Source organism: Streptomyces olivochromogenes, from assembly GCF_001514115.1.
Taxonomy (GTDB): Bacteria; Actinomycetota; Actinomycetes; order Streptomycetales; family Streptomycetaceae; genus Streptomyces; species Streptomyces olivochromogenes.
This window is the reverse complement of the sequence record NZ_KQ948465.1, coordinates 195426-251532: the sequence shown is the minus strand read 5'-3', so window position 1 is coordinate 251532 and position 56107 is coordinate 195426. Positions and strand designations below refer to the sequence as shown.

Below are 56107 nucleotides of genomic sequence, written 5' to 3'. Positions count from 1 at the left end.
AAGACATTGCCTGGAATCTTTCGGGTTGGTGATACGGGGCTCTGCGGCGCTTACGGGCGACGGATGGCGTCAGCCGCGGCCGTGGCTGCGGGACCCGCGGCCAGCTCGGTCTCCAGGAGCTGCTTGCCGAGCAGCTCGGGGTCGGGAAGCTCCATCGGGTACTCGCCGTCGAAGCAGGCGCGGCACAGGTTCGGCTTGGCGATGGTGGTCGCCTCGATCATGCCGTCGATGGAGATGTACGAGAGGGAGTCGGCGCCGAGCGAGGTGCCGATCTCCTCGATGGTCATGCCGTTGGCGATCAGCTCGGCGCGGGTCGCGAAGTCGATGCCGAAGAAGCAGGGCCACTTCACGGGGGGAGAGGAGATCCGGATGTGGACCTCCGCCGCACCCGCCTCGCGGAGCATGCGCACCAGGGCCCGCTGGGTGTTGCCGCGCACGATCGAGTCGTCGACGACGACCAGGCGCTTGCCCTTGATGACTTCCTTCAAGGGGTTCAGCTTCAGACGGATGCCCAGCTGGCGGATGGTCTGTGAAGGCTGGATGAAGGTCCGGCCGACGTACGCGTTCTTGACCAGGCCGGCGCCGAACGGGATGCCGCTGGCCTCCGCGTAACCGATCGCGGCGGGCGTTCCGGACTCCGGGGTCGCTATCACCAGATCGGCCTCGACAGGGGCTTCCTTGGCGAGCTTGCGGCCCATCTCGACACGCGAGAGGTACACGTTCCGGCCGGCGATGTCCGTGTCCGGGCGGGCCAGGTACACGTACTCGAAGACACAGCCCTTGGGCTTCGCTTCCGCGAATCGGGACGTACGCAGGCCGTTCTCGTCGATGGCGACGAACTCGCCCGGCTCGATCTCACGGACGTAGGCCGCGCCGCAGATGTCGAGGGCGGCGGACTCGGAGGCGACGACCCAGCCGCGCTCCAGGCGGCCGAGGACCAGCGGGCGGATGCCCTGCGGGTCGCGGGCCGCGTAGAGGGTGTGCTCGTCCATGAAGACGAGCGAGAAGGCGCCCTTGACCTGCGGGAGGACCGCGTGAGCGGCCTCCTCGATGGTCAGCGGCTTGCCGTCGTCGTCGACCTGGGCCGCGAGGAGCGCGGTGAGCAGGTCGGTGTCGTTGGTGGCGGCCACCCGGGTGGTGCGGCCGTCCTGCTTGGGAAGGTCGGCGACCATCTCGGCGAGCTGCGCCGTGTTGACGAGGTTGCCGTTGTGGCCGAGCGCGATGGAGCCGTGCGCGGTGGCACGGAACGTCGGCTGGGCGTTCTCCCACACGGAGGCGCCAGTGGTCGAGTAGCGGGCGTGACCGACCGCGATGTGACCCTGGAGCGAACCGAGCGAGGTCTCGTCGAAGACCTGGGACACGAGGCCCATGTCCTTGAAGACGAGGATCTGAGAGCCGTTGCTTACCGCGATACCCGCGGATTCCTGGCCTCGATGCTGGAGGGCGTAGAGCCCGAAGTAAGTGAGCTTGGCGACCTCTTCACCGGGGGCCCAGACTCCGAAGACGCCGCAAGCGTCCTGGGGGCCTTTCTCGCCGGGGAGCAGATCATGATTGAGTCGACCGTCACCACGTGGCACGCCACCGAGTGTAGGCGAGATCGACCACTGGTCCGAATTGGGGATACGGACCTTTGACGGATCACTCGTCGGCGACGGCTTGGACGGTTTTTCCGTCTGTGCTGGTCAGCGCGATGGATCGGTGGTTCAACTCGTATACGACCGTACTGTCGAAGAGGTCCAGCAAGGTCCTCTCGGTGTCCATGAGTGAGCCGTCGCACATCATCCGGGTGGTCTTGGCTGCGCCGAGGGTGATATGTCCGTCGCGGACGGTGGCCTTGGCGCTGACGTGGTTGCAGCCGAGGCGGCCGGAAAGGGTGCCCTTCGCCTTGTCGAGGGTGAAGTGGGCGTCGGCCCCTTCGGGAAGGGACTGGGCCACGTCACCGTCCCCGAGGGAGGTGACCGTCCACTTCGTGCCGTACAGGGGTGCGTCCGCCTCCTTGGTGAGATCGACGCGGTCGCCGCCGTCGGTGGTGAGCGTCAGCTTGTCGCCCTTGATCTCGCTGGTGAACGTGTTGTCGACGTAGGCGCGGCTGAGGCTCTCCTCGAAGCTCATGGGGTCCTTCTGGCAGCCCATGTCGGTCGCCTCGATGCTTCCGAAGTCGACACGGTCACCCTTGAGAGTGACGGTCGAGCCGAAAGTGTTGCAGCCGAGGTTGCCGCTGACGCGACCGTCTTCGCCGATCCGCAGATACGCGCTGTCCGGCGCCTGCCGGGTCCGGCCGTGCGTGGTGAGGGTGTCGACACTCCAGTGAACGCCGGTGACCGGGGACGATCCGGTCCCCACGGAACCGCCGCCCGCCGTCTCGGTGCCGCAGGCCACGGCGAGCGGAAGCAGGGTCAGGACGCTGAGGGTCAGTCGCTGCTTGTCCATGACGGTGTGACGGGAGGGGTGGGGTGGCCGGTTCCCCTCCGGGGCGGTGCGGGTGGAGCGGCGGGTGGAGTCGGCGGGTGGAGTCAGCGAGTGGGCTCGGCAAGCGGGTCGGCGGGCGGGGCCAGCCGGTGGAGTCAGCGAGTGGGCTCGGCAAGCGGGTCGACGGGCGGGGCCAGCGGGTGGAGTCAGCGAGTGGGCTCGGCAAGCGGGTCGACGGGTGGGGCCAGCCGGTGGAGTCAGCGAGTGGGCTCGGCAAGCGGGTCGACGGGTGGGGCCAGCCGGTGGGGTCAGCCCATCAGGGGCAGCAGTCCGCCGAGGTCGGCCCGCTCCCCGCTGGCGCTGACCTTCGCCTCGTCCAGCGCGGTCTTCCACTCCGTACGCCCCGTCGCCAGCCGGATCCAGGTCAGCGGGTCGGTCTCCACGACGTTCGGCGGTGTGCCCCGGGTGTGCCGGGGGCCCTCCACGCACTGCACGACGGCGTACGGCGGGATCCGCACCTCCGTCGACGCGCCGGGCGCCTTCACGGCGAGCGCGTCGGCGAGCAGCCGGGTGCAGGCGGCGAGGGCCTGGCGGTCGAGGGGGATGTCGGCGCCGGTGGCGCGGTTCAGGTCGTCGGTGTGCACGACGAGTTCGACGGTGCGGGTGACGAGGTAGTCGGCGAGGGTCATCGCGCCGGTGCGCGCGGCGAGCAACCGGTCGTCGGGGGCCGTGAGCAGGCGCTCGATGAGCCGCTGCCCGGTGCGGGCGTAGAGCGCGTCGAGGTCGGGGTTGTCGGTGGCGAGTTCGCGGGTGCCGTCGGCGATGTCCCCGGCGCGGTCCGCCGTCGCGAACGGCCAGTCGAGCAGCGCGAGTTCCTTCGTGCCGGGCTCCGGCCGGTCGAGGTTCCGGCTGACGGTCTCGACGGCCATGGTGATGTGCGCGGCCAGCTCCCGCACGCTCCAGTCCCCGAGCCGCGCGGGCCGCGCCAACTGCTCCTCGCTCAGGGTGTAGACGCCCTGCCGCACGTTCCCGAACTGCGCGAGCACGGCCACGCGGATCTTGGCGGGGTCATAGGTACGGGTGCGTTTCCTGGCCGGCGGCATGTGGCGAGCCTAGGGCCTGTCCGGCGGAGGACGTGGCGAACTTGATGTCCGTACGGGAACGTCACGCTTTGCGCGCGTAGTCCCCGAGTCCGTGTTCCACCAGTGCGAAGGCCCGACCGGCTCGCTCGGGGGCGTCGGCGGCGACCGCGTCGACGCTCTCGCCCGCGTCGATGCGGCGGTGGTGCTCCTCGATCACGGCGTTGCGGGCGGCGCTGAGCATGGCGGCGGCGACCGTGGCGGCCATGGTGTCGCCGGTCTCCTCGGCGAGGAGTGCGGCCAGGTCGCGCGTGCCCTTCTGGGCGGCGAGGAAGGCGCGCTCCATCAGGACCGGGGTCCGCATGACGAGTTCGCGCACCTGCCGGGCGATCGGATCGCCGTTCAGACCGACCGCGGGGTCGCGCGCCTCGACCATCTCGAGGAGCTGCCGGCGCACGGCTTCCAAGGGGGACTCCTCGGGCCGCCGCTCGCGCACCGCGCGGGCCGCGTCGCCGAAGTGGTCCTCGACCGGCCGGAAGACCACGTCCTCCTTGGAACCGAAGTAGTTGAAGACGGTCATCTTCGAGACCTCGGCCGCGTCCGCGATCTCCTGCACGGACACGTCGTCGAAGCCGCGCTCCAGGAAGAGCGTGACCGCGACCCGCCAGATCCGGCTCGCGGTCTGCAGTTTCTTGCGTTCGCGCAGCCCCATCGTCACCTCGGCCATGCCGCACACTGTACCAAGCCGAAATTTAATCCCGGATGAAAGATTGACCGGGTACACAGTTTCTGGGCATGGTGGTGGCCATGACCGAGACCCAGCGCAAAATCGGCTTCGTCGTCTGCCTCGTCACGATCGTCCTGGCGCTGCTGGACCTGCAGATCGTGTCCGCAGCGACGGTCCCGATCGTCCGTGACCTCGACCCCGCCCACGGCATCGACAAGATCCCGTGGCTGGTCAGCGCCTATGCGCTCGCCTCGGCCGCGATGCTGCCGCTGTACGGCAAGCTCTGCGACGTCTTCGGCCCCAAGCGGGTCTTCACCGCCGCGATCGCCACCTTCCTGCTCGGCTCCGCGCTGTGCGGCGCCGCCCAGTCGATGACCCAGCTCATCGCGGCCCGCGCGGTGCAGGGCCTCGGCGGCGGCGGGCTGATGAGCATCACGATGGTGGTGATCGCCCACCTCAAAGGCCCCGAGGACCGAGGCGGCTCCGACAAGGGCACCAACACCGGCGGACTCGTCGCCGGCGGCGCCATGGCGATCGGACCCTGGATCGGCGGCCTGCTGGCCGACCACGCGAACTGGCGCTGGATCTTCTACGTCAACCTGCCGATCGGCCTCGCGGTCCTCGCCACCGCCGCCCTCACCCTGCACCTCCCCGAACAGCACGTTCGCCGCCCCCTGGACCACCTGGGCGCCGGACTCGCCGCCGCGTTCTCCAGCGCGCTGCTCCTCATGACCGACTGGGGCGGCAAGAAGTACGCGTGGACGTCACCAGCGATCCTCGCCCTGGCCCTCACCACCGCCGTGACGCTCGCCCTCTTCCTGTGGCGGCAGGTCCGGGCGCCCGAACCGGTCCTCCCGCTCTCCCTGTTCAAGGTCCGCGAACTGCGCGTCGGCTTCGCCGTCCAGGCGATCCTGGGCGGCGCGATGATGTGCGCGATCTACTACGTGCTCATCTATCTGCAGGTCGCGCGCGGTATCGCCAGCTCCTCGGCGGGCCTCTACCTGGTGCCGCTGGCCGCCGGTCTCGCCGCGTCCGGTCTGCTCACCGGCCCGCTCACCGCACGCGGCTGGTCGGCGCGGACGTTCACCCTCAGCGGCACGGCCACCGCCGCCCTCGCCTTCGCCCTCCTCGCGACGACGACCGGACCGGACACCTCGCTGTGGCTGATCCGCGGCGAGCTCCTGCTGGCCGGCGCCGGATTCGGCCAGCTCGTCGGCCGGCTGATCCTGCTCGTCCAGGACTCCGCCCCGCGCCACCAGCTCGGCGTGGCCACCACGGCCATCCGCTTCTTCCAGACCCTCGGCACCGCGCTCGGCACCGCCGTCTTCGGCAGCGTCCTGGCCCGCCTGTACGCCGCCCACGGCCCCGGCGGCGACATCACCGCCCTCGCCCGGCTGACCGGAGCGGCCCGAACGGACGGCATCCACGCCTTCGTCGACGCGACCCAGGTCGTGTTCTGGGGAGGGGCCGCACTGATGGCCCTCGCCGCACTCCTCGCGCTGAGGCTGCCCAAGGCCGGTGACACGAAGGGCACCGCGACCCCGCCCCGGGAGACCGAGCCCGTCCCGGCATGACGACGGCCCCGCCCGTCGAACGGGCGGGGCCGTCGAAACGGGCGGGGCCGTCGGCGTCGTACGACCGCCTACGTGAGCAGCACTACGACCGCTTACGCGAGCAGCGCCGGGATCGTGCCCTCGTGGGCCGTGCGGAGCTCGTCCAGCGGGAGTGCGAACTCGCCCTGGACCTCGACCGCGTCCGAGTCCACGACACCGATCCGGGTGACGGGCAGACCCCGCGCACCGCACATGTCGTTGAAGCGGAGCTCCTCCGAGCGCGGGACGGCGACGACCGCGCGGCCCGCCGACTCCGAGAAGAGGAAGGTGAAGGCGTCGAGACCGTCGGGGACGACCAGCCGGGCGCCCTTGCCGCCGAGCAGCGCCGACTCGACCACGGCCTGGATCAGACCGCCGTCGGACAGGTCGTGCGCCGAGTCGATCATGCCGTCGCGGGAGGCGGAGATGAGGATCTCGCCGAGGAGGCGTTCGCGCTCCAGGTCGACCTTCGGGGGCAGGCCGCCGAGGTGGTCGTGGACGACCTGCGACCAGGCCGAACCGCCGAACTCCTCGCGGGTGTCACCGAGCAGGTAGAGGAGCTGGCCCTCTTCCTGGAAGGCAACCGGCGTGCGGCGGGCGACGTCGTCGATGACGCCCAGCACGGCCACGACCGGGGTCGGGTGGATGGCGGCCTCGCCCGTCTGGTTGTAGAGCGAGACGTTGCCGCCGGTCACCGGGGTGCCCAGCTGCAGGCAGGCGTCGGCGAGACCGCGGACGGCCTCGGCGAACTGCCACATGACGGCCGGGTCCTCGGGCGAGCCGAAGTTCAGGCAGTCGGAGACGGCGAGCGGCTTGGCGCCGGTCGTCGCGACATTGCGGTAGGCCTCGGCGAGCGCGAGCTGCGCACCCGCGTACGGGTCGAGCTTGGCGTAGCGGCCGTTGCCGTCCGTGGCGATGGCGACGCCGAGTCCGGTCTCCTCGTCGATGCGGATCATGCCCGAGTCCTCGGGCTGCGCCAGCACCGTGTTGCCCTGCACGAAGTGGTCGTACTGGGAGGTGATCCAGGACTTGGAGGCCTGGTTCGGCGAGCTCACGAGCTTGAGGACCTGGTCCTTGAGCTCCTCGCTCGTCGCCGGGCGCGGCAGCTTGTTCGCGTCGTCGGCCTGGAGGGCGTCCTGCCACTCGGGGCGGGCGTAGGGGCGCTCGTAGACCGGGCCGTCGTGCGCGACCGTGCGCGGGTCGACGTCGACGATCTTGCCGCCGTGCCAGAAGATCTCGAGGCGATCGCCGTCCGTCACCTCACCGATGACCGTGGCGATGACGTCCCACTTGTCGCAGATCTCCAGGAACCGGTCGACCTTCTCCGGCTCGACGACCGCGCACATGCGTTCCTGCGACTCACTCATGAGGATTTCCTCGGGAGAGAGAGTCGAGTCCCGCAGGGGTACGTCGTCCAGGGTCACGCGCATACCGCCGGAGCCGTTGGAGGCCAGCTCGGAGGTGGCGCAGGACAGACCGGCCGCGCCGAGGTCCTGGATGCCGACGACCAGCTTCTCGGCGAAGGCCTCGAGCGTGCACTCGATGAGCAGCTTCTCCTGGAAGGGGTCGCCGACCTGGACCGCGGGGCGCTTCGACGGCTTGGCGTCGTCGAAGGTCTCGGAGGCCAGGATGGAGGCACCGCCGATCCCGTCGCCGCCCGTGCGGGCCCCGTAGAGGATGACCTTGTTGCCGGCGCCGGACGCCTTCGCGAGGTGGATGTCCTCGTGCTTCATGACGCCGATGGCGCCGGCGTTGACGAGGGGGTTGCCCTGGTAGCAGGCGTCGAAGACGACCTCGCCGCCGATGTTGGGCAGGCCGAGGCAGTTGCCGTAGCCGCCGATGCCCGCGACGACGCCCGGCAGGACGCGCTTGGTGTCGGGGTGGTCCGCGGCGCCGAAGCGCAGCGGGTCGACGACGGCGACCGGGCGGGCACCCATCGCGATGATGTCGCGCACGATGCCGCCGACGCCGGTGGCCGCGCCCTGGTAGGGCTCGACGTACGACGGGTGGTTGTGCGACTCGACCTTGAAGGTGACGGCGTAGCCCTGGCCGACGTCGACGACACCGGCGTTCTCGCCGATGCCGACGAGGAGGGCGTCGGACTGCGGGGCCTTCTCGCCGAACTGGCGGAGGTGGACCTTCGAGGACTTGTACGAGCAGTGCTCGGACCACATGACGGAGTACATGGCGAGTTCGGCGCCGGTCGGGCGGCGGCCGAGGATCTCGACGACCCGCTCGTACTCGTCCTTCTTCAGGCCCAGTTCGGCCCAGGGCAGCTCGACGTCGGGGGTCGCGGCCGCGTTCTCGACCGTGTCCAGAGGCGTGCGGCTCATGCGGTGACCAGCTTCTTGAGGATCGAGGTGAAGAAGGGGAGGCCGTCGGTGCGGCCGGAGCCGACGAGAGGCTCGACGGCGTGCTCCGGGTGCGGCATCAGACCGACGACGTTGCCCGCCTCGTTCGTGATGCCGGCGATGTCGCGCAGCGAGCCGTTCGGGTTGACGTCCACGTAGCGGAACGCGACCCGGCCCTCCGCCTCCAGCATGTCGAGCGTGCGCTCGTCGGCGACGTACCGCCCGTCCATGTTCTTCAGCGGGATGTGGATCTCCTGGCCGGATTCGTAGTCGGCCGTCCAGGACGTCTCCGCGTTCTCCACCCGCAGCTTCTGGTCGCGGCAGATGAAGTGGAGGTGGTTGTTGCCGAGCATCGCGCCGGGGAGGAGGTGCGCCTCGGTGAGGACCTGGAAGCCGTTGCAGATGCCGAGGACGGGCATTCCGGACTTCGCCTGCTCGATCACGGTCTCCATCACGGGCGAGAAGCGCGAGATGGCACCGGCCCGGAGATAGTCGCCGTACGAGAAACCGCCGGGCAGCACCACGGCGTCGACCTGCTTGAGGTCCTTGTCCTTGTGCCAGAGGGCGACGGGTTCGGCACCGGCGAGCCTGATCGCACGCTGCGTGTCCCGGTCGTCGAGGCTGCCCGGAAAGGTGACGACTCCAATACGAGCGGTCACTTTCCTGCCTCCGCGACTTCCTCGACCTTGACGGTGAAGTCCTCGATCACGGTGTTGGCGAGGAAGGATTCCGCCAGTTCATGGATGCGGGCGAGCGCGGCGTCGTCCACCGGTCCGTCCACTTCCAGTTCGAATCGCTTTCCCTGACGTACGTCGGAGACACCTTCGAAACCGAGGCGCGGCAGTGCACGCTGCACCGCCTGGCCCTGGGGGTCGAGGATCTCCGGCTTGAGCATGACGTCGACTACGACGCGTGCCACTGGCACTCCCGGTGTGTGGTGCTGAGCAGGTCGCTTCAGACTACCCGCACAAAATTTCTACTCGCGTAGATTCGTAGAATCCTACGTGAGCCCGATCACGATCCCGCATCGACGCGGGGGCCTGTACGGAAAATCCTGGGAAAAATCGCAGAAGAGCGGCTGCGCCCCATTACCTTCGGACACGCGGAAGGTTTTAGTCGGGCTTCACAATGCAATGCCCGGCACTGTACAAAGGAATTGGCAATAGCCGATACTTTGCCCAATAACAGCCGGACAGTCGACATCTCCCCGACAACTCCGTGACGTCCACGCACGTCATGGGGGGCGATCGCAGAGGTGTCGCACGAAGGGACCGATATTCGTGGCGCAGCGTGTCGTGGTCACTCTCTTTGACGACATCGACGGCTCGGAAGCGGCGGAGACGATCGCCTTCGGACTCGACGGCAAGTCGTACGAGATCGACCTCAATCCAGCCAATGCCAAGAAACTGCGTAAGGCGCTCGCGCCCTACCTCGAGGCCGGCCGCAAGCAGTCGAAGTCCGGGAAGGCGTACACGCACACCGCGTTGACCCCCGACCCGGCCGCGGTCCGCGCCTGGGCCCGCTCCAACAAGCTGGACGTGCCCCCGCGCGGCCGCATCCCCAAGAAGGTCTACGAGGCGTTCGCCGAGGCGCACTGAGTCCGAGGGTCCACCGGACGGCTCGCCGGGGTCCCGCTCCGGCCGGCCATCCGCCCCCGCGCGCAACCGACTTGCGCTGACCCCCTGCTGATCAGCTAGAGTCTGGAGCACGCCGAGGGGCAAGGCCGAAAAGCCGGACCCCGAGGAGTCACGCGGGTGTAGTTCAGTAGCAGAACATCCCCCTTCCAGGGGGAAGGCGCAGTGTGCAATTCCTGTCACCCGCTCTGCAGCCCTTACCGACCACTGTTGTGGATCAGGTAGGGTTGTGCTCGCACCGACCGGTGAAAGCTGGTCGGAGGCAATGCGGACGTAGCTCAGTTGGTAGAGCGCAACCTTGCCAAGGTTGAGGTCGCGAGTTCGAGCCTCGTCGTCCGCTCCAGGAAGCAAAGACCCCGGTCATCGACCGGGGTCTTTCTCGTGTGCGCGTACGAGCGTCCCCTGACATTTGTCATGCGGAGTGATGACACCGCGCACTGCTGTCGGGTCGCGTCCGCGGGGACGCTGATTTCATGAACACGAACGAGCGAGATGACGTGATCGAGGTCACTGATCTGCGGCGCGTGTACGGGGGAGACCGGGGAGCCGGCGGAGATTTCGAGGCCGTGCGCGGAATCACCTTCTCCGTGGGCCGCGGTGAGCTCTTCGCGCTGCTGGGGACCAACGGCGCCGGCAAGACCTCCACCGTCGAGCTGCTGGAGGGCCTCGCCCCTCCGGCGGGCGGCCGGGTGCGGGTCCTCGGACACGATCCGTACGAGGAGCGCGCGGCCGTTCGGCCCCGGATCGGCGTGATGCTGCAGGAGGGCGGCTTCCCCTCCGAACTGACGGTCGCGGAGACCGTACGGATGTGGGCGGGCTGCACGAGCGGAGCCCGGCCGACCGGTCAGGCCCTGGGGATGGTCGGGCTCACCCGGCGGTCCGGGGTACGGGTGAAACAGCTGTCCGGGGGCGAGAAACGGCGCCTGGACCTGGCCCTCGCGCTCCTCGGCCGCCCCGAGGTCCTCTTCCTCGACGAGCCGACGACCGGCCTGGACGCCGAAGGGCGCCGGGACACCTGGGACTTGGTGCGCGAGCTGCGCGACGGCGGTACGACCGTGGTGCTCACCACGCACTACCTGCAGGAGGCGGAGGAGCTGGCCGACCGGCTCGCGATCCTCCACGAAGGGCACATCGCGGCCACCGGCACCCCTGCCGAGGTGACGGCGTCCTCACCGTCCCGGATCTCCTTCGAACTGCCCGACGGCTACTTCCTCGGAGATCTGCCCCCGCTCGCCGGACTCGGCGTGACCGATCACGAGACGGCGGGCCGTGCCGTCAGGCTGCGCACCGACGAGCTTCAGCGCACCGCCACCGCGCTGCTGGTGTGGGCCCACCAGAAGCAGGTCGAGCTGCGGGGGCTCGATGTGCGGTCGGCCTCACTGGAGGAGGCGTTCCTGCGGATAGCGCGGGACGCTGCGGGCCGGGGTGCGGGTGCGCGGGACGCGGATGTACGGGGTGCGGGTGTGCAGGGTGCGGGTGTGCGGGAGCAGGAAAGGGGGACGGCGGCATGAGCGCGACAGTCCCGGCGACCGGGGAAACCGGTGCGGGTACGGGTGCGGGTACTCGTACGGGTACGACGACGGCCGCAGGGCGGATGGCCGCCCTGGCGCGCGCCGAACTGACCCTGCTGGGCCGCTCGAAGGCGACCCTCGCCGCCGCCGTGTTCATGCCGCTGCTCTTGCCGTTCAGCCTCCGCTCGACGGTCGACCAGATGGACCTGAAGGGCACCGGGCTGTCGGTCGGCTCGGTCGTCCTGCCGTCCTCCGTCGGCTTCTCACTCCTCTTCGCGGTCTACAGCTCGCTGGTGAGCGTGTACGCGGCCCGCCGCGAGGAGCTCGTCCTCAAACGCCTGCGCACCGGGGAGCTGCGGGACACGGAGATCCTCGCGGGTGCGGCCCTGCCCTCGGTCGCGATCGGCCTGGCGCAGTGCCTGGTCCTGACGGTCGCGTGCGCCGTGCTGCTGGACGTCGGCGCGCCTTCGGCACCCCATCTCGCCGTCCTGGGGTTGCTCCTGGGTCTGGCCATGTGGCCCCCGCTCGCGGCGATCACGGCGAACTTCAGCAAGAGCGTGGAGGGTGCCCAGGTCGCCGCCATGCCCTTGATGCTGGTGTCGCTGTTCGGTTCCGGCACCTTCTTCCCCCTCCAGGTCATGCCGGACCAGCTGGCCTCGGCCTGCGAACTGCTGCCGCTCACCCCGGTGATCACGCTGATTCGCGGCGGCTGGACCGGCGGCCTCTCCGCGCACGACACCCTGGGCGCGCTCGGGACGGCGGTGGCCTGGATCGTGCTCTCGGTGTTTGCTGTACGGCGGTGGTTCCGCTGGGAACCGCGGCGTTGACCAGGGACTCGGTGATGGGCATGAGCGGGCGCGGTGGCTGGTGGCGCGGCAAGAGCACGCCGGCGAAGGTCGAGACGTACACACGGTGGTCGTTCCACACCTTCCCGTTCGTCGAGGTCGCCGCCTTCGCGCTGCCGGCCTTCGGATACGTGCCCGCCCCGGTGAACTGGATCCTGTTCCTGCTGGTGAGCGCGCACGCCGCGCTCGGCGCGGTGACCGCCTCGCTGACCCTGGACTGGACCCGCGGCCGCCGCCCCCTGCCGGTACGGCTGCTCTGGGCGCTGGGCACCGCCACCGTGGTGATCGCCGTCGTGAACCTGGTGCTCGCGCTGCACGGCCCGCGCGGCACGGACAACGGGGCCGCGGCGGGCACGGTGTTCGTCGGCGTCCTGTCGTTCGGGATCAGCACCCTGGCCCTCGCGGTGCGCGAGACACGACGCATGGTGTACGGCGTGCTCGGCGCCGCCCTGGGCGCCGGCGCCGTGGCCGTCCTGGCGGGTGTCCCGGCACCCGGCGCCGCCGTCACCGCCGGTGCGGTCGTCCTCGCCGCCGGCTTCTTCACCTTCGCCTCCGCCTTCTCCGTCTGGATGCTGAACGCCGTCTACGAACTCGACGAGGCCCGCGAGACCCGGGCCCGGCTCGCCGTCGCCGAGGAACGGCTGCGCTTCGGGCGCGATCTGCACGACGTGATGGGCCGCAACCTGGCGGTGGTCGCGCTGAAGAGCGAGCTCGCCGTGCAACTGGCGCGCCGCGGACGGCCGGAGGCCGTGGAGCAGATGATCGAGGTCCAGCGGATAGCGCGGGAGACGCAGCGGGAGGTCCGCGAGGTCGTACGCGGCTACCGCGAGGCCGATCTCCGGACCGAACTCGCGGGAGCGCAGGGCGTGTTGACGGCCGCCGGCATCGACTGCGAGGTCAGCGGCCCGGTGACCGGACTGCCCGCGGAGATCCAGTCCGCGCTCGGCTGGGTCGTACGGGAGGCGACGACGAACGTGCTGCGGCACGGGGACGCCGGAAGGTGCGCGGTGTCCCTGCGGGTGGCGGAGGGCCGGGTGACCCTCACCGTCGAGAACGACGGGGCGCCCGGTAGCGGTACTGGTACCGGTTCGAGTACGGATACCAGTACCGATCCCGGTATCGCCGGGCCGGGAAGGGGGTCCGGGCTCGCCGGGCTGCGGGAGCGGCTCAGGGAGGTGGACGGGGTGCTGCGGGCCGGGCCCGCTGGGACTGATCTGTTCCGCCTGACCGCCGAGGTGCCGCTGCCCCCTGACTCGGTCCCGGAACAGGCTCCGGCCCCGGAACAGGCTCCGGCTCCGGCCTCAGAACCGGGTGGGTCGCCCCGGCCCGTCCCCCACCCTGTGAGCGAGGTCACCCCATGACGTCCACCCCACCCGCCTCATCCACCCCTCCTGTCCCTTCCGCACCTCCCGTGCGGCTGTTGCTCGCCGACGACGAGCATCTGATCAGGGGTGCGCTCGCCGCGCTGCTGGGACTGGAGGACGACCTCGTGGTGGTCGCCGAGGCCGCGACCGGGCCCGAGGCGCTGGCGATGGCGCTGGCGCACGCGCCCGATGTCGCCGTTCTGGATCTGCAGATGCCGGGAGCGGACGGTGTGAGGGTGGCCACATCGCTACGGGCCGAACTGCCCGGCTGCCAGGTGCTGATCGTGACGAGTCACGGGCGGCCCGGGCATCTGAAGCGAGCGCTCGCGGCAGGTGTGCGCGGGTTCGTCCCGAAGACGGTGAGCGCACAGCGGCTCGCGGAGATCATTCGTACCGTGCATGCGGGAAACCGTTATGTGGACCCGGAATTGGCCGCGGACGCGATCTCCGCCGGGGACTCGCCCCTGACCGCGCGCGAGGCCGAGGTGCTCGAGTTCGCCGCCGACGGGGCGCCCGTCGCGGAGATCGCGGAGCGGGCGGCACTGTCCCAGGGGACGGTACGCAACTATCTCTCGTCTGCCGTCTCGAAACTCGGGGCGGAGAACCGTCACGCGGCGGTGCGTCTCGCACGGGAGCGAGGTTGGGTATAGTTGTCCTCGCACCACAGCGCATGCGGACGTAGCTCAGTTGGTAGAGCGCAACCTTGCCAAGGTTGAGGTCGCCAGTTCGAACCTGGTCGTCCGCTCAGAGAAAGAAGCCCCCGGCCCTTCAGGGTCGGGGGCTTCTTCGTGTGCCCTTCGCGTCCTCAGCTCCAGCTGATGCCGGTCAGGCGCTCGTACGCCTCGATGTACTTGGCGCTGGTCGCGTCCACGATGTGCTGCGGCAGCGGCGGCGGGGGCTGCTCGCTCCTGCGGTCCCAGCCCGACCCGGGAGACGTCAGCCAGTCGCGGACGAACTGCTTGTCGAAGGACGGCTGGGCGTGGCCCGGCTCCCACACGTCGGCGGGCCAGAAGCGGGAGGAGTCCGGGGTCAGCACCTCGTCGGCGAGGACGAGCGTCTCGCCCTCGTAGCCGAACTCGAACTTGGTGTCCGCGAGGATGATGCCGCGCTCGCGCGCGATGTCACGGGCGCGGCCGTAGACGGCGAGGGTCGTCTGGCGCAGCTGGGCCGCCGTCTCGGCGCCGACCTGGCGGGCGACCTCCTCGTACGACACGTTCTCGTCGTGCTCGCCGACCGCGGCCTTGGTGGCGGGGGTGAAGATCGGCGCGGGGAGCTCCGAGCCGTCGACGAGGCCCTCGGGGAGGGCGAGGCCGCAGACCGTGCGGGACTCGTCGTACTCGACGAGGCCCGAGCCGGTGAGATAGCCGCGCGCGACGCACTCGACCGGCGTCATCCGCAGGGACTTGCAGATGAGGGTGCGGCCCTCCCAGTCGGCGGGGGCGCCCGGCGGGAGCTCGGTGCTCAGCACATGGTTGGGGACCAGGTCGGCGAGCTTGTCGAACCACCACAGCGAGAGCTGGGTGAGGACCCGGCCCTTGTCGGGGATCTCGGTGGGCAGCACCCAGTCGTAGGCGGAGATGCGGTCACTGGCGATCATCACGAGGTCGCCCGCCTCGTTCTGGTACAGGTCGCGCACCTTGCCGGTGTGCAGATGTACCAGACCCGGGACCTGGAGGGGCTCGGGCTTTTCGACGAATCCGGACACGGTTCCTCCCCGTGGTTCTGTCCAATTGGCTCGATTCTCCCGTATACGGAGAGCGGCTTCGGCCAGGGGGTTCCTCAGTCGCGTTTGCAGATGCGGTCGAGGAGGTTCGCGGTGGCTCGCTGGACACGGGCGTCGACGTGCCCGGGCCGGTCCAGGGCCGGGGACCACGCGAACGTCCCGGCCGCGAAGACCAGGGCGCCGGAGGGGGCCCGGTAGAGGGAGGTCTCCTGGTGGCGGGTGGCGCCCTCGCTGTCCTGGTACGGGGAGTGGGCGAGCAGGATGCGGCCCTGGTGCTCGGGCAGCGGGGTGCGCGGGAAGTAGCGGTCGGCCTCGCCCGCGACCATGCCGTCGAGTTCGTCGCCCTCGTGTGCGCCGGTCGACTCCCACAGCCAGTGGTCGGCGTTGCGCACGACCAGGGGGTGGGGTTCCGGGACCCTGCCCGCGTACTGGATGCCGATGAGCTGCTGCTCAGGGCGGTCGATCTCGCGCCACAGCGCCGGCCGTCCCGGGCCCCTGCGTTTGCGGCAGGTCAGCAGGCGGTCGGCGACGCCGGACGGGGACGGGGCCAACTCCACCTGCCAGTACATGGTGTTGGCGGAGAGGAAGACCAGGGAGGTGCCGTTCTCGCGGGCGAGTTCCACGTTGCGGCGCATGGCCGACGACCAGTACTCGTCGTGCCCCGGGAAGACCAGGCCGCGGTAGCGGGTGGGGTCGACGCGGCCGGCGTGCAGGTCGCGGGCGTCGGCGTAGGCGATGTCGTAGCCGTAGCGCTCGGCCCAGCGGATGAAGTCGTAGGCGTGGCCGACGTGGAGGGGAAGGCCCGCGCCGGCGTAAGGGCGGTCGAAGGAGACCGTCGTCGCGGCCTCGGACTCGCCGAGCAGACGGCCGTTCTCGTCCCAGGCGTGGTAGAGGCTGGCGCCGGTGTGCCCGTCCTCCGGGTAGAGGTTGTACGCCTGCCAGGTGATGTCCGGGAGCAGGAGGAGGAGGTCCGCGGGGTGGTTGTCGCGGACGGTGAAGGGGACGTGGGAGCGGTAGCCGTCGGCGGTGGTGAGTACGGCCACGTACGCGCCGATGTTCCAGTAGCTCGGGATCTGCAGGCGCCAGGAGAGCCACCAGTGATGGCAGGAAACGGTTCTGTCAGCGGTGAGGGGCGGCGGCTGGACGATGCCCGACAGGCGGGGGCTGGTGGTGATCTTGCTGGCCCCGTCGCCTCCGTAGTGCCCGATGCGGTAGATGTCGACGCTGAATTCCTGGGGCGGGTCGACGGTGACGTGGAAGTCGATGGCCTCGCCCGGCGCGGCCGCGCCGTTGGAGGCGAAGCCCTTGATCTGGCGGTGCACGTCGTCGGCCGGGCGGGGGCCGCCGGCGCGGGGGTGGGGGATGGGGGGCTTGCGGGAACCCTGGAGGGTGGCGGAGCCACCGGGACCCCCGGCCCGACCTGGCTGACCGGGCCGACCTGCCTGATCGACGTGATCAATGTGATCGATGTACCACGGGACGACATGGCCCGTGTCGTCGAAGTACTGCTCGTCGCCCCTGAGCCAGGGAACGGGGCCCTGGCCGAAGGGGTCCGTCACGGCGTGCGCCAGTGCGCCCGACTCCCAGCGGCGGATCTGCTCCGACCCCATGCCTGCTCCCCTCCCTCGTGCCCCCGTCGGTTCTGTAAGCCTCTGCCCTGCGCGCGATCGGTCCCAGCACATCACATTACGCACGCACTCCGTCACCGTTCGTCGCGAATTGACGTGAACGGAACGCGGTCATCCGGTTGAAGGGGCGGATATGGGTGGCTGGAGTGGGGACGGTGGTGGTGGCGGTGTCAGACCAGGCGGACCGGTTTCTCGGGGCGGACGCCCAGGTGGCGGAGCCAGTCCCGGAGAGGTTCCGGGTCACCGTCCTCGACGAGGGTCAGGACCCGCGGTCCCAGATCGGCGGCCCGCACCCCGTCGACGAGAAGGGCGGGGCCATCGAGCCAGTCGAGCCCCGGCGCCGCCCCGGCGGTGTCCATCGCCGCACAACAGACCATCGCGGTGACATGGTCGGCCAACAGCTCACGCCCACTGCGCGGCGGCTGGAGCGGAAAGAGCGGCAGCATCCCGTCGTCCCAGAACGACCAGTCGGGGCCCGGCTGCTCCGCACCCCCGGCCGGCCCGGACGCGACGGTCGGCGCCGCCGCCTCCTCACGGGCCAGCTCCGCGCTGAGCCCGGCCGCGAGCGCCGCCGTCCGCTCACTCCCGAGCACGGGCTCGCCGTCCTCCCCGATCTCCTCCTCGGCTTCTACCTCGCCCTTGGCCTCCACCTCGGCCTTGGCCTCCACCTCGGCCTTCGCCTCGGCCTCTGTCTTCGCCTCGGCCCCTGTCTCGTTCAGGCTCACGCCCGTGCCCCTCTCCCCGTACGCCTCGCGCCGATCGATGGAGAGGTCGGCGTCGTCCGTGGCCGGCATGGCAGGCGCGGTCAGATGGTCGAGCACGCGTGCCAGCGTCGGACCGCCCTGGTCGGGCTGGGTCGGATCCGTGGGGTGGCGGACGCCCAGCGCGTCCAGCACCCGGTGCAGCCGGGCCGCTTCGGTGCGCCAGGTGCGGTCGACGACCTCGTCCGGATACTCCTGCCAGTCCACCGGCGCCCAGTCGGGTCCGGGCTCCGCGGGCCCGCCGTGGAAGAGACGCGCGGCGAGCAGTGAGGACGCCTCGTCCACCGAGCCGGGCTCTTCGAGCAGGTCGCAGGCGGGACGCTCGCCGAGGCGGGAGGCGAAGCCCTCGGCCAGCCGGTCACGGCGCGACAGTTCGGTGAGGGCCGCTACGACACCCGCGTCCAGCCGGGACGGCCAGCGGCCCATCCGCCAGGCGGGCAGCGCGACCCGGGTCAGCAGCCGGTCCCAGCCCGCGTACGCCAGGCCGACCTGTTCCTGAGCGACGATCCGCAGGCCGTAGTCCACAGCCTGTGCACGCTCGGCCGCGGCAGCCGCCACTCCCCGTTCCATCTCGGCCGCATGCCCCCGGCAGCTGCGCAGCAGCAGGCGGGTCACCCAGCCGACACCGGCGAGGACCGTGCGGACCAGGGGGCCGCGGGCGGGTTCGGAGGTCACGGCCACGGCCGCGTCCAGACCCCGTACGAAACGGCGGGCCGCGGCTATGTCGGGGTGCGCCGAAGGGCCCGTACCGGCGACGACCGGGGCGAGGACCGCGCGCAGCTCCCCGACCCGCATCCACCACAGGAAGGGCGAGCCGATGACGAGGACGGGAGCCGCGGGGGCTCGGCGGGGACGCCCTGCTCCGCCCCCCACCCCTCGTGCGCCCGCTATTTCGTCGCGGTGCTCGGGCGGCGGCGGGCCGTGCGCCGGGTGGGTGCGGTCCTCCAGCCAGCTGTCGCAGTCGGGGGTCAGCGCTATCGCCGAGGGCGGCGGGACGTCGAGGCGGTCGGCCAGGTCCCGGACCAGGCGGTAGAGGTCGGGAGCGGAAGCCTCCGCGATCGGGACCGTGGGGCTCACGGCGGGCCGCGCGCGGGCGACGACGAGCGCGATGCCCGCGGCGGCGAGCAGCACGAGGGCGGCGAGGACCGTCACGATCAAGCGAGTGACGGGCCAGCTTCCGCCGGTGATGTGCCCGGTCGAGCCGCCGACGAGCAGCACGACGGCGACGGCCGCGGGCAGCAGGGCGACGGCCAGCGCCCTGCTGCGGATACGCAGCACGGCGAGCGCCCGGGAGCGCGCGGTCTGCGCGCCCACCTCCACACCCATACCGGTCACGACCGGATGTCACCCCCTGCTGTCGGCCCGGCCCGAGCTGTCTCGCAGCCCGCGCCGAAGGATGCCCTGGTGTTGCTCACTCCCCCACTGTGGCACCCACCACCGACATCGCAATGCCGGTGGGCCAAGTGCCGGAACGCTTTCGCCGCACCCTAGTTGGGGCCTCGGCCCCCGTCAGCCGGATGGGGCATCGCTCACTCGATGGAATGGCTTTGGGGAAAGGTGGATGACCGTGGGCAAGGATCAGGCCCCGGATTCCGTACAGAATCCGGGGCCCGGCGGTGCGTGCGGGGGTGGGGGCTACGCCTCCGTCAGGGGCTCTACGCCTCGGTCGTGACGTCGGTCGTGGCCTTGGCCGTGGCGTCGCTCGTGGCGTCCGCCGCCGCCTTCGCCGCGATGTCCGTACGGTGCTGCGAACCGTCGAGGCCGATGCGGGCGACCGCCGCGTACGCGCGGGCGCGGGCCTCGGTGAGGTCGGTGCCGGTCGCCGTGACGGAGAGCACCCGGCCACCCGCGCTGACGACAGCGTCGCCGTCGTGCTTCGTCCCGGCGTGCAGGACGTACGCGTACGGGGCGTCCAGCGCCGCCACCTCGTCGAGCCCGGTGATCGGGTCGCCGGTGCGCGGGGTGTCGGGGTAGTTGTGGGAGGCCACGACCACGGTGACCGCCGCGTCGTCGCTCCAGCGCAGCGGCGCCAGATCGGCGAGGGTGCCTTCGGCGGCGGCGCGCAGGACGCCCGCGAGCGGGGTCTTCAGCCGGGCCAGGACCACCTGGGTCTCCGGGTCGCCGAAACGGGCGTTGAACTCGATCACCCGTACACCGCGGCTCGTGATCGCCAGACCCGCGTAGAGAAGGCCGGAGAACGGGGTGCCGCGGCGGCGCAGCTCGTCGACGGTCGGCTGGAGGACGGTCTCCATGACCTCCTCGACCAGCTTCGGGTCCGCCCACGGGAGGGGCGAGTACGCGCCCATGCCGCCGGTGTTCGGGCCCTCGTCGCCGTCCAGCGCGCGCTTGAAGTCCTGGGCGGGCTGGAGCGGGACGACGGTCTGGCCGTCGGTGATCGCGAAGAGGGAGACCTCGGGGCCGTCGAGGAACTCCTCGATGACGACGCGGTCGCAGGCGATGGCGTGCGCGCGGGCCTTCTCGAGGTCGTCGGTCACGACGACGCCCTTGCCGGCCGCGAGTCCGTCGTCCTTCACGACGTACGGGGCGCCGAAGGCGTCGAGCGCCTCGTCGACCTCCTCGGGCGTCGTGCAGACATACGAACGTGCCGTGGGGACGCCCGCCCCCGCCATCACATCCTTGGCGAAGGCCTTGGAGCCTTCCAGCTGCGCGGCCTCCTCGGAGGGGCCGAAGCAGGGGATGCCCGCCGCGCGCACGGCGTCGGCGACCCCGGCGACGAGCGGCGCCTCCGGGCCCACGATCACCAGCTCGGCGCCGAGCTCCGTGGCCAGCGCGGCCACGGCGGCGCCGTCGAGGGCGTCGACCGGGTGCAGCTCGGCCGTCTCCGCGATGCCTGCGTTCCCGGGGGCGCAGTGCAGGGCGGTGACGTCGGGGTCGAGGGACAGGGAACGGCACAGGGCGTGTTCGCGGGCGCCGCTACCGATGACGAGGACCTTCACGGGGTCAGCCTATCCGTCGGGGCCGGGTGCCTTTGTGCGGGCTTCCGAAGCGGGGGGTGGGGAGAGTTGGTGCGATCCTCCGAGAGGCGCCCCCCGGGTGTTCACTCGTTGGAGAACTCCTCCATCACCGTCGCGCCCAGTTCGCGGACGATCAGGTCGTGGCCCGAGAGGGCGGACTCGTCGAGGTCGGGGTCGTCGTCCTCGGGGATGTCGTCCTCGGGGGCCACCGGAGGCGGCTCGTAGGCGACGGGGGGTGGCGGGGCGGGCGTCGAGGCGGGCGCGGCCGAGGCATGGCCCGCGGGCGGGCCCTGCGACGCGGCGGGGCGCGGAGCCGGGGGCTGCTGGGGGGCGGGGCGCGAGCCGCCCGGGGCTCCGCCGTAACCGCCACCACCACCGGCGCCATAGCCGCCACCGCCGCTGCCGCCACCGCCGAACCCGGGACCAGGTCCGGAGGCCGACATCGGCGGCGGGGCCGAGCCACCGGAGGTGTCGACGATCGCCTCGATCTTCCACTGCACATTGAACTGTTCGACCAGCGCCTGCTTCAGGACTTCCTCGCTGCCGCTGCTCGCGAAGTTGTCGCGTGCACCCGCGTTGACGAAGCCGATCTGCAGGGTCGTGCCGTCGTAACCGGTGACCTGCGCGTTCTGGCTGAGCAGGATCCAGGTGAAGCGGCGGCGGTTCTTCACGGCCTCCAGGATGTTCGGCCAGAGCATGCGGGGGTCGACGCCACCGGCGGCGGGGGCCTGCGCGGGGCCGGGGCCTGGGCCCGAGCCGGGGGTGGACGCCGTCGGCGCGGCAGCGGGTGCGGGGGCGGCGGGGGCCTGTCCCCCGCCCGCGGGTGTCGCGGTCGGCCAGCCGCCCGGACGCCGACCGCTGCCCACGGCCGTCGCGGTGGGCCAGGCGCCGGGCGCGGCTCCGGACGGGGACGCGGGCGGGGTCGTAGCGGCAGCCGGAGGAGCGGCGGGCGCGGCAGCAGCGGGGCCCGGGGCGGGTGCAGGGGCGGGTGCCGAGACAGGGGCAGGGGCCGAGGCAGGGACAGCCCCCGCACCCGGCGCCGCAGCAACCCCGCCGGCACCCCCCGCACCACCGGCCCCGTACCCCTCGTTCGCCGTTCCCTGCCCGCCTGGACCCGTCGCCCGCACGGCGGCACGGGCCGCGGCGACGCCGCCGCCCGGTGGAACCGTCGGAGCGGCCGCGGCCGGCGCCCCTCCATGTACGTCGGGGCCGGGCACGTACCCCATGGCGGGGGCGCCCGCGCCGGCACCGGAGAAGTTCACCCCGCGCTCGATGCGGTCCAGGCGGGCCATGACGGATCGCTCGTCCCCGTACGCCGCGGGCAGGAGTACACGCGCGCAGATGAGCTCGAGCTGGAGTCGCGGCGAGGTGGCGCCGCGCATCTCCGTCAGCCCCTCGTTGACGAGATCGGCGGCGCGGCTCAGCTCGGCGGCGCCGAAGACCCCGGCCTGGGCCTGCATGCGCTCGACGACATCGGACGGGGCGTCGATGAGCCCCTTCTCGGCGGCGTCGGGAACCGCGGCCAGGATCACCAGATCGCGCAGCCGCTCCAGCAGGTCCGCGACGAACCTCCGGGGATCGTTGCCCCCCTCGATGACGCGGTCCACGATCTCGAAGGCCACGGCGCCGTCGCCCGCGGCGAACGCCTCGACCACGGAGTCGAGCAACGACGCGTCCGTGTACCCCAGCAGCGAGGTGGCCATGGCGTACGTCACACCGTCGGTGCTCGCCCCCGCGAGGAGCTGATCCATGACGGACATGGAGTCACGCACGGAGCCGGCGCCGGCCCGCACGACCAGCGGCAGCACGCCGTCCTCGACGGGAATGCCCTCACGCCCGCAGACCTCGCCCAGGTACCCCCGCAGGGTCCCCGGCGGCACGAGCCGGAACGGATAGTGGTGGGTCCGCGACCGAATCGTCCCGATGACCTTCTCGGGCTCGGTCGTGGCGAAGATGAACTTGAGGTGCTCGGGCGGCTCCTCGACCACCTTCAGCAGGGCGTTGAAGCCCGCCGGGGTGACCATGTGGGCCTCGTCGATGATGTAGATCTTGTACCGACTGCTCGCAGGCCCGAAGAAGGCCTTTTCCCGCAGGTCACGGGCGTCGTCGACACCACCATGCGAGGCGGCGTCGATCTCGATGACGTCGATCGACCCCGGCCCGTTCCGCGCGAGGTCCCGGCAGGACTGGCACTCCCCGCAGGGAGTCGGCGTCGGCCCCTGCGCGCAGTTCAGACACCGGGCCAGAATCCGCGCGCTGGTCGTCTTCCCGCATCCGCGCGGCCCGCTGAACAGGTACGCGTGATTGACCCGGTTGTTCCGCAGCGCCTGCTGCAACGGGTCGGTGACATGCTCCTGCCCGATGACCTCGGCGAACGACTCCGGGCGATAACGGCGGTACAGCGCGAGAGACGACACACATACGAGGTTATAGGCGCCCACTGACAACAAGGACCGCTCACCGAGCCCCGGGCCCCCGGCGGCCGGACCCCCGTGCCGCAACCCGCCCCGCGAACGCAAGCGCCCCCCACGCACCCGCCAGAGCCAACCTACCCTTGCTGCCTTCCGGCCCTGGGGGAGTTCAGTCAGATAGCGCCACGTGAGGGGCTCCGCACAGAGTACCCGATCCGGGAGGGGGGAACGAGTTCGCGAGCACTCCTCAACGTCTTGTATTGTTTGCCGCGGAGGATTCGCCTAGAGGCCTAGGGCGCACGCTTGGAAAGCGTGTTGGGGGCAACCCCTCACGAGTTCGAATCTCGTATCCTCCGCCAGTGCCTCACCGGGCACGATGTCGAAGGGCCCCACCGCTTGCGGTGGGGCCCTTCGACGTTGTCCGTCTCGAGTCGATCACGACGTCCGGGACGCCGAGGATCAGGAGCACGGTCGCTGCGGTGTGCCGAGTGCCTTGGAGACGGCCGTCACGTACGCCCGCCTCCCGGAGTCGGGCAGGCCGATGGTGTGCCGCCCGGCTCGGGATTTGGTGGACTCGTGAGCGCCCAGGCCAGGGACCGGGCCCTCAAGTTCTCCTCAGGGAATCGATCACGTGATTGTCGCGCGCATGACCTGTACATAGCGTCCAAGTGCTCGATCGCCAAGGGGACGGTCCACCGGAAAGGCATGGGTAACCTCAACATGACCTACGTGAATCCGCGAGTCTGCCTCGTCGGGTGTGCAGTGGCGACGTCGGTGCTTCTGCTCGCGTCCTGCACCTCTGACGATGGGAAGGACAAGGCCAAAGACTCGTCGCCGTCGTCTGCGCCAAGCACCTCGGCGACGGCAACCGGCCCGTCCGAGGAGAAGGTCACCGAGCAGGCCCAGGCGGCCCTTGTCGCTGTACAGAGCGGCACGTTCTTCGCGTCCGGCGCGGAGCGTGTGACCGACGGGGTCCACACCGAGGCCATCCTGAGCAAGGGCAAGAACTACAAGCTCAACCTGGTGTGTATCGGCAGTGGTAGCGCGCAGTTGTCGTTCACGCCGGCGAGCACCGGCTCGAAGGCCACGATCCCGTGCGATCAAGCGCTGGTCCAGCAGCGGATCACAGGGCACGGGTCGGTCCGCATCGACATTGACGGCGCCACGGGTGCGACCGGCGTGATCGCCTGGCAGGTCGACGCCGTCTGATCCACGCATGCAGGGACCGCCCTCCGGCATCACTGCTGAGGGCGCTCACCGCGTGCGCTGCAGCCCGATGTCGGCACCTTCTCAGCGCAGTTGCTCTGCCAGTCCGACGATGATGCCCTCCGGACCGCGGAGGTAGCAGAGCAGATAGCTGTCCTCGAACCGGGCGATCTCGCCGACGAGTTCGGCGCCGTGAGGGCGCAGGCGGGCAACGGTGTCCTCGATGTCGTCGACGGCGAACATGACGCGGTGCGTGCCCAGAATGTTGTGCGGCCGGTTGCGCGGCCCGGCGCTGATCGCCGCGGGACTGCGGTACTTCGCCAGCTCGAGCCGGCTGTGACCGTCCGGGGTCCGGACCATCGCGATGTCACAGCGGACGCCGTCGAGTCCGGTGCACCGGTCGGCGAAGAGACCCTCGACCTCCGCCCTGCCCTCCAGCTCCATACCGAGTTCCACGAAGAACGCGATGGCGGCATCCATGTCCTCGACGACGATGCCGACGTTGTCCATCCGCTGAATCGCCATGCTGGTCTCTCCTTCTTCCTCGTGCGGCCGGTGGTGGCCGCTGATGTCCCTGGGACGGAGCCGGTGGCACGTTCTCGACATCCGCAGACCGCCGGACTCCGAAAGCACCTGGAATGGCCGGCGCGAGGCCGGCCGGCAGGAGACGCCACCACGTGGGACCAGACGTACAACAGGTACAGGGCAGCGCGCAGGACGTACTACGAGAAAGCCCGTGCCAGCCTTCCACGAACCCAGGCGAATGCCACCGAGACCTCAAGGTTCGCTCAATTTTGCGCACGGCATACTTTTTGATCCCTAGGCTCCGCGATCAACGGTCCGACCAACCGTTTCCACACACAGGAAACCAGGGGAGCAAGTGACTGGCCGAATTCAGTACCCAGAACGTTCCTCGTGCCGCAATTTCACCGGCACTGCTTACGGCCCCATGCATGCCAGGGGGTACATATGGGGCGAATAGGGATAGTCGTTCCGGTGGTCCTGCTCACGTTGACCGGGTGTACGAGTACGACGTCAACCGGGGGTCGAGCGACTGCGAGTGGGACGCCGGTCGAGACAGCTTCGCCCGGCACACCCTCAGTCGCCCCTTCCGCCACGCCCTCCGGCACCGCAGACCCTCGCTTTCCGCCCCAACTTCTAGATGCGCAGAAAACATTCATCAAAACAGGTGGAAAGACCGGGTCTCACTCATTTCCGGCGATCCCTCACATTCGGCGAGGAACTCTGGAAGTCGCGGTGCTCTGTTCGGGTTCCGGGACCATCGACGTCAATGTCGGATCTTTCGTGAGCTTCACCATCGTCTGCGCAGACGGCGACCCTGGGCAGGCCAACGAAGTGGTTACGAGCCACAGCCACAAGAACGTCGCTGTTTCGGTCACCAGCAAGACGAGTGGGTCCTGGGGACTCTCGGTGGGATGGACCAAGACCATCGCCCCTCCCGGTTAGCGATGGTGCCTGCCTCGACAACATCCGCCGCCCGCCCTGTCCGACGGGCGGACAAGGCAGGCGGCGGGCGGGGTCAGGCGCGCAGGGAGTGCAGCAGGGTGCCGATCGTTGCGGCGACCGTCTCGGCCGAGCCCTGGGCGTACGACGAGTCCATCGCCTCGTATGTGATCCGGGCGTAGCTCTGCGCCTCGGCCATGTTCTTCGAGCCGCCTTCGAGCATCGACATGACGGCGGTGTGCGGGAACGGCGAGTGCTTCTTGATGGCCAGCGCGGTGTCGGTGGACAGCTCCGGCTCCACCCCGACGAACACGCCGTTCCCGAGCTGGAGGATCCAGACCGGTACGTCGGCCGTGCCGGTCGGGGTGAAGTCGTACGTCTTCGTCGGTCCCGTCGGGTGTCCCATCGCCATCGTGTCGACCGTGACGGTGTCGGTCAGGAGGCGCACGGTCGAGCCGGAACCGCCGCCGGAGGTCCTGATGGTCTCGCTGACCCGGACGGCCTCGGTGCCCAGCCGCTCGCCCTGCACCGTGAGAAGCAGCCAGCCGGCGTCCTGGGCATCGACCTGGGACCACTTCTTGTCCTTGTCGATGGTGTACCGCTTCGACCTGAACGCCGGTGCCTGGTCCCCGCAGGAGCCGACCAGGAAGAACCCGACGACCTCGCCGCCGTACTGCTTCTCCACGTGCTGCACCGCAGCGCCCGCCAGGTCGGCCGTGATCGGCAGGTCGCCGCCTGCCATGACCGACTCCATCATGACCGAGGACTGGACGGCGTAGTTGATGAGGACGGCGATGGGGTTGCCGTCCAGGTCGTCGAGGCGGGTGACGCCCACGCTCTTGTCGGACGAGCCCCTCTCACCGGTGCCGAGCCACCAGCCGTCGGCGGTGAGGACGTCCCGGTTGACGTTGACGTCGCAGGTGCCGGTGCCGAAGCCGACCCGCGCGGGCCTGAGCCCCTCGACCGCCGCCGCGATCGCGGTCGCGGTGGCCTTCGTGATGTGCCGCACGTACTGGGCCGCCCCCGTCGAAGAGGTGGTCGCCTGCACGTGCGGGGCGGAGAACGTGTGCGTCACGGTCACGACGATGTCGGCCGTCGCCACGCCGGACGCCTTCGCGATGGTCGTCCTCATCGCGGCGATCGCCTCCGCGCTGATCGACGTCAGGTCCAGCACGGCGAGAGCGACGCGCCGCGAGCCGTTCTCCAGCAGGAGGATCCGTACGTAGAGGTCGTCGTGGACCGTGGTGAAACCGTCGAGCGGCAGGAGTGCGGACGGGATGTCGATCGCGGCCCGGCCGGCCCCCGCCTTCAGTACCGGTTCCTTCAGTGCCGGTCCGGCGTCCGCCGCCTGCGCCGCCGTGGCGCCCCCCAGGGCAGTGGCTGTCACCGCCGCGGCGATGGAGCCGTTCAGGAACGACCGCCGCTGCAACGGGCTGCCGAGCCGGGTGTTCTCGTTCCTGTTCGCGTACCTGTTCGCGTTCACATTCACGTTCTTGGAAGCCACAGCTTTCTCCTTCGCATTCAAGACACGCGGATTCAGGACACGCGGATTCAAGACGCGCGATAATCAGCCAGAGTCCTGTGAATTTTCGCCATCGGCAAAGTGGGAACCGGAACGGCACGGCGCGCCAGGATCCTCACACCGGGAATTGAGGGCGTCAACAATTGCGGCGCGTTATCTAAGATTGCGCGCCGCGAATTCAAGTACGCGACCAGGAAACCTCTGCGTAGCCTGTGAAAAAAGGGCTGTTTTCTCGAAGCGCTTCACAGCATGGGGCGAAACAGTGGGCCCTCAGTAGCCCTGGCAATCACTCTCGAAGGAGCTCATCTTCATGGACAGGCGTACGTTCATGGCCGGATCTGCGACTGCGACCGCCGGCGCCCTGACGGTGCTCGGCAGCGCGACCCCCGGCTCGGCCGACGAGGCAGGCCGGACGGGCTCGGGGGGTGACCACGTGCGGAGCGTCACCGCCATCACGCAGGTCTTCGGCTCCGGGCAGAAGCTGGTCGCGGTGGCGGTCGAGTACGACAGCGACATCGACGGTTCGACCCTGTCGACGTCGACGTTCGCGGTCACCGACCGCACCGTGACCAAGGTCTACACGAACAGGACGGCCGACCTCGCGCAGCGGGGCAGGAACGGCCGCTACGTCGTCGTGGAGCTGTCGCCGGACGACACGGCGGCGGCCCTGTGGGTGACACAGCAGGGTCCCGGCACTCCTCCCGGCGGCGGGTCCGGCGGCGGATCGGGCGATGACGGCGGCGGGCCCGGGGCGGGGGGCCCGGTGGTCGGCGACAGCACACCGGGAGGAACCATCGTCGCGGCGCAGGCCACGCTGACCCAGCCGGGCACCGTCACCACGACCCGCGGTCGCCGCTACGCCGCGGACACCACGGCGCGGACCACCGACGCCGTGGTGAACCTGATCGTCGACGACTTCCGGCAGCTCTCGTTCAGCGACCCCGCGACCGGGCAGACCCTGAGGTACAACCTGTTCGTCCCGAAGAACTACGACCACCGCAAGAGCTACCCGATGGTGCTGTTCATGCACGACGCGAGCGTGGTCAACGTCGCGACGCAAGGCCCCCTGGTCCAGGGCCTCGGCGCCGTGTGCTGGGCGAGCCCGGAGGACCAGGCCCGGCACGAGTCCTTCGTCCTGGCCCCCGAATACGGCTCCGTGGTGATCGACGACAACTACGAGCCGTCGACGCTGTTCGAGGCCACCGCCAACCTCGTCCGGTCGGTGACGCGGGAGTACAGCATCGACCCGGACCGGCTCTACACGACCGGGCAGTCGATGGGCGCGATGCTGTCGCTGGGTCTGAACATCAGGTACCCCGACCTGTTCGCGGCCGCGTTCATCGTCGCCGGTCAGTGGCCGGAGACCCAGGCCGCGCCGCTGGCCCAGAAGAAGCTGTGGATCCTCGTCTCCGCGGACGACACCAAGGCCTACCCCGGCGAGCAGGCCATCACCGAGGTCATCCAGGACCAGGGCACGCAGGTCAGCACCGCCCTGTGGGACGGCCGGTCCACGGCCGCGGAGTTCGCCGCGGACGTCCGGAGCATGAAGTCGCAGCGGGCCCCGGTGAACTTCGCCGCCTTCGAGACCGGAACCGTCGTGCCGTCCGGTTCCACCACCAGCGCGCACATGGCCACCTGGCAGGTCGCCTACACCATCCCCGGCATCCGCGACTGGATCATGCGCCAGTCCCGCTGAGCCCCGCCCGGCCCGCGCGTCACGGCCGCCCCGGTCGCGATCGGTGAGCGCTGTGCCGACTTCGTCCTGGCGGAAGCCGATGCCCTGTCGCCCCGTCAACTCCCTGCGCCTACAGTCTCGTCGGAGTGACAGACGAGCGGGGTGGGGTGGGTGTGTATGGAGTCGGCGCAGCGTGTGATCCACCGGAGTGGGCTGTTCTCACGGCTGCTGGTCGTGCTGGTGGGCGTGGCGGTCCTGCTGCTCGGCTACAGCCTGTTCAGGGAGAACCTGTCGGCACGGCTGACCCATGACTGGCCCTGGAAGCTCAAACTGCTGGACATACAGAGCGCCGTCACGGCGGTGCTCGGTACGGGAGGAGCCGCGCTGGCCCGGGCGCAGTACGCGCGGACGGTGCGGCCTGCCATCGGATACGGGGGCCGCGTCGTCGCGAACACGGCTCCGAACGAGCGGCTGGCCTGGATGTGCAAGCTCCTCAACGGCGGGCAGGAGGTGGCGATCATCGCGGACACCGGTTACTGGATCGAGTACACCTCCGCGGGACGCGCCGCCGGCGCCGTCGACTCCTCGGAGTGGACGAGCCAGCCGGAGGCGACAGCGGCGATCGCGAGCCGTGCGCTGACGGAGCGCCAGGACTTCCAGCTGAACCTTGTCGGACGCGGATACCCCATCCCCGGGCAGGGGCAGGGGCAGCTGTTTCTGGGCTGGTTCACCGAGAAGGCCATGCGCGAGCTGGAGAGCGTGTACGTGCGGGTGCGGGTGGTGGACCGGGTCGGCGATGTCCATGAGCGCGTCGTCAACTTGCTGAAGGGCGCCGACCGTTCACCCACCCACCCGGACGGTTCCCCCTTCTGAGCATCCCGCTTTCCCCCGGGGCGGGGGTGCAGCTAGCTACACCCCCGGTTCGGGAGTGCACCTCATCGTTTCGGCGCACGGACGACGGCATCGTTGAACCCAGCTGGTCCCAGAGGTTCACAGCTCCGCCGTCCGGAAGGAAAGCCCATGAACGCGTTGCTCTCGTCGAAGCCGGAGACGGAGACGGGCACGAAGATGGGCACGGAGACGGAGTCCGCGGTGCGGGGTGCGGAGCCGGCCGGGACCGGCACCCACGGCTCCCGCCGGATACCGGCGACCGCGGCCGCCCCCGGTCCGCTCGCCTCCTTCGCCCGGTTCGTGCTCTGCGGCGGCGGCATCGGCGTCCTCTCCAGCTTCGCCGTCCCCCTCGTCGCCGGACTGATGCCCTGGGCAATGGCCAACGCGGTCATCACCGTCGCGTCGACCATCCTCTGCACCGAGCTGCACGCACGCTTCACCTTCGGCAGCGGGAAGCACGCCGGATGGCGCCAGCAGTGGCAGTCCGCGGGATCGGCCGCGGCCGCCTACGCCGTCACCTCCGTCGCCATCCTCATCCTGCACACCCTCCGGACCTCCCCGAGCATGCTCACCGAACAGATCGTCTACCTCAGCGCCTCCGGTCTCGCCGGCATCGGACGCTTCCTCCTCCTGCGCCTCTACGTCTTCGCCGGCGGACGGACCAGGGCCGCGGGACCGGTACGGGTGAACAGCCCGGCACACCGGCCGCACCGGGCCCTGGCCTGGGCCTAGGCCCCGCCGCCCCGGAGAGTCAGAGGGTCACCGCGACCGCGGGGTGGAAGTCTTCGGGCTCAACAACTCGACGGGCGCAACGAGTTGTCAGCCACCGGAGTTCCCCCGCACCCCGTCCGCCCCTCCCCGTCAAGCCACCGGTCCGATCAACCCGGCCGCAGCCGTACGATCACCCGTCATGGAGGACTGGCTGGAGCGCGCGGCGAAGCTGAGGCAGTGGACCGGCAACGGGGTCCGCGCCCCGCACAAGCCTCTTCTCCTCCTCTACGCCCTCGGCCGGTTCCAGCGGGACGCCGACGGCGAGTTGCGCTACAGCGCGGTCGAGGACGATCTGAAGCGGCTGCTGGCCGAGTACGGTCCCGCCAACCGGACGACACCGGCGTACCCCTTCCACCACCTGGTCGGCGACGGGGTGTGGGAGGTGCGGACCGATCGCGGGCCCGGCAGCCCCGGCAGCGGGGTGCGGGAACTGCGGTCGACGGGCGCGGCGGGACGGCTGGCACCGGAGCTGCGGGCGGCGCTGCGACGCGAGCCCGCGCTCCTCGGCCGGATGGCCCGGATCCTGCTCGACCTGCACTTCCCGCCCTCGCTCCACGACGAACTGTGCGAGGCCGTGGGCCTGGAGTGGGAGTGGGAGCCGGAGGGGTCGGTGCACCTGCCGGACGCGGGGCCGCGGGACCGGCGCCGGCGCGACGGGCGGATGCGGGAGCTGGTCCTGACGGCGTACGAGTACCAGTGCGCGTTCTGCGGGTACGACGGCCGGATCGGGGCGGTGCCGGTCGGGCTGGAGGCCGCGCATGTGCGCTGGTGGGCGTTCGACGGGCCGGACGACATCGACAACGGCCTGTGCCTGTGCTCCCTGCACCACAAGCTGTTCGACAAGGGCGTCCTCGGTATCGGGGACGGGCACCGCATCCTGGTGTCGCAGCGCTTCGTCGGACGGAGCCCGGCTGCCCGCGACCATGTCATCGCGCTGGCGGGCCGTCCGCTGACCGGTCCCCAGCCGGGCACCGCGCCCGTCGCCGCACACCACCGGGACTGGCACACCCGGCAGGTGTTCCACGGAGCCCCGCGCCCTGCCGCGCCGGTCCCCACCGCACACGGAGAGGTGTGACGCAGGTCACGGGAAGTCGGTGTCGGGTGCCGGACAGCTCATAGGGGTGAGCATTGATATGCGTACCCGGGTACGGGCCGGGGAATCGAGCGCCTTCGCGGAGCTCTTCGACAGTTATGCGCGCGCGGTCTACAACCATGCCTTCCGGCTGACCGCCGACTGGTCGACGGCCGAGGACGTGATGGCCGCGACCTTCCTGGAGGCATGGCGGCTGCGCGACCGGGTCGACCCCGAGGGCGGCTCGCTGCGGCCCTGGCTGCTGGGCATCGCCACCAACACCGCGCGCAACCAGTACCGCAGCAACCGGCGTTACCGGCGGGCGGCCCAGGCCGCCGCCGCGGCCGAGCTGTCGGTGCCCGACCACGCCGAGGACGTGGCAGGGCAGGTCGACGACCGGCGCCGCCTCGCGACCGCCCTCACCGCCCTCGCGACGCTGCGTCCCCCGGAGCGCGAGGTCATCGCGCTCTGTCTGGGGGAGGGCCTGGACTACGAGGCCGCGGCCGAGGCGCTGGGGATTGCGGTCGGCACGGTCGCCTCCCGGCTCTCCCGCGCCCGCAAGAAGCTGCGCACCCTCACCGACCCCGGACCGGCGCGCCGAGAACCCGAACCGCCGCCGAAAAAAGTTCGCGAAAGACGGGAAGGCAGCCGCGACGCCCGACAGATAACAGGCGATCGCACCCAAGTGATCCGGCCCGCACAGGAAGGAAACCGATGAACGCGAACACGCCCCGGCAGAGTCCGGCCGAGCGGGACGAGAGCGCCCAGCAACTCCTGTCCCGCACGGCGCGCGACCTCCCGGCGGGCCGTCACCAGTTCCACAAGGAGCGCCTGATGGCCCAGATTCACCAGATCCAGCAGGAAGAGCGCACGGCGGCCGCGGAGGCGGTTGCCCCGGCGCGGACCCGGCGGCTGCGGCTGCCGCGTCCGGCGATCGCGCTGCCCGTGCTGGCCGCCGCCCTGGCCGGTACGGTCGTCACCGGAGTGGTGATGAACGACGGCGGCGGGGTCAGGGACGGCGGCGTCGCCACCGGACCCGCCCTCACCACCCCCATCGGTGCCGCGACCGCCAAGGGCGTCCCCCAGTTGCTGGGCCAGATCTCACTGGCGGCGGCCGAGACCGGGGGAAGCCACCCGGCCGTCAAGCCCGGCCAGTACGTCTACATAGAGTCCAAGTCGGCCGACTCGTTCGTGAAGACCGTCGGCGACAAGAGCAGCCTCGCCAGCCACGCGCTGCACCGCCGCCAGGTCTGGATGTCCTCCGACGGCACCAAGGGCTGGCTGATCGACCCCGCCGTCAACGACAGCTCCGAGGGCGAGACCCTGAGCCTGCCCGACGAACAGGGCAACACCCCGGTCGGCGGCCTGAACCACCCGACGTACGACTACCTGGCCAAGCTGACCACCGACCCCGACAAGATCCTGGCCAAGATCTACAAGGAGACCAAGGGCCAGGGCAACACCCCCGACCAGGAGGCGTTCACCACCATCGGCGACCTGCTCGTCGAGAGCTACCCGCCGGCGGAGCTGTACTCGGCCCTGTTCAAGGCCGCCGCGAAGATCCCCGGAGTCGTCGTGGTGAACGACGCGGTGGACGCGGTGGGCCGGCACGGGATCGCGGTGGCCCGGCTGGACGAGACCAGCGGCGAACGCGAAGAGTGGATCTTCGACAAGAAGACCCATGTCTTCCTGGGCGACCGCGCGGTCAAGGTCACTGCGAGCACCGGCGAGGACGCTCTGATCAAGCCCGGCACGGTGACCTTCACCAACGCCATCATCACCCGGGCCGTCGTCGACGGCATGAAGCAGACCCCGTGAGCCGACGCGGTGGTCACGTCAGCGGTCCCGTCAGCTGATCTTCACGGTCTTCGACACCGTGACCTGGTCGATGTCGGTGGTGCGGACGGTGACCTTCATGGTCCAGGTGCCGGCCACCGGCAGGGTGACGCCGTCCGCGGCCCAGTAGCCGCCCTTGTCCGACAGCTCGGCATCGATCGGGCCGATCTGCTGGGACTCCAGGGTGAAGGTGAGGCGTAGTTCGGGCACGGTGGCGAAGCCGCCGTCGGGGCCGTAGATCACGGCCTGCACGGAGTTCTCGCCCACCCGGCTCGGTGTCAGTTCGATCTGCACCTTGCCGTGTCCACCCTTCGCGCCGACGTCGAACGGGATCGTCGTCGTCGAGGCCGTGGTCTCACCGGCGGCCGCGGTGGCGGAGGCGGCCGCGGCCTCGGTGGCCGCGCGGCCCGGCTGGGTACCGGTGAGCAGGGTGGTGATCACCAGCACGACGATGCCGACGACGACCTCGACCAGCACCGAACGGCGCAACGCCCGCCGGTACCGGTCGGTCTCGTCGGAGGCCTTGCCGGAGATCTTGCCCGAGCTCTTGTCGGAAGCCTTGCCCGAGGGCTCGTGATCCGGATCCGGTACGCCGTCGTCCGATGCACCGTCGTCGGAGGGGCTGTCGTCGGAAGGGCCGCCGTCCGACGGACCGTCCGCCCTCCCGACCCGTACGTCGGTGGGGGCGGCCGAGGCCCCCACCGTCTGCGGCACCCGCTCCTCCGCCAGCACCGCAGCCGCTGTCCGTGTCTCCTCCGCCGCGAGCGTCAGCCGCCCGGTCCAGCGCCGCGAGGCCCCCGCCCCCGCCAGCAGCACCAGCACCGCCACCAGCTTGGCGAGGAGGAGCCGGCCGTACGAGGTGGAGGTCAGCGCGTCCCAGGAGCCGAGGCCGCGCCAGGACTGGTAGACGCCGGTGACGACCAGGACGGTGACCGAGGCGAGGGCGAGGCGGGAGAAGCGGTTGACGACGGCCGCGGGGAGCGGCTCGGCCGACCGGTACAGCGCGGTGAGCAGGGCCGCGAGGCCGCCCAGCCAGACCGCCATCGACAGCAGGTGCAGTACGGAGGAGACCATCGCCACGGGGACCTGGATCCCGGCGGACGCGTGCTCGGCGACGGCCCAGGTGACGGCGAGGGAGACGGTGAGCAGCCCGCCGAGCGCGAGGACGAGCCGGCCCCGCGCCTGCTCGCGTACCGGATAGAACACCGCCGCCGCGAGCAGCACCAGCCGCGCCAGCAGGGCCAGTCCCGGCCTGCTGGTCAGGGTCTCGTTGAGGACGAACGGATCGAAGGCGTCCGCCGGTCCGCTGCCGCGCTCGTAGGGTCCGCGCAGGAGCAGCAGCGCGACGGTGGACCCGGCCAGGATCCACCAGCCGGTGAGGAGCAGTCGCCGCACCGGGCCCGGGAACCCGCAGACCAGGACGAAGGTGGCCGTGCCGATGAGGAGGGCCAGACCGCCGTACGCCAAGTAGCGGGCGGCGTCGTAGAGCGTGCCCGCGACGGTGTTCCCGGAGGGGTTCACGGGAACGGGTGGGGCGGTCGCGGAGGGTTTGCCGATGGAGAAGGTGAAGGCACCGGAGATCGGGTGGCTGTCGGCCGAGACGACCCGCCAGGCCACCGTGAAGGTGCCGGTGCCCAGGCCCTTCGGCAGGGTCACACGGGCGGTGTCGGAACGGTCGCCCGCGTGCCCCGGATCGCCGGTGTGCACGCGTCGGTTGTCCGGGTCGAGCACGCGGAAGGAGTCGTCGAGGAGCCCGATGGACTCGCTGAAGGACAGCGTCACCTCGGTGGGCGCCGTCTTCAGCACGCTGCCGTCCTGCGGATCGGTGCCGGTCAGCGCGGCGTGGGCGGACGCGCCGCCGACACCGCCGAACAGCACCAGGACCAGCACCGTGCCCAGCAGCGCCAGCCCCCGGGCGATCCGCCGTCGCTCCCGCTGTCCGCCTCCACGTCCGCTCACACGCCGTCTCCGTCGTCTCCGTCGTCCCTGCGGTCTGCGCATTCCGGTCCGCCCGGTCCGCACTTCCAGAGTCACGGATACGTACGGACGAATCCGGCGCCGTGCTCACTCCCCGGCGGGGAAACCACCGATCAGCCCACCGATCAGCCCACCGGGGAACCCGCCGACGAAGCCCCTGGGAGGGTCGCCTCCCGCGTCAGGAAGGCCAGCCGGGCCCGCTTCTCGAGCAAGTAGACCCCGGGAAGGTCGATTTCGGGAAGCACGATCTCCGGGCCGGGTACGAAGCCCTGCCGGACCAGACGCGCGATCGCCTTCTCGTTGCGCGCGTCGGGTTCGACCACGACCCGCTGCCGGTCGAGGCCGATCAGCACGTACCTGGTGAACGCGGTCAGCAGCGCGGACGACCAGCCCGGCCGGCCGCCTCCGGCCCCCGCGGGGCCGATCAGCAGGTGGACGCCGATGTCGCCGGGTTCGACGGCGTAGCACTCGCTGACCCGGTCGGCCTCGGGCTCGTACGTCTGGAAGAGCGCGGCGGGCTCGCCGTCCTTGACCGCGAGGAAGGCGTGGTGGGTGTCGAGGGAGTCAAGATGGACGTACGTCTCCAGCACCTGCTGTTTCGTGAGCCCGTTCATGCCCCAGAACACGGCACGCTCCTCGCTCACCCAGCGGTGGATGACGTCCAGGTCGGCGTGCGGGTCGACGGGCAGGACGCGCACGGTCCCGAAGCCGTCGAGCTTCTGCTCGTGCACGGCCTCGCGGTCGGCGGCGTACGGCTCACTGCTCATGGTGTCGTCAACCTTCTCTGTGTCCCGCTCCGGTGTCAGCCGGCTCCAGTCGGTGCTGACCGGGGCCAGTTCTCCCCTGAGCCACAAGGGGAGTTGGTCGCGGTGGTGGACGGAGCCCGGAACGCCCGAGGCACCGAAGGGGACCACCCAGAGGCTCTGGTCGCGGTCGGCGAGGTCCCAGACATAACGGGCCGCCGGGCCGCGCGCGCTCAGGTCGGTCAGGCCGGGGACCGCCGAGGTGCACAGCACGCAGTCGTGGTCTCCGGAGAGACCCGGTTCGTCGTACGAGGTGGTCGCCAGCGCGCGCCAGGGCGCGAGCCGGTGGGTGTCGCCCCAGACGCCGAGCGGTTGCGCGGCCGCCTCCTCGACGGCCTCGCGGACGAGGGCGGCGCGGTCGATGCCGTACAACTCCTCGGCCTTCAGCAGGTGTTCGAGGGCGAAGGCGACACGGGGGAGGAGGGCGAGCCAGGGGCGGAAGACCTCGGGGTACGCGGGCGGGTCGGCCAGCGCGGCGAAGGCGGGGTGCGCGGCGAGCCGCCGTACGACCGCGCCGCGCACCGCGGAGTAGGCGGCCGCCGCCATGCTGTCGGCCGTCATCCGGCGGTCCCAGCCGAGCAGCCGGTCGCGCAGGGCGGTCGCCTCGATGCTGAGGCCGTCGAGAGCGGCGAGGTGGTCCATCAGGGGCGCGGCGGAGGCGAGATGGGTGTCCATGTGGATGTCCGCCATGTCCCGGGCCGACCACTTCGGCCGCTCGTCGAGGAGCTGCCGGATCCGGGCGGCCCGGTGGAACGGGGCGAACTCGACACCCAGCGGGCCGGCGGGGCCGCGCTGGTTCGCCATCACGGCGACGCCGTCCTCGACCGTCCCGTACGGCATCTCGTGCCAGCCGCGCCATTCGTGCCCGGGCTCCCAGGCGGCGACGATCCGGGTGCGGTTGTCCGCGCCGCGGAGCGGGACCCGGCCGGCGACCCGGTGCAGTACGCCGCCCTCGGTGTCGGCGGCCTGGACGACGTTCACGGGCTCGGCCCAGTGGTCGAACGCCCGGTCGACGTCGGCGACTTCGCGGGCCCGGAGCAGCGGGAGGAGCGCGCTGAAGCCGAGGTCTTCGGTGACGCGGGGCGGGTAGCGGAGGCTGATGGCTTCGACGCCCTCGGTCTGCTCCGCTCCCCCGATGACGACCGGTCCGCGCGGGGTTTCGACGACCTCGACCTCGACCGGTTCACCGCCCGCCACCTCGACCGTCTCCACGTGCCGGGCGACGGCCCGCCACTCCCCGTCGGGGTCGAGCGCCTCCCATCCCTCCGAGCCCTCCGGGCCCTCCGATCGCTCCGGTCCTTCCGGTCCCTGGGGTCGGACGCGTCGCAGTCGTTCCCGGTACAGGTCCTGGTAGTCGGCCATCGCGTTGGTGATGGCCCAGGCGACCGTGCCGGTGTGGGCGAAGTGGGCGATGCCCGGGACGCCGGGGACGGCGAGGCCGACGACGTCGAACTCGGGGCAGGAGAGGTGGATCTGCTGGTAGACGCCGGGGTCCTCGATGAAGCGGTGGGGGTCGCCCGCGATGACCGGCTGCCCGGTGCCGGTCCGCTCGCCCGTGACGAGCCAGCCGTTGCTGCCGGAGGTGCCGGGGCCGTCGGCGGCGAAGAGGTCCACGGCCTCCGGTCCGATCCGGCGGACGACCTCCTCCCTCCACAGCTTGGCGGGGAAACCGGCGAAGAGGATGTGCGCGCCGAGCCAGACGCCGAGCGGTGTCCAGGGCTCCCAGCGCCCCGGGGCGAGTCCGGTCTCCGCGAACTCCGGTGTGCGCCGGGCGCCTTCGGTCAGCCCCTCGTTGACCCCGTCGACGTACGCGACGACCCAGTCGGCGGTCTCCGGATCCCGTCTCTCCAGCGCCGCGAAGCAACGTCTCGCGGTCTCGTCGAGCCGGGCCCGGCGTGCGAACCGGTCCCAGCCGACGGCCTCGGCGCCGAGGAACGCGGCGGAGGTGCCCTGCGCGCGGTGCCGTTCGACCTCCAGTTGCCAGGCACGGTCGAGGGCGGTGACCCGGCCCTGGGCGCGGGCGAGGGCGCGGGCGTCGGTGGCGCGCAGGTGGGGGATCCCCCAAGGGTCACGGTAGAGCTCGGCGGTCACAGTCCATCCCCACTTTTGTCAGGTTAGGCTAACCTAACTTCCATTGTGGCGAAATCGTACGCGAGGGCTGGAGGGCCGATGGGCCAGGGGCACGGCTGGGAAGGCGCGGTACTCAAGCTGCTGCGCGGCAAGGACTTCGCGTTCACGGTGACCGGAGCCGAAGACGTCACCCCGCGCTACCGGCGCCTTCGCCTCACCGACGGCGGCATGCTCGCGGCGACCGGGGTGCACCCGACCATGTGGGTCCGGCTGTGGTTCGACAACGCGGGCAAGCCGCACCAGCGGGCGTACACCCTGGTCGACCCCGACCCCGCGAACGGCACCTTCGGGCTGGAGTTCGCGCTGCACGAGGGACGCGCGAGCGACTGGGCACGGGCGGCGAAGCCCGGGGACACCATCGAGGCCACGGTCCACGGCACCGCGTTCACGGAGCCGGACCCGGCCCCGTCCCACGTCTTCGCCGTCGCCGACTCGGCCTCCCTCCCCGCCCTCAACTCCCTCCTGGACACGGTGGGTACGGCCCCGGCGACGATCTGGTTCGAGACGGACCACGGCACGGACGGGCTCCCGCTGCGCACCCGCCCCTCCCTCCACGACCTGCGCCCGGTCCCGCGCCGGGGCGCCCCTCTCGTCACCCGGGTCAAGGAGTCCCTCCCGGACCTCCTCAAGGACCAGGCCGCCCCCTACGTCTGGATCGCCTGCGACACCACCACGACCCGCGCCCTCACGACGTACGTCCGCAAGGAACTCGCCGTCCCGAGGCAACGGGTGAACGCGATGGGCTACTGGCGCACGGCGGCCTGAGAGGCGTTCCGCACCCTCACGCGAGATCATCGAGGCATGGACGCCAGCCTTCACATCGCCCAGGATCCCGAAGCGGACGCGCTGCTCAGCCGCAGTCCCCTCGCCGCTCTGACCGGGATGCTGCTGGACCAGCAGGTGCCGATGGAGTGGGCGTTCAAGGGGCCGCGCACGATCGCCTCGCGCATGGGGGCGGACGAGTTGGACGCGCACGAGATCGCCGCGTACGACCCGGAGAAGTTCGCCGCGCTGCTCACCGCGAAGCCCGCCGTGCATCGCTATCCGGGGTCCATGGCCAAGCGGATCCAGCAGCTGTGCCAGTACCTCGTGGAGCACTACGACGGGGACGCGGCCAAGGTCTGGGAGGGCGTCAAGAGCGGCGAGGAGCTGCTGCGGCGGCTCAAGGAACTGCCCGGCTTCGGCGCCCAGAAGGCCCAGATCTTCCTGGCCCTGCTCGGCAAGCAGTTCGGTGTGCGTCCCAAGGGCTGGCGCGAGGCGGCGGGGGCGTACGGCGAGCCGGACTCCTTCCGCTCCGTCGCCGACATCACCGGGCCGGAGTCCCTGGCGAAGGTCCGCGCCCACAAACAGGAGATGAAGGCCCAGGCGAAGGCCTCCGGCAAGTAGCCCGCCACTTTCCGACCGACCCCGGGGTGAGTGTGCCGGCTGCCCGGTGGTGGGGGCTGCTCGCGCGTCCGTCGGATGGGTCACCGCAGTGGCAGAGCGGCCCCACCCGGCCAAAGCATGAAACATGAGCGAGGTACCGAACGCCCCCCACCGAGGTCCGCAGTACGACGACCGCCACGTCCACGACCGCGAACCACGCGTCACCCCCGAAGGCCCCCTGCACTTCATCGCCCGCAGCGCCTGGCAAGCCGTCCTGGTCGCCGGCATCGCGGCCTTCGTCCTGGGCGTGCTGGTACTGGTCTGGCCGGGCGCCTCCCTGCTGGCCGCAGGCGTGCTCTTCGGCCTCTACCTGCTCTTCAGCGGCGTACTCCAGCTCGTCGCCGCGTTCGGCACCCACGTCGCGACCTCGCTGCGCGTCATGGCCTTCATCAGCGGCGCCCTCTCGATCCTGCTCGGCCTGTTCTGCTTCCGCGGCCCGATGCAGTCGATCCTCCTGCTCGCCCTGTGGATCGGCATCGGCTGGCTGTTCCGCGGCATCACCCAGACCCTGGCCGCCGCGTCCGACCCGACCGTGCCGGCCCGCGGCTGGCAGATCTTCCTCGGGATCGTCAGTTTCCTCGCGGGGATCGTCCTCATCGTGTCCCCGTTCACCTCGGTCGCCGTCCTCACCCTCGTCGGCGGCTGCTGGCTCATCGCGGTCGGCGTCACGGAAATCGTCACGGCGTTCGTGATCCGCGGCCGCGCCAAACACATCCCGGCCGTCGTCTGACCGCACGCCCGACCGCACGACGAGTCCACGCCGTACGTCAACTCCGTGCCTCCCCCGTAGCCCATGAGGGCGGATCTCGCCGCCGACCCGATGAACCACCCACTCCGGATGGGGACACGACCTCCTATGAGCTCCTCTCCGCACCCCCGGCCGCGCCCGCCGCACCGGCACGCGTGGATGCGGGTTCTGACGCTCCTCGTCGTCACGATCCTCGCGGCGGGCGCCCACGTCGACGCCCTCGCCCCGAACCCCGTCGTGACCTCCGCCGAAGCGGGCTGCGGCGCCGAACACGACGTACTCGACACGGCCCTTCGCCCGCCCGCCCGGCAGGACCACCGCCCCCTCGCGCCACTGCGTCCCGCGCCGACCGCTCCCGACTGCCCGGAACCGGCGCCCCGCCCCCGTCACGTACCGCCGTCGCACTCCCGCACGCTGCACGCCCTGCGCTCCGTGGTCCTGCGCTGCTGACAGGGCCGGCCCGGCCTCCGGACCGTCCCCACCAGCCAGTCAGTCAGTGAACCAAGCGAACGCAAGGACACAGCCATGCCCACCGACCCGTACGCGGTCCTGCGCGCCCTCCTGCGCGCGGAAGCCGTCCGCAACACGCCCAAGCCGCCGCCCGAGTCCAGGCCCGCACCGGACGCCCGGCAGGTGCAGGCGCCCCCGCCCAAGGAGCACGGAAACAGCTAGGCGCAACGGTGAGGCGACCGTCCCGCCCGTGGGCGGGACGGTCGCCTCACCGCCTGACAGCTGACAGCTGACAAGGACCGACCACCCACTGACCGACTACCGCCTGCGCCGAGCCGTCCCGAAGAGGGAGCGGGTGATCTCCCTGCCGATCTGCGTGCCCATCGACCGTGCCAGGGACTTGAAGATCCCGCTGCCGACGACCTGTTCGACGACCGAGGGTTCCTCCTTCGCCCGGCCGCCGCCCTTCGCGGGCGCCCGCCCGGCCTCCGCGGCCGTCTGGGCGGCGGCCTGCGCGGCTGCCGCGTCCCGCGCCGCGAGCTTCTCGTACGCGGACTCGCGGTCGACCGCCTGCGCGTAACGCCCGTACAGCGGGGACGCCAGCACCGCCCGGTCCAGCGTGGCCGGATCGACGGGGCCCATAAGGGACTGCGGGGCCCGCAGCCGGGTCGCCGCGACCGGCGTCGGCGCGCCCTTCTCGCTCAGCACGGTCACCACGGCCTCGCCGGTGCCGATGCCGGTGAGGACCTCCTCCAGGTCGTACGCGGAGTTGGGGAAGGTCTTCACCGTGGCCTTCAACGCCTTCTGGTCGTCCGGGGTGAAGGCGCGCAACGCGTGCTGGACGCGGTTGCCGAGCTGGGCGAGGACGTCGGACGGCACGTCCTTCGGGGTCTGCGTCACGAAGAAGACGCCGACCCCCTTCGAACGAATGAGCCGCACGGTCTGGGTGATCGACTCCAGGAAGGCCTTCGACGCGCCGGTGAAGAGGAGATGCGCCTCGTCGAAGAAGAAGACCAGTTTCGGCTTGTCGAGGTCGCCGACCTCCGGGAGGTCGTGGAAGAGATCGGCGAGCATCCACATCAGGAACGTCGAAAAGAGCTGCGGTTTGTCCTGGACCTCGGGGAGTTCGAGGACGGACACCGTCCCGCGCCCGTCCGACGCCGTCCGCAGCAGCTCGCTCGTGTCGAACTCCGGATCCCCGAAGAACGGGCTCATGCCCTGCGCCTCGAAGGCGGTCAGGGAGCGCAGGATCACGCCCGCCGTCGCGGGCGACAGGCCACCGATGCCCTTCAGCTCCGCCTTGCCCTCGTCCGAGGTCAGGAAGGTGACGACGGCCCGCAGATCCTTGAGGTCGAACAGTTCCAGACCCTTCTGGTCGGCGTAGTGGAAGATCAGGCCGAGCGACTGCTCCTGGGTCTGGTTGAGCTGGAGCACCTTGGAGAGCAGCACCGGGCCGAAACTGGTGACCGTCGCCCGTACGGGGATGCCCTTGCCCATGCCGCCGAGCGCGTAGAACTCGGCCGGGCAGGCGGTCGGCGTCCACTCCTGGTGGACCTCCTGGGCACGCGCCAGCACCTTGTCGTTCGACACGCCCGGCGCCGAGATCCCGGAGACATCACCCTTGATGTCGGCGAGGAACACCGGCACGCCCTGCACGGACAACTGTTCGGCGATCAGCTGCAGCGTCTTGGTCTTGCCGGTGCCGGTGGCTCCGGCGACCAGCCCGTGCCGGTTGAGCACGGGCAGCGGAATGCGGATCCGGGCGTCCGGCAGACACCGCCCGTCCCAGAGCAGGACGCCCAGGTCGAGCGCGGATCCGGCGAACGCGTACCCGGAGGCGATCTCCAGGGCCTCCTGGGGGAGCCCGCGGGCGCCGCTCACACCTTCGGGTGCCACCGCGGGAGGTGCTTCGCTGTCGCTCATATCAGGCCCCTGTTCCCGGTTTGCACTGATTTACGGCGTCTTTTCCAGCGTCGCACTACGTCGCCATGGCTGCGCCCGGAAGGTCTGGGCCGGTAGGCTTTCCGTGTGATCTTCAAGCGCATCGGAAACGGACGGCCGTACCCCGACCACGGCCGGGAAAGCACCCGGCAGTGGGCGGACGTCGCGCCGCGCCCGGTCCGCCTCGATCAGCTCGTGACGACCAAGGGCCAGCTGGACCTGGAGACCCTCCTCGCCGAGGACTCCACGTTCTACGGCGACCTGTTCGCGCACGTAGTGAAGTGGCAGGGCGACCTGTACCTCGAGGACGGCCTGCACCGCGCCGTACGCGCCGCGCTGCAACAGCGCCAGGTGCTCCACGCACGTGTGCTCGAACTCGACTGACTCGACCGGGCCGACCGAGTCGAAGTCGGCCGGGACCGGGCGCCTGGGACGCGAGGGCCCCTTCGTGGCCCAAGATCCTCGCTCGTTGACCCTTTTGGGTTGGACTGAACCTCGACCGATGATCATTTTGTAGGAATCACCGCCGCGGCCCACTACGCTGCGCCCATGAGCATGCTCACTCCCCCTGGCATGGGCGGCCAGTACCGGATCACGGGGGACAAATACCCACGGATGCGCCGACCCCGCGGGCGTCGCAGGCTCGTGTTCCTGGTCGTCGCCTCCGTCACCGCGCTCGGGCTGGTCGGGTGGGGAACCCTGCAGCTCATCGACGTCTTCACGGGCAAGGGCGACAAGGCCACGGCGGCCGGCACGAAGGGCGACTGCACGTCCAGGACCGGCCCGTCGGCCAAGGCGTCCGCGACATCCACTGCCGCCGGAACGCTGCCCAGGCCCGGGCAGATCACCGTCAACGTCCTCAACGCCACGCCACGCAGCGGGCTCGCCAAGCAGACGGCGGACGAGCTGAAGAAGCGCGGGTTCCGCATCGGCGACGTGGGCAACGCGACGGCCGCGTACGACAAGAAGGTCAACGGCGCCGGGATACTGCTCGGCGCCAAGGGGGCCGCACAGGCCGCACTGCCGGTGCTGGGCACGCAGTTGTCCGGCGCCGAGGTGAAGACGGACGGCCGCGCCCAGGCCGACCGGGTCGACCTGATCATCGGCACCGCCTTCAAGAGCCTCACGAAGAAGGAGGACGCCGACAAGGCCCTGGCCACCCTGTCCGGGCCCCGGCCGGCCGCGTCCGCCTCTCCGAAGAGCTGCTGAACCTACGAAGGCTGTCGGCAGCCCCGTAGGGACCGCCGACAGCCTTCATGAGACCGCTGATTCACTGATTCGTTCGGAACCGACCTCGGAACCGACCTGGGAACCGACCGCTGGGCCCCTGCCCCCTGGATGGCCCCGGCAAGGCCGCTGAGGGCCCGAGGGACGACTGGGGCCTGTAGGGCCGCGGCGGTCGCGTAGGACCGTGACTGGTCCCGCGCGGGTGCGGGAACCTACTCGGCCGCGCCGTACATCCGGTCCCCCGCGTCGCCCAGCCCCGGCACGATGTAACCGTGCTCGTTGAGCCGTTCGTCGACCGACGCGGTCACGACCGTCACCGGCGTGCCCGCGAGCTCGCGCTCCATGACCTCGACGCCCTCCGGGGCGGCGAGCAGCACGACGGCGGTGACGTCGTCGGCGCCGCGCTTGATCAGCTCCTGGATCGCCGCGACGAGCGTGCCGCCGGTGGCCAGCATCGGGTCGAGGACGTAGACCTGGCGCCCGGAGAGGTCGTCCGGCATGCGGGTCGCGTACGTGGACGCCTGGAGCGTCTCCTCGTCGCGCACCATGCCCAGGAAGCCCACCTCGGCGGTCGGCAGCAGCCGCACCATGCCGTCGAGCATGCCGAGGCCCGCACGCAGGATCGGCACGACCAGCGGGCGCGGGTAGGACAGCTTGACGCCCGTGGTGGCGGCGACCGGGGTCACGATGTCGACCTGCTCGGTGCGCACGTCCCGGGTGGCCTCGTAGGCGAGCAGGGTGACCAGCTCGTCGGCGAGCCGCCGGAAGGTCGCGGAGTCGGTGCGCCGGTCGCGCAGGGTGGTGAGCTTATGGGCGACCAGGGGGTGGTCGACGACGTGGAGACGCATGCCCATAACAGTAGCCGTGCCCCCGTGTCCCTCGCGCTGGCATCAAACCGCCCGTCAGAGGGAAGGCGGTAGGGACGTACCTGGGGTGGTGGGCCTATGCCGGACCGGGAAAAGGAGTCCCCGGAGCAGCTGAACCGACTCGGACGAGCCGAGAGGGCCGAACGGACGGGACGACTTCGCCGCGTCGAACAATCCGAACGGGCCGAACGGTCCGAACAGGCCGAACAGGCCGAACGGATCGGGCAGCCGGAGACGGACGCCGAGCGCCGACGGCGCCGGGCCCAGTTCCTCCGGGACCTGACCGAGGCGCGCGAGCTGCGCGACCGTGTCCAGCCCCGCCGCGCCAAGGTCGCCCGCCTCCGTCACGCCATGCGCATGCGCACCTTCCGTTGGTAGCTCCGTCGGTAGCTCCCTTGGTAGTCCCTTGGTACTCCTTCGGTAGCTCCTTGGTGGTCCGCCCACGCCGTGAGAGCGGGGACATGCACACACGACGCCGAGGGCCGCGTACGATCCGCTGTTAGCGATCAAAAGAGGCAGACACAGCAGGCCGAAGACGTCCCCTGAACGCTCTGTTTCTGCCACGATTCCGAGTGGGTGGGGTCTCGGAGCAGCACTCCCCGCCCAATCGACCTCCGCCGGGGGGACCCCCAACCGGCACGCCTATGACCAGTGGGAGAGTCACGGTGTACTTCGCCGCACTGCTCGCGCGCACCGAAGACGGGTGGGAAGCGAGCGACACAGAGCTCGACGATGTGGAGACCCTGTCGGATCTGACCGATCTGGCCCGTGAAGCCTCGGAGGAGGACACGGTGCTCGTACTCATCGAGCAGGAGGACGCGTGGTTCGGCGTCGTCCGCGTGGACGGTGAGGAGGACCCTCGCATCTACGTCTCGGACGCCGCAGCCGCTGCCCGCAGTTCGTACGGCGAGATCCTGCTCACGGACGAACTACTAGGACGGGAGCCCGGCGACGACGACGCCGACCTGGACTCCCTCGACCTGGACGGCACCGAGGACGGTGAACCCGACGACGCAAACGACTCCGAGGACGACGAGGAGGAGGAGAGCGTCTCCGGCGAGATCGTCTCGCACAGCCCCGTCGGGGACCGCGAGATCCTCGCCGACCTCGGTGTGAGCGAGAAGGAACTGCTCGCCCTGGACGAAGGCGACGCGCTCAGCACGATCGCCGAAGCCCTGGGAGCGGCAGAGGTCCTGGAGACCGTCCGCTAGGGCCTGATCAGCCGGACGGGCCCCAGGACCCGACCCGGAAGGCAGGACCCGGCTCCCGCGGTTCCGGGGGAGGCGGTTTCCCTGGCGAGCCCGATAGATTTCCCGGGTGAGCCCGACAAAAGAGACCTTTCCAGCAGATCCGGCAGATCCGGTACGCGACCGCTGGCGGGCCGCGATGCGGCTCGCCCTGGACGAGGCCCACCGGGCCGTCCAGGGCGGGGATGTTCCCGTCGGCGCCGTCGTGCTGTCCACGGACGGTACGACGGTGCTCGCGACCGGACACAACGAACGCGAGGCCACGGGCGACCCGACGGCGCACGCCGAGGTGCTCGCGATCCGCGGGGCCGCCCAGCGCCTCGGCGAGTGGCGGCTGACCGGCTGCACGCTCGTCGTCACCCTGGAGCCCTGCGCGATGTGCGCGGGCGCGCTCGTCCAGTCCCGGGTGGACCGGGTGGTCTACGGTGCCCGCGACGAGAAGGCGGGCGCCGTCGGTTCCGTCTGGGACCTCGTACGCGATCGCCGGCTCAACCACCGCCCCGAGGTGATCGGGGGCGTACTCGAGGACGAGTGCGCGAGTCTGCTCACGCGTTTCTTCCGCGACCGCTGACTCCAGGGGGCGACGGGAAACGGATTTCAGACCACGGCCCACCTTGGGGTAGGGTCTCCCTCGGTAGCGTGTCCGAGCGGCCGAAGGAGCTCGCCTCGAAAGCGAGTGTGGCGCAAGTCACCGAGGGTTCAAATCCCTCCGCTACCGCTTGAGAAGGGCCTCGTCGCAAGACGGGGCCCTTCGTGCGTACGGCAAAGGACTTCGGCCAGCGGGCCGTTGGTCCAAAAAAAAGTGGGGTGAAGGTTACACTCGCCGCCGGCACAGGGGGCCCAGCAGTCACAGGGGAGGCCGCGATGGCGGTGAATTCGAAGAAGATCGCCGTCTACATACTCGTGGTCTTCGCGCTCTACGTGATCATCACGGATCCGGCGAAGGCGGCCGATTACGTCCAGATAGGGTTCGAGGGCATTTCGACCGCCGCCCGGTCCATCGGCGACTTCATGACGTGGATCGCCGACGGGGCCAAGAACTGATCGGCCGCCCCCGCACGGCCCGTACCACCAGGGAGTACCCGTGATCCGCCATCTGGTCCTCTTCAAGCTCAACGAAGGCGTCGAGCGTGACGACCCCCGCGTCGTCGAGGGCGTGGCCGCTTTCCGCCCGCTCGGCGATCAGATTCCCGAGCTGCGGTTCTGGGAGTGCGGCTGGAACGTCACCGACCGGCCGATCGCGTACGACTTCGCGATCAACTCCGCGGTCGACGACACCGACGCCCTGAAGCGGTACTTGGAGCATCCCGCGCACCAGGCGGGCGTCGCGCTGTGGCGCGAGTTCGCGACCTGGGTGATCGCCGACTATCCGTTCTGAACCGATCCGAGCCGACACGCTCTGAGCCCCTCGCCGGAAACCGGCGGGGGGCTTTTCCGTTTCGTATGCCCCAACTCTCCCTAAATCCTGTTCAACACGGGGTTATACGGTGCTTGCACACAGTGCACATGTCTTGTGATGCTATGACCGCTTTTGACGGATGAGTTGATGGATCTGACGGATCATAGAGGTGGAGTTGACCGTGCCGGCCAGTACTGCGCCTCAAGCACCGCCACAGGAAATCCCCAAGGAACACATCTCCACGGAACCCCTCGCCCAGGAGCACATCGCCCACGAACGCGTCACCCCCGAGCAGGTCACCCCTGAGCGACGCCGCGGCGCCGACACCCGGGCCCTCACCCAGCTGCTCTTCGGCCAGCTCAAGACGCTGGAGCCGGGCACCACGGAGCACGACCGCGTACGCGGGGCGCTCATCGAGGCGAACCTGCCGCTCGTGCGGTACGCGGCCGCCCGCTTCCGCTCCCGCAACGAGCCGATGGAGGACGTGGTCCAGGTCGGCACCATCGGCCTGATCAACGCGATCGACCGCTTCGACCCCGACCGGGGCGTGCAGTTCCCGACCTTCGCGATGCCGACCGTCGTCGGCGAGATCAAGCGGTACTTCCGCGACAACGTCCGCACCGTCCACGTACCCCGCCGGCTGCACGAGCTGTGGGTGCAGGTGAACAGCGCGACGGAGGACCTGACGACGGCCTTCGGACGCACCCCCTCGACCGCCGAGATCGCCGAGCGGCTGCGCATCACCGAGGAGGAGGTGCTGTCCTGCATCGAGGCCGGACGCTCGTACCACGCGACCTCCCTCGAAGCCGCCCAGGAGGGTGACGGGCTGCCCGGACTGCTCGACCGGCTCGGCTACGAGGACCCGGCCCTCGACGGGGTCGAACACCGCGACCTCGTCCGCCATCTCCTCGTACAACTGCCCGAGCGCGAGCAGCGGATCCTTCTCCTTCGCTACTACAGCAATCTGACGCAGTCACAGATCAGTGCCGAACTGGGAGTCTCCCAGATGCATGTGTCAAGGCTGCTCGCCCGGAGCTTCGCGCGGCTGCGATCCGCAAACAGGATCGAGGCGTAACCGGCAAGAGCGAATCGCTCAACATCTCCTTTTCCGACAGTTCAGCGTCGAAAAACCGCCAGACCCCCCTTTTCCAGGGCCGATTCACCCCCTCCATGTCGACATGTCACTACAGCGTGTTGCCGACATGTGACATTCTGCCGGAAGAGCGTTTGGCGCAGCCCCGCCTCCGGTATTCAGGTGGAGGCTGCGTTCCTCCGACGGGAGCGTCCGCCGCGACCGTCCGCGACCCAAAGGGGGTGGCATGTCCGCAGACCAGGGCAGCTCGAAGGTGCTCACGCTCACGAAGAGCGAATCCGCGCCCGACGCGCTTCACGATGTCCCGGCCCTCCCGGCCCCCGATGCCGCTCCGGCCCTCGAAGCCGTCCCGGCGGCCCCCGAGACCTCGGGAGCCATCGACACCCGCACCCTGTCCCGCTCCCTGTTCCTGCGGCTCGCCGCACTCGGCGAGAACAGCCCCGAGCGTGCCTACGTCCGGGACACCCTCATCGAGCTCAACCTCCCGCTCGTGCGGTACGCGGCGGCCCGCTTCCGCTCCCGCAACGAGCCGATGGAGGACATCGTCCAGGTCGGCACCATCGGCCTGATCAAGGCGATCGACCGCTTCGACTGCGAACGCGGCGTGGAGTTCCCGACCTTCGCGATGCCGACGGTCGTGGGCGAGATCAAGCGGTTCTTCCGTGACACCTCGTGGTCCGTCCGCGTCCCGCGGCGCCTCCAGGAGCTGCGCCTGGCCCTCACCAAGGCCAGCGACGAGCTCTCCCAGAAGCTCGACCGGTCCCCGACCGTCGCCGAACTCGCCGCGGTCCTGGGCGTGTCGGAGGAGGACGTCGTCGACGGCCTCGCGGTCGGCAACGCCTACACGGCCTCCTCCCTCGACTCCCCGGCCCCCGAGGACGACGGCGGCGAGGGCTCCCTCGCGGACCGCCTCGGCTACGAGGACACGGCCCTGGAGGGCGTCGAGTACCGCGAGTCGCTGAAGCCGCTGCTCGCCAAACTCCCGCCCCGCGAGCGCCGGATCATCATGCTGCGCTTCTTCGCCAACATGACCCAGTCGCAGATCGGCGAGGAGGTCGGCATCTCGCAGATGCACGTCTCCCGCCTTCTCACCCGCACCCTGGCCCAGCTCCGCGAGGGCCTGATCTCCGACTGAGACCTCCCGCGCTCAACCCTTCATAATTGACGGATCGTCAGCCACACTGGCGCGATGCGTCGAGCGACTTGGCTCCATGGCCGTCGAGGCGCCCTGGTGGGCGCCTCGACGGCTGTTGTCTGCCTGGGTGCCGTACTGGCGGCGTGCGGGGACGGTGGGGGCGGCGGCGGATACGTGGCGGTGGGGGCGCCGGCCGATTCGGGACCCGTGGTGGCCCCGACCGGGAACGTCTCACTGACCCCGCTGCCCGAGTCCACGCCCCTCGCGGAAGCCGCCGAGGGAGCTCCTCAGCAGGGAAGTTCAACCGCGCGGTCCCCGCAGTCCGCTTCGTCCGGTGCGGCAACGGACCGCGGCGACGGCAACTCGCCGCGTACGGGCGCCGGTTCGGGCACTACGTCGGCGCCCCCCACTCGGCCGACCCCGGGTTCCACGGCAGGCACCGGTCCCCCCGGTCTCCCCGGTACCCCCAGTCCTCCCGGTCCCGTCGGCCCCGCCGTTCTCGACGTGAGTGAGCCCACGAGGGAGGCCACCGACAAGCGCTGGTGCGAGAAGGTGACGGTCTCCTTCCGCAACACCGGTGGCAGCGCCGTGCGTTCGGGCACGGTGACCCTCGGGACGCACATCATCGGAGCGCTCGGCATCGACTGGGCGACGATCGACTCGACGCGGGATCTGCCCGTGCCGATCGCGGCCGGAGCGGGCAGCACAAAGACCTGGACGGTGTGCGTCGACGACTGGCGCGTGCCGCTCGGCATGCACATCGAGACGCGGGACGTGTCCGTCCAGTGGAAGTGACCCGCCTCCACCGGTCCTACCGGCGGGGCGGGCGGGTTGTTGCCCTTACGCCAGCGCGAGCCACGCCACGGCGGCGACGACCGCCACGGCGACGACGATGCCGATGATCAGGCCGATGCGGGGGCCCGCCGGGGCGGCCGCCTGCTGCTGCCGGGCCTGGGGGCCCTCGTCGACGAAAGCGCGGAACATCTGGGTGCTACCCGCGGGGTCGTAGTTGCCCTCGGGGCCCTGGGTGTTTGCCATGGCCCAGGACCCTAGCGAATACACGCCCCCTGCCCAAGCGCCGGGTTCCCCTCGCCCTCCCGTTCACCGGTTCTGGACGGCGTGGGCGACGAGCCGGATGACGCGCACGCCCCATCGACAGCGCCCCGCCGGGGGCGCAAGCAACTGCGCGCCCAGCCCCCACCGGCCGACAGCCGGAGACGTCCGGACGGACGGAGTCGCCCGCCCAGCGGCCCAGCGGCCCGGGGGCCCGCCCGACTCGCGGGAAGCCCCGTACTCGGCACGACCGCGCACCCCAGCAGGGCGACAGCCCCCACGAGTGCGAAGGCGCAGCCCCAGACGGAGCCGTCCCCCGGTCCCCGCCCAGGTGGGACGGAACCCAGCGGGTGCCCCGAGGCGATGCCCCGCGGGAGCAACGGGGACCCCCGCCCAGGCAGCTCGAAGCCACCCGAGCGGCACGAACCACCCCGCCCCGCGAAGGTCACACTCCGTCGCTCCACAGCGGGTACAACGCTACGCACGCCGCCCACCAGCAGGTTTACATTCGCCAATACTTGCCTTTGCCATCTTTTTAGCCCAGCGGCAGCGATATCGTTTGCCTGCAGCAACCAACTGCATTTATGGTTGCCCCAAGCAACGAATACAGGAGGTGTGATGGCCGAGCAGGCGCAGTACGAGGAATTGGCTCGTCAGCTCAGTGCCATCGGCGCCGTGAAGCGGGAGCTCGGGCGGATCCTGCCGCACGACTGCCCCGCTGGTTCCGCCGCCGTACTGACCCTCCTCGGCCGGCACGGCGACATGCGGATGAGCAAGCTCGCCGAGCTGCTCGCCGTGGACATGTCGGTGACCAGCCGCCACGTCGCCCACGTCGCCGACCGGGGCTGGATCGAACGCCTCCCCGACCCCGCCGACAAACGCTCCCGCATCCTGCGCCTCACCGACGCGGGACGTGAGCAGCTCACCGAACTCTCCCGCCGCTCCTCGCGGCTGTTCGCCGACCGGCTGAGCGACTGGTCCGACCACGAGGTCGGCCTGCTCATCCACCTGATGGGCCGGCTGCGCGAGAGCTTCGGCGACTGCCGTGCCGTACCCCGGCCGCCCTACGTGCCGGAAGCAACCGAACTGACCACCCGTACACCCGCATAAGAGCAAGAGAAGGAAGCCCATGGCAACGACCACACCAGCCGGTGTGCGGGCTCACGCCAAGCACGGAGGTGCACCCTCCGACGGCGCTCCGATGACGCACCGGCAGATCATGGAGGCGCTCTCCGGGCTGCTCCTCGGTATGTTCGTCGCGATTCTGTCGTCGACGATCGTCACCAACGCACTCCCGGAGATCATCGGCGACCTGGGCGGCGGCCAGTCCGCCTACACCTGGGTCGTCACGGCCTCGCTGCTGGCCATGACCGCGACCACGCCTCTGTGGGGCAAGCTCTCCGACCTGTACAGCAAGAAGGCGCTCGTACAGATAGCCCTCGTCATATACGTGCTGGGATCGGCCGCCGCCGGTCTGTCCCAGAACCCCGGCATGCTCATCGCCTGCCGTGTGGTCCAGGGCGTCGGCGTCGGCGGTCTGTCCGCCCTCGCCCAGATCGTCATGGCCGCCATGATCTCCCCGCGTGAGCGCGGGCGTTACTCCGGCTACCTCGGCGCGACCTTCGCTGTCGCAACGGTCGGTGGCCCGCTGCTCGGCGGTGTCATCACCGACACCTCGTGGCTCGGCTGGCGCTGGTGCTTCTACGTCGGCGTGCCGTTCGCGGTCATCGCGCTGATCGTGCTGCAGAAGACCCTGCACCTGCCCACCGTGAAGCGGGACGTGAAGGTCGACTGGGGCGGCGCGTTCTTCATCTCCGCCGCGGTCTCGCTGCTGCTGGTCTGGGTCACCTTCGCCGGTGACAAGTACGACTGGGTGTCGGGGCAGACGTACGCGATGGTCGGAGGCGCGATCGTCCTCGGCCTGCTGTTCGTGCTCGTCGAGTCCAAGGCGAGCGAGCCGATCATCCCGCTGCGGCTGTTCCGCAACCGCACCATCACCCTCTCCTCCCTCGCCTCGCTCTTCGTGGGCGTCGCGATGTTCACCGGCACCGTCTTCTTCAGCCAGTACTTCCAGCTGGCCCGTGACAAGTCCCCGACGATGTCGGGCGTCATGACCATCCCGATGATCGGCGGCCTGTTCATCGCCTCCACGGTCTCCGGCCAGGTCATCACCAAGACCGGCCGCTGGAAGTACTGGCTGGTCAGCGGCACCGTCCTGATCACCGCGGGCCTGGGCCTGCTGGGCACCATCCGCTACGACACGACCTACTGGCACGTCGCGATCTTCATGGCGCTGCTCGGTCTCGGCGTCGGCATGACGATGCAGAACCTGGTGCTGTCCACGCAGAACCAGGTGGCCCCGTCCGACCTCGGCTCGGCCAGCTCCACGGTGACGTTCTTCCGCTCCCTCGGCGGTGCGATCGGCGTCTCCGCGCTCGGCGCGATCATGTCCACCCGGATCACCGACTACGTCAAGGACGGCCTGGCCGGCATCGACCCCAAGTACGCGGCCGCCGCGTCCGGCTCCGGCTCCGGCACCATCCCGAACATGGACGCGCTGCCCGCCCCGCTGCGCACCGTCCTGGAGAGCGCCTACGGTCACGGCATCGCGGACGTCTTCATGATCGGCTCCGTCCTGGCGCTGCTCGCCTTCCTCATCGTCCTGTTCATCAAGGAGGTCCCGCTGCGGACCTCGGGCGCGCTGGCCCAGGCCGCGGAGGCGAAGGCGGAGGCCACCGCGCCGACGGCTTCGGCCACCGCCGAGGCACCCGCCGCCGAGGCACCCGCCGCCGACGAGAGCATCCCGAGCTGGGCGGCCGTCGCCGAGACGAGCCTCGCGGCCGGACCCGAGGGAACCCAGCGGCTCGCCGCCGTCGCCACCGCGACACGGGAGAGCGCCCCGCTGCCCGCCTCCGGCGGCATCCCGGTCCGCGGTCACGTCCGCGGCGCCGAGAGCGCCCCCGTCCCGCAGGCCGCGGTCACGCTGATCTCGCTCGCGGGACGGCAGCTGGGCCGGTCGGTCGCGCAGGCCGACGGCTTCTACACGGTGGACGCGCCCGGCACGGGCTCGTACGTCCTGATCGCCTCCGCCGACGGCTTCCAGCCGCAGGCCTCGACGATCATCGTGAACGACGAGCCGGTGGCGTACGACATCGTGCTGAGCGGCACGAGCGGGCTGAGCGGATTCGTCCGGGCCGCCGGGACCGGCACCCCGGTCAAGGACGCCATGGTCATCGTGACCGACGTCCGCGGTGACGTGCTGGCCACCGGGACCACCGGTGAGCAGGGCCAGTTCACCTTCGCCGAACTGGTTCCGGGTCCGGTGACCATCGCGGTGAACGCGGCCGGCCACCGCCCGCAGGCCCTCACCGCCGAGGTCGGCGGCGCCGGGGTCACCCGGGTCGAGGTCGAGCTCAGCGCGGGCGCCCAGCTCCAGGGCGTCGTACGGGCCCCCGGCGGCCCCCTGGGCGACGCCCGGGTCACGCTGGTCGACGCGGCCGGCAACGTGATCGGCACCTCCAGGACCGGCACGGACGGCGCGTACGCCTTCACCGACCTGGACGGTGGCGAGTACACCGTCATCGCGACGGGTTACCCCCCGGTGGCGACGGCTCTCACGGTCACCGGCAGTGGCGTCGACGACCACGACATCACCCTCGCCCACCCCGGCGAGTAGTTGATACCCCGGCCCGTGGGGACGCGCGCACTCTGAGCGGAGGTGCGCCCCCCACGGGCCGGTTTCATCGCGACCGATTTTTAGTGCTTTGCAGGGAGAAAACGGGATGGGACTGACCGCACGGATTCGCACGCGGGACGGATGGGCCGTGTCGCACGCGGTCGTCACGGTGACCGACATGACCGGGACGCAGGTGCTGCGCGCCGAGGCGGACACCGAAGGAGCCGTGCACGACCCGACCCCGCTCACGCCCGGCGCGTACACCGTGATCGTGACCGCGGTCGGGTACGCGCCCGCCGCCTCCAGCGCGATCGTCACGGCGAGCGGGCGGGCCGAGATCGGCAACGTGACCCTCGCCCGCCAGGGCGGCAACGAACTGCCGCCGCCCGGCCCCTGGACCGTCGACCCGGCGCACTCCTCTGTCGGAGCCGTCGCGCAGCACCTGGGCATCTCCAGCGTGCACGGCCGTTTCACGGACTTCTCCGCGATGATCGAGATCGCCCCGGACGACGTGTCCAAGTCCCGCGTCGAGGCCGTGATCTCCGCCGCCTCGATCGACACCGGCAACGGCACGCGCGACGGCCACCTGAAGTCCCCCGACTTCCTCGACGTCGAGACGTACCCGCAGATCACCTACCGCTCGACCGGCCTGACCCCGGCCGGCTCCGACCGCTGGACCGTCCACGGCGAACTCACCATGCGCGGCATCGCCCGCCCGGTCGACCTGGACCTCGCCTACCTGGGCACGGGCGGGGACCCCTGGGGCGGCACGCGGGCCGCCTTCCGGGCGACGGCCGAACTCCACCGCGAGGAATTCGCCATGAACTACAACCAGGTCATCCAGGCAGGCATCTCAGCGATCGGCACCACGCTGAAGGTGGAGTTGGACGTCCAGGCGGTGCAAGGGGTGCCACTCCCACAGGCGTGAGGTGAGCGCCCCTTCCCGGCGGGCCGCCTAGGCTGACTCACATGGCACCGAACATCGCTACGAACACCGCCGTGTCCCTGGACGAACTGCTCGACTTCGTACGCCCCCGCCACCGCGCCATCCTGCTGACCCGGAGGGCGGACGGCAGCCCCCAGGGCTCCCCCCTGACCTGCGGGGTCGACGACGCCGGGCGGATCGTCGTCTCGACCTACCCCGAACGCGCGAAGACCCGTAACGCCAAGCGGGACGAGCGGGTCAGCCTGATCGTGCTGAGCGACGAGTGGAACGGACCCTGGGTCCAGATCGACGGCACGGCCGAGGTCGTCGACTCGCCCGAATCCGTCGAGCCGCTCGTCGAGTACTACCGGAACATCGCGGGCGAACACCCGGACTGGGACGAGTACCGGGAGGCCATGCTCAAGCAGGGCAAGTCGATCATCCGGGTCACGCCGGTGAAGTGGGGCCCGGTCGCGACGGGCGGCTTCCCGGCCCGACTGACACCCCAGGAGTAGCCCAGGAACGACCGTGGAGGCGGAGCGGGACAGGCTCTAACCCCGGGCGA

Annotated in this window: 53 protein-coding genes, 5 tRNA genes and 1 other RNA gene (2 of these 59 only partly in view); 37 read left to right on the top strand and 22 right to left on the bottom strand. The window is 70.6% G+C overall.

Annotated elements, in window-relative coordinates; all coding sequences use genetic code 11:
* The 5 genes from purM to AQJ27_RS34165 form a co-directional block, all read right to left on the bottom strand.
* On the bottom strand, positions 1 to 7 hold the 5' portion of the coding sequence (purM, locus tag AQJ27_RS34185) for a phosphoribosylformylglycinamidine cyclo-ligase (RefSeq protein ID WP_180294002.1). Its footprint begins 1094 nt before the window's first position; the window shows 7 of its 1101 coding nt (coding positions 1-7); it begins with the start codon at positions 5 to 7; its stop codon lies beyond the left edge, outside the window.
* A 43-nt stretch (positions 8 to 50) separates the two neighbouring features.
* Entirely contained in the window at positions 51 to 1577 is a 1527-nt protein-coding gene (gene purF / locus AQJ27_RS34180) for an amidophosphoribosyltransferase (protein ID WP_067377097.1), read from the bottom strand.
* 61 nt (positions 1578 to 1638) lie between these two features.
* Entirely contained in the window at positions 1639 to 2430 is a 792-nt protein-coding gene (locus tag AQJ27_RS34175; protein ID WP_067377094.1) for an META domain-containing protein, read from the bottom strand.
* Between the two features lie 287 nt (positions 2431 to 2717).
* Positions 2718 to 3512, bottom strand: coding sequence for a maleylpyruvate isomerase family mycothiol-dependent enzyme (locus AQJ27_RS34170; RefSeq protein WP_067377091.1), 795 nt, complete (start codon positions 3510 to 3512; stop codon positions 2718 to 2720).
* 61 nt (positions 3513 to 3573) lie between these two features.
* Positions 3574 to 4215: a TetR/AcrR family transcriptional regulator gene (locus AQJ27_RS34165; protein ID WP_067377088.1), complete on the bottom strand. Its 642-nt coding sequence runs from the start codon at positions 4213 to 4215 to the stop codon at positions 3574 to 3576.
* 80 nt (positions 4216 to 4295) lie between these two features.
* Here AQJ27_RS34165 and AQJ27_RS34160 point away from each other — a divergent pair, with 80 nt between their 5' ends.
* Positions 4296 to 5789, top strand: a complete 1494-nt coding sequence (locus AQJ27_RS34160) for an MFS transporter (RefSeq protein WP_067377244.1) — start codon at positions 4296 to 4298, stop codon at positions 5787 to 5789.
* Between the two features lie 92 nt (positions 5790 to 5881).
* Here the strand turns inward: AQJ27_RS34160 and purL are convergent, their stop codons facing one another.
* The 3 genes from purL to purS are packed head-to-tail and all read right to left on the bottom strand — an operon-like array spanning position 5882 to position 9077.
* Positions 5882 to 8140: a phosphoribosylformylglycinamidine synthase subunit PurL gene (gene purL, locus AQJ27_RS34155; RefSeq protein ID WP_067377085.1), complete on the bottom strand. Its 2259-nt coding sequence runs from the start codon at positions 8138 to 8140 to the stop codon at positions 5882 to 5884.
* Positions 8137 to 8817 carry a phosphoribosylformylglycinamidine synthase subunit PurQ gene (gene purQ / locus AQJ27_RS34150; protein WP_067377082.1) on the bottom strand — a complete coding sequence of 227 codons (681 nt, stop codon included), beginning with the start codon at positions 8815 to 8817 and terminating at the stop codon, positions 8137 to 8139. Before purQ ends, purL begins: the two co-directional genes overlap by 4 nt.
* Positions 8814 to 9077 (bottom strand): phosphoribosylformylglycinamidine synthase subunit PurS, encoded by a 264-nt coding sequence (gene purS, locus AQJ27_RS34145; RefSeq protein WP_005482678.1) that lies wholly within the window; start codon positions 9075 to 9077, stop codon positions 8814 to 8816. Before purS ends, purQ begins: the two co-directional genes overlap by 4 nt.
* 361 nt (positions 9078 to 9438) lie before the next feature.
* On the opposite strand from purS, the gene AQJ27_RS34140 reads away from it, so the two are divergent.
* From AQJ27_RS34140 to AQJ27_RS34105, 8 genes are all read left to right on the top strand, one after another.
* Entirely contained in the window at positions 9439 to 9756 is a 318-nt protein-coding gene (locus AQJ27_RS34140) for a histone-like nucleoid-structuring protein Lsr2 (protein WP_060898437.1), read from the top strand.
* Between the two features lie 152 nt (positions 9757 to 9908).
* A tRNA-Gly gene (locus AQJ27_RS34135) sits at positions 9909 to 9980 on the top strand.
* Positions 9981 to 10059: 79 nt separating this feature from the next.
* A tRNA-Gly gene (locus tag AQJ27_RS34130) sits at positions 10060 to 10135 on the top strand.
* A 130-nt stretch (positions 10136 to 10265) separates the two neighbouring features.
* Positions 10266 to 11303 carry an ABC transporter ATP-binding protein gene (locus AQJ27_RS34125; protein WP_067377079.1) on the top strand — a complete coding sequence of 346 codons (1038 nt, stop codon included), beginning with the start codon at positions 10266 to 10268 and terminating at the stop codon, positions 11301 to 11303.
* Positions 11300 to 12130, top strand: a complete 831-nt coding sequence (locus AQJ27_RS34120; RefSeq protein WP_067377076.1) for an ABC transporter permease — start codon at positions 11300 to 11302, stop codon at positions 12128 to 12130. Before AQJ27_RS34125 ends, AQJ27_RS34120 begins: the two co-directional genes overlap by 4 nt.
* Positions 12131 to 12150: 20 nt before the next feature.
* Positions 12151 to 13509 (top strand): sensor histidine kinase, encoded by a 1359-nt coding sequence (locus tag AQJ27_RS34115; protein WP_067377241.1) that lies wholly within the window; start codon positions 12151 to 12153, stop codon positions 13507 to 13509.
* Positions 13506 to 14162 carry a response regulator transcription factor gene (locus AQJ27_RS34110; protein ID WP_067377073.1) on the top strand — a complete coding sequence of 219 codons (657 nt, stop codon included), beginning with the start codon at positions 13506 to 13508 and terminating at the stop codon, positions 14160 to 14162. Before AQJ27_RS34115 ends, AQJ27_RS34110 begins: the two co-directional genes overlap by 4 nt.
* Before the next feature lie 22 nt (positions 14163 to 14184).
* Positions 14185 to 14257 (top strand) — tRNA-Gly (locus tag AQJ27_RS34105).
* A 60-nt stretch (positions 14258 to 14317) separates the two neighbouring features.
* Here AQJ27_RS34105 and AQJ27_RS34100 read toward each other — a convergent pair.
* The 6 genes from AQJ27_RS34100 to ffs form a co-directional block, all read right to left on the bottom strand.
* A complete protein-coding gene (locus tag AQJ27_RS34100; RefSeq protein WP_067377070.1) occupies positions 14318 to 15217 on the bottom strand; it encodes a phosphoribosylaminoimidazolesuccinocarboxamide synthase in 900 nt (299 codons plus the stop codon).
* Between the two features lie 74 nt (positions 15218 to 15291).
* Positions 15292 to 16845 carry a N,N-dimethylformamidase beta subunit family domain-containing protein gene (locus AQJ27_RS34095; protein WP_067377067.1) on the bottom strand — a complete coding sequence of 518 codons (1554 nt, stop codon included), beginning with the start codon at positions 16843 to 16845 and terminating at the stop codon, positions 15292 to 15294.
* Between the two features lie 188 nt (positions 16846 to 17033).
* Positions 17034 to 18950 (bottom strand): M48 family metalloprotease, encoded by a 1917-nt coding sequence (locus tag AQJ27_RS34090; protein WP_067377065.1) that lies wholly within the window; start codon positions 18948 to 18950, stop codon positions 17034 to 17036.
* Positions 18951 to 19279: 329 nt separating this feature from the next.
* Positions 19280 to 20581 carry a phosphoribosylamine--glycine ligase gene (purD, locus tag AQJ27_RS34085; protein WP_067377062.1) on the bottom strand — a complete coding sequence of 434 codons (1302 nt, stop codon included), beginning with the start codon at positions 20579 to 20581 and terminating at the stop codon, positions 19280 to 19282.
* Positions 20582 to 20682: 101 nt separating this feature from the next.
* Positions 20683 to 23016 (bottom strand): DNA polymerase III subunit gamma and tau, encoded by a 2334-nt coding sequence (locus AQJ27_RS34080; RefSeq protein ID WP_067377058.1) that lies wholly within the window; start codon positions 23014 to 23016, stop codon positions 20683 to 20685.
* A 95-nt stretch (positions 23017 to 23111) separates the two neighbouring features.
* Positions 23112 to 23210, bottom strand: an RNA gene (ffs, locus tag AQJ27_RS34075) — signal recognition particle sRNA small type.
* A 71-nt stretch (positions 23211 to 23281) separates the two neighbouring features.
* Between ffs and AQJ27_RS34070 the strand changes: the two genes are divergently transcribed.
* Positions 23282 to 23369, top strand: a tRNA-Ser gene (locus AQJ27_RS34070).
* 346 nt (positions 23370 to 23715) lie between these two features.
* Entirely contained in the window at positions 23716 to 24219 is a 504-nt protein-coding gene (locus AQJ27_RS58985) for a hypothetical protein (protein WP_235613682.1), read from the top strand.
* 81 nt (positions 24220 to 24300) lie between these two features.
* Here the strand turns inward: AQJ27_RS58985 and AQJ27_RS34060 are convergent, their stop codons facing one another.
* Together AQJ27_RS34060 and AQJ27_RS34055 are read right to left on the bottom strand one after the other, a co-directional pair.
* Complete coding sequence (locus tag AQJ27_RS34060) at positions 24301 to 24741, bottom strand: VOC family protein (protein WP_067377055.1); 441 nt, start codon at positions 24739 to 24741, stop codon at positions 24301 to 24303.
* Positions 24742 to 25756: 1015 nt separating this feature from the next.
* Positions 25757 to 27184, bottom strand: coding sequence for a hypothetical protein (locus tag AQJ27_RS34055; RefSeq protein WP_079065443.1), 1428 nt, complete (start codon positions 27182 to 27184; stop codon positions 25757 to 25759).
* A 328-nt stretch (positions 27185 to 27512) separates the two neighbouring features.
* Here AQJ27_RS34055 and AQJ27_RS34050 point away from each other — a divergent pair, with 328 nt between their 5' ends.
* The 6 genes from AQJ27_RS34050 (at position 27513) to AQJ27_RS34025 (ending at position 33429) form a co-directional block, all read left to right on the top strand.
* Entirely contained in the window at positions 27513 to 28898 is a 1386-nt protein-coding gene (locus AQJ27_RS34050) for an alpha/beta hydrolase-fold protein (protein WP_067377052.1), read from the top strand.
* 174 nt (positions 28899 to 29072) lie between these two features.
* Complete coding sequence (locus AQJ27_RS34045; protein ID WP_235613681.1) at positions 29073 to 29750, top strand: hypothetical protein; 678 nt, start codon at positions 29073 to 29075, stop codon at positions 29748 to 29750.
* A gap of 147 nt (positions 29751 to 29897) precedes the next feature.
* Positions 29898 to 30500, top strand: a complete 603-nt coding sequence (locus tag AQJ27_RS34040; RefSeq protein ID WP_235613680.1) for a GtrA family protein — start codon at positions 29898 to 29900, stop codon at positions 30498 to 30500.
* A 178-nt stretch (positions 30501 to 30678) separates the two neighbouring features.
* Positions 30679 to 31614, top strand: a complete 936-nt coding sequence (locus AQJ27_RS34035; RefSeq protein WP_067377046.1) for a phosphorothioated DNA-binding restriction endonuclease — start codon at positions 30679 to 30681, stop codon at positions 31612 to 31614.
* Positions 31615 to 31672: 58 nt separating this feature from the next.
* Complete coding sequence (locus AQJ27_RS34030) at positions 31673 to 32329, top strand: RNA polymerase sigma factor (RefSeq protein ID WP_067377043.1); 657 nt, start codon at positions 31673 to 31675, stop codon at positions 32327 to 32329.
* Positions 32326 to 33429 (top strand): CU044_5270 family protein, encoded by a 1104-nt coding sequence (locus AQJ27_RS34025; protein WP_067377040.1) that lies wholly within the window; start codon positions 32326 to 32328, stop codon positions 33427 to 33429. The genes AQJ27_RS34030 and AQJ27_RS34025 overlap by 4 nt, the downstream gene beginning before the upstream one ends.
* 30 nt (positions 33430 to 33459) lie before the next feature.
* Here the strand turns inward: AQJ27_RS34025 and AQJ27_RS34020 are convergent, their stop codons facing one another.
* Complete coding sequence (locus AQJ27_RS34020; RefSeq protein WP_235613679.1) at positions 33460 to 35406, bottom strand: copper resistance CopC/CopD family protein; 1947 nt, start codon at positions 35404 to 35406, stop codon at positions 33460 to 33462.
* Positions 35407 to 35549: 143 nt separating this feature from the next.
* Positions 35550 to 38318 (bottom strand): GNAT family N-acetyltransferase, encoded by a 2769-nt coding sequence (locus AQJ27_RS34015; protein ID WP_067377039.1) that lies wholly within the window; start codon positions 38316 to 38318, stop codon positions 35550 to 35552.
* A gap of 78 nt (positions 38319 to 38396) precedes the next feature.
* Here AQJ27_RS34015 and AQJ27_RS34010 point away from each other — a divergent pair, with 78 nt between their 5' ends.
* From AQJ27_RS34010 to AQJ27_RS57480, 5 genes are all read left to right on the top strand, one after another.
* Positions 38397 to 39122 carry a siderophore-interacting protein gene (locus AQJ27_RS34010; protein ID WP_067377036.1) on the top strand — a complete coding sequence of 242 codons (726 nt, stop codon included), beginning with the start codon at positions 38397 to 38399 and terminating at the stop codon, positions 39120 to 39122.
* A 36-nt stretch (positions 39123 to 39158) separates the two neighbouring features.
* A complete protein-coding gene (locus AQJ27_RS34005) occupies positions 39159 to 39743 on the top strand; it encodes an HhH-GPD-type base excision DNA repair protein (protein WP_067377033.1) in 585 nt (194 codons plus the stop codon).
* A 124-nt stretch (positions 39744 to 39867) separates the two neighbouring features.
* On the top strand, positions 39868 to 40512 hold the full coding sequence (locus AQJ27_RS34000; protein ID WP_067377030.1) for an HdeD family acid-resistance protein: 645 nt from the start codon (positions 39868 to 39870) through the stop codon (positions 40510 to 40512).
* Positions 40513 to 40638: 126 nt separating this feature from the next.
* Entirely contained in the window at positions 40639 to 40980 is a 342-nt protein-coding gene (locus AQJ27_RS33995) for a hypothetical protein (RefSeq protein WP_067377027.1), read from the top strand.
* Between the two features lie 75 nt (positions 40981 to 41055).
* Positions 41056 to 41202: a hypothetical protein gene (locus AQJ27_RS57480; RefSeq protein WP_165854068.1), complete on the top strand. Its 147-nt coding sequence runs from the start codon at positions 41056 to 41058 to the stop codon at positions 41200 to 41202.
* A 96-nt stretch (positions 41203 to 41298) separates the two neighbouring features.
* On the opposite strand, the gene AQJ27_RS33990 is transcribed toward AQJ27_RS57480, so the two are convergent.
* Positions 41299 to 42903, bottom strand: coding sequence for a helicase HerA-like domain-containing protein (locus tag AQJ27_RS33990; RefSeq protein WP_067377024.1), 1605 nt, complete (start codon positions 42901 to 42903; stop codon positions 41299 to 41301).
* 105 nt (positions 42904 to 43008) lie between these two features.
* Here AQJ27_RS33990 and AQJ27_RS33985 point away from each other — a divergent pair, with 105 nt between their 5' ends.
* Both AQJ27_RS33985 and AQJ27_RS33980 read left to right on the top strand, forming a co-directional pair.
* On the top strand, positions 43009 to 43305 hold the full coding sequence (locus tag AQJ27_RS33985) for a type II toxin-antitoxin system VapB family antitoxin (protein ID WP_003999914.1): 297 nt from the start codon (positions 43009 to 43011) through the stop codon (positions 43303 to 43305).
* A 189-nt stretch (positions 43306 to 43494) separates the two neighbouring features.
* Positions 43495 to 44130 (top strand): LytR C-terminal domain-containing protein, encoded by a 636-nt coding sequence (locus AQJ27_RS33980; RefSeq protein WP_067377021.1) that lies wholly within the window; start codon positions 43495 to 43497, stop codon positions 44128 to 44130.
* A gap of 230 nt (positions 44131 to 44360) precedes the next feature.
* On the opposite strand, the gene upp is transcribed toward AQJ27_RS33980, so the two are convergent.
* Positions 44361 to 44996, bottom strand: coding sequence for a uracil phosphoribosyltransferase (gene upp, locus AQJ27_RS33975; protein ID WP_067377226.1), 636 nt, complete (start codon positions 44994 to 44996; stop codon positions 44361 to 44363).
* 96 nt (positions 44997 to 45092) lie between these two features.
* Here upp and AQJ27_RS33970 point away from each other — a divergent pair, with 96 nt between their 5' ends.
* The 9 genes from AQJ27_RS33970 to AQJ27_RS60530 all read left to right on the top strand — a co-directional run bounded on the left by AQJ27_RS33970 (position 45093) and on the right by AQJ27_RS60530 (position 50683).
* On the top strand, positions 45093 to 45392 hold the full coding sequence (locus tag AQJ27_RS33970; RefSeq protein ID WP_067377018.1) for a hypothetical protein: 300 nt from the start codon (positions 45093 to 45095) through the stop codon (positions 45390 to 45392).
* Between the two features lie 287 nt (positions 45393 to 45679).
* A complete protein-coding gene (locus AQJ27_RS33965) occupies positions 45680 to 46225 on the top strand; it encodes a tRNA adenosine deaminase-associated protein (RefSeq protein WP_054235064.1) in 546 nt (181 codons plus the stop codon).
* Between the two features lie 175 nt (positions 46226 to 46400).
* Complete coding sequence (gene tadA, locus AQJ27_RS33960; RefSeq protein WP_067377015.1) at positions 46401 to 46832, top strand: tRNA adenosine(34) deaminase TadA; 432 nt, start codon at positions 46401 to 46403, stop codon at positions 46830 to 46832.
* 62 nt (positions 46833 to 46894) lie between these two features.
* Positions 46895 to 46979: transfer RNA gene (locus tag AQJ27_RS33955), tRNA-Ser, on the top strand.
* A gap of 146 nt (positions 46980 to 47125) precedes the next feature.
* The gene (locus tag AQJ27_RS33950) at positions 47126 to 47305 is read left to right on the top strand and encodes a hypothetical protein (RefSeq protein ID WP_067377012.1); all 180 of its coding nucleotides are present in this window, start codon (positions 47126 to 47128) and stop codon (positions 47303 to 47305) included.
* Between the two features lie 40 nt (positions 47306 to 47345).
* Positions 47346 to 47639, top strand: coding sequence for a Dabb family protein (locus tag AQJ27_RS33945; protein WP_067377009.1), 294 nt, complete (start codon positions 47346 to 47348; stop codon positions 47637 to 47639).
* Positions 47640 to 47829: 190 nt separating this feature from the next.
* On the top strand, positions 47830 to 48735 hold the full coding sequence (locus AQJ27_RS33940; protein WP_079065440.1) for an RNA polymerase sigma factor SigF: 906 nt from the start codon (positions 47830 to 47832) through the stop codon (positions 48733 to 48735).
* 244 nt (positions 48736 to 48979) lie between these two features.
* Positions 48980 to 49888, top strand: a complete 909-nt coding sequence (locus AQJ27_RS33935; protein WP_054235068.1) for an RNA polymerase sigma factor SigF — start codon at positions 48980 to 48982, stop codon at positions 49886 to 49888.
* Positions 49889 to 50392: 504 nt separating this feature from the next.
* Positions 50393 to 50683, top strand: coding sequence for a hypothetical protein (locus AQJ27_RS60530; protein WP_341866114.1), 291 nt, complete (start codon positions 50393 to 50395; stop codon positions 50681 to 50683).
* Positions 50684 to 50728: 45 nt separating this feature from the next.
* On the opposite strand, the gene AQJ27_RS33925 is transcribed toward AQJ27_RS60530, so the two are convergent.
* A complete protein-coding gene (locus AQJ27_RS33925; protein WP_054235117.1) occupies positions 50729 to 50926 on the bottom strand; it encodes a hypothetical protein in 198 nt (65 codons plus the stop codon).
* A 633-nt stretch (positions 50927 to 51559) separates the two neighbouring features.
* Between AQJ27_RS33925 and AQJ27_RS33920 the strand changes: the two genes are divergently transcribed.
* The 4 genes from AQJ27_RS33920 (at position 51560) to AQJ27_RS33905 (ending at position 56057) form a co-directional block, all read left to right on the top strand.
* On the top strand, positions 51560 to 52051 hold the full coding sequence (locus AQJ27_RS33920) for a MarR family winged helix-turn-helix transcriptional regulator (protein WP_067377003.1): 492 nt from the start codon (positions 51560 to 51562) through the stop codon (positions 52049 to 52051).
* Between the two features lie 91 nt (positions 52052 to 52142).
* Positions 52143 to 54617 (top strand): MFS transporter, encoded by a 2475-nt coding sequence (locus AQJ27_RS33915; RefSeq protein ID WP_067377001.1) that lies wholly within the window; start codon positions 52143 to 52145, stop codon positions 54615 to 54617.
* A 106-nt stretch (positions 54618 to 54723) separates the two neighbouring features.
* On the top strand, positions 54724 to 55545 hold the full coding sequence (locus AQJ27_RS33910; RefSeq protein ID WP_067376999.1) for a YceI family protein: 822 nt from the start codon (positions 54724 to 54726) through the stop codon (positions 55543 to 55545).
* A gap of 41 nt (positions 55546 to 55586) precedes the next feature.
* Entirely contained in the window at positions 55587 to 56057 is a 471-nt protein-coding gene (locus AQJ27_RS33905; RefSeq protein ID WP_067376996.1) for a PPOX class F420-dependent oxidoreductase, read from the top strand.
* Between the two features lie 36 nt (positions 56058 to 56093).
* Here the strand turns inward: AQJ27_RS33905 and AQJ27_RS33900 are convergent, their stop codons facing one another.
* On the bottom strand, positions 56094 to 56107 hold the end of the coding sequence (locus tag AQJ27_RS33900; RefSeq protein ID WP_067376993.1) for a TetR/AcrR family transcriptional regulator. The gene runs 760 nt beyond the window's last position; 14 of the gene's 774 nt are visible here — the last part of the coding sequence; the start codon falls outside the window, past its right edge; the stop codon is at positions 56094 to 56096.

Excerpts from the sequence above, each read along its gene's own strand:
- AQJ27_RS34175 (WP_067377094.1), bottom strand. The coding sequence starts at position 2,430 with ATGGACAAGCAGCGACTGACCCTCAGCGTCCTGACCCTGCTTCCGCTC.
- AQJ27_RS34170 (WP_067377091.1), bottom strand. The coding sequence starts at position 3,512 with ATGCCGCCGGCCAGGAAACGCACCCGTACCTATGACCCCGCCAAGATC.
- AQJ27_RS34165 (WP_067377088.1), bottom strand. The coding sequence starts at position 4,215 with ATGGCCGAGGTGACGATGGGGCTGCGCGAACGCAAGAAACTGCAGACC.
- AQJ27_RS34160 (WP_067377244.1), top strand. The coding sequence starts at position 4,296 with ATGACCGAGACCCAGCGCAAAATCGGCTTCGTCGTCTGCCTCGTCACG.
- purL (WP_067377085.1), bottom strand. The coding sequence starts at position 8,140 with ATGAGCCGCACGCCTCTGGACACGGTCGAGAACGCGGCCGCGACCCCC.
- AQJ27_RS34125 (WP_067377079.1), top strand. The coding sequence starts at position 10,266 with ATGAACACGAACGAGCGAGATGACGTGATCGAGGTCACTGATCTGCGG.
- AQJ27_RS34120 (WP_067377076.1), top strand. The coding sequence starts at position 11,300 with ATGAGCGCGACAGTCCCGGCGACCGGGGAAACCGGTGCGGGTACGGGT.
- AQJ27_RS34115 (WP_067377241.1), top strand. The coding sequence starts at position 12,151 with ATGAGCGGGCGCGGTGGCTGGTGGCGCGGCAAGAGCACGCCGGCGAAG.
- AQJ27_RS34110 (WP_067377073.1), top strand. The coding sequence starts at position 13,506 with ATGACGTCCACCCCACCCGCCTCATCCACCCCTCCTGTCCCTTCCGCA.
- AQJ27_RS34095 (WP_067377067.1), bottom strand. The coding sequence starts at position 16,845 with ATGGGGTCGGAGCAGATCCGCCGCTGGGAGTCGGGCGCACTGGCGCAC.
- AQJ27_RS34090 (WP_067377065.1), bottom strand. The coding sequence starts at position 18,950 with ATGGGTGTGGAGGTGGGCGCGCAGACCGCGCGCTCCCGGGCGCTCGCC.
- AQJ27_RS58985 (WP_235613682.1), top strand. The coding sequence starts at position 23,716 with ATGGGTAACCTCAACATGACCTACGTGAATCCGCGAGTCTGCCTCGTC.
- AQJ27_RS34060 (WP_067377055.1), bottom strand. The coding sequence starts at position 24,741 with ATGGCGATTCAGCGGATGGACAACGTCGGCATCGTCGTCGAGGACATG.
- AQJ27_RS34050 (WP_067377052.1), top strand. The coding sequence starts at position 27,513 with ATGGACAGGCGTACGTTCATGGCCGGATCTGCGACTGCGACCGCCGGC.
- AQJ27_RS34040 (WP_235613680.1), top strand. The coding sequence starts at position 29,898 with ATGAACGCGTTGCTCTCGTCGAAGCCGGAGACGGAGACGGGCACGAAG.
- AQJ27_RS34035 (WP_067377046.1), top strand. The coding sequence starts at position 30,679 with ATGGAGGACTGGCTGGAGCGCGCGGCGAAGCTGAGGCAGTGGACCGGC.
- AQJ27_RS34030 (WP_067377043.1), top strand. The coding sequence starts at position 31,673 with ATGCGTACCCGGGTACGGGCCGGGGAATCGAGCGCCTTCGCGGAGCTC.
- AQJ27_RS34025 (WP_067377040.1), top strand. The coding sequence starts at position 32,326 with ATGAACGCGAACACGCCCCGGCAGAGTCCGGCCGAGCGGGACGAGAGC.
- AQJ27_RS34010 (WP_067377036.1), top strand. The coding sequence starts at position 38,397 with ATGGGCCAGGGGCACGGCTGGGAAGGCGCGGTACTCAAGCTGCTGCGC.
- AQJ27_RS34005 (WP_067377033.1), top strand. The coding sequence starts at position 39,159 with ATGGACGCCAGCCTTCACATCGCCCAGGATCCCGAAGCGGACGCGCTG.
- AQJ27_RS34000 (WP_067377030.1), top strand. The coding sequence starts at position 39,868 with ATGAGCGAGGTACCGAACGCCCCCCACCGAGGTCCGCAGTACGACGAC.
- AQJ27_RS33995 (WP_067377027.1), top strand. The coding sequence starts at position 40,639 with ATGAGCTCCTCTCCGCACCCCCGGCCGCGCCCGCCGCACCGGCACGCG.
- AQJ27_RS57480 (WP_165854068.1), top strand. The coding sequence starts at position 41,056 with ATGCCCACCGACCCGTACGCGGTCCTGCGCGCCCTCCTGCGCGCGGAA.
- AQJ27_RS33990 (WP_067377024.1), bottom strand. The coding sequence starts at position 42,903 with ATGAGCGACAGCGAAGCACCTCCCGCGGTGGCACCCGAAGGTGTGAGC.
- AQJ27_RS33980 (WP_067377021.1), top strand. The coding sequence starts at position 43,495 with ATGGGCGGCCAGTACCGGATCACGGGGGACAAATACCCACGGATGCGC.
- upp (WP_067377226.1), bottom strand. The coding sequence starts at position 44,996 with ATGCGTCTCCACGTCGTCGACCACCCCCTGGTCGCCCATAAGCTCACC.
- AQJ27_RS33970 (WP_067377018.1), top strand. The coding sequence starts at position 45,093 with ATGCCGGACCGGGAAAAGGAGTCCCCGGAGCAGCTGAACCGACTCGGA.
- tadA (WP_067377015.1), top strand. The coding sequence starts at position 46,401 with ATGCGGCTCGCCCTGGACGAGGCCCACCGGGCCGTCCAGGGCGGGGAT.
- AQJ27_RS33950 (WP_067377012.1), top strand. The coding sequence starts at position 47,126 with ATGGCGGTGAATTCGAAGAAGATCGCCGTCTACATACTCGTGGTCTTC.
- AQJ27_RS33935 (WP_054235068.1), top strand. The coding sequence starts at position 48,980 with ATGTCCGCAGACCAGGGCAGCTCGAAGGTGCTCACGCTCACGAAGAGC.
- AQJ27_RS33925 (WP_054235117.1), bottom strand. The coding sequence starts at position 50,926 with ATGGCAAACACCCAGGGCCCCGAGGGCAACTACGACCCCGCGGGTAGC.
- AQJ27_RS33920 (WP_067377003.1), top strand. The coding sequence starts at position 51,560 with ATGGCCGAGCAGGCGCAGTACGAGGAATTGGCTCGTCAGCTCAGTGCC.
- AQJ27_RS33915 (WP_067377001.1), top strand. The coding sequence starts at position 52,143 with ATGACGCACCGGCAGATCATGGAGGCGCTCTCCGGGCTGCTCCTCGGT.
- AQJ27_RS33910 (WP_067376999.1), top strand. The coding sequence starts at position 54,724 with ATGGGACTGACCGCACGGATTCGCACGCGGGACGGATGGGCCGTGTCG.
- AQJ27_RS33905 (WP_067376996.1), top strand. The coding sequence starts at position 55,587 with ATGGCACCGAACATCGCTACGAACACCGCCGTGTCCCTGGACGAACTG.